Here is a 57267-nt window from a genome sequence, read left to right as displayed (position 1 = left end):
ACACCCTTCTAGGAGTGAACCAGATGGGCATCCAGGACCAGTTCAAGGACAAGTCGCAGCAGCTCAAGGAGCAGTCGCGGCAGAAGCCGGGCAACGCCAAGGAAGAGGCGTCGCAGCGTTCCCAGAAGAAGCGCCCGCAGCAGCAGCGTCCGCAGCAGGAGCGCGGCCGGGAGCAGTCGAACGACGAGGCGCGCCGGCTTCAGCAGGAGGCCCAGGACCGCTTCGACCAGGACTACGACGCCTGACGTCAGCGGCCGGCGAAGGGGCGCACCCTGTGCACGGGGTGCGCCCCTTTTCGCTGTTGCCATCCGCCCGCCTGCGTGCGGGGTCAGGTGCGCGGCGGCAGTTTCGGGCGGCGCAGGTCCGGGACGTCCGCGTACCCGGGAGGCGTTGCCGCGGGGTGCTGTTCGAGCCGGTCGAGGGCGACTTGGACCGCGGTCTCCAGATCGGTGCGCCTGCCCTCGGCCCAGTCGAGCGGGGGGCGTTCCGCGAAGATGTCGGGCGCCACCCCGTGGTTCTCCACCGACCAGCCGTACGCGTCGAACCACGCCGCGTTCATCGGCACCGTGATCACCGTGCCGTCCCCGAGACGGTGCCGGCCGGTCATCCCGACCACCCCGCCCCAGGTGCGCTGACCCACCACGGGGCCGAGACCCAGCAGCCGGAACGCCGCAGTGATCATGTCGCCGTCCGACGACGTCGCCTCGTCCGCGAGCGCGACGACCGGTCCGCGCGGTGCGTTCGAGGTGTACGAGACGGGCTGGGCGTTGCGCGTCAGGTCCCAGCCCAGAATCGGGCGGATCAGCTTCTCGATGACCAGCTCGCTGATGTGGCCGCCCGCGTTGCCGCGTACGTCCACGATCAGGGCCGGCCGGGACATCTCCATCCGCAGGTCCCGGTTGAACTGTGCCCAGCCGGAACCGCCCATGTCCGGGATGTGGAGATAGCCGCACTTGCCGCCGCTGATCTCCCGTACGACGGCACGGCGTTTGGCGACCCAGTCCTGGTAGCGCAGCGGACGCTCGTCCACCAGCGGCACGATCGCGACCCGCCGGGCGTGGCCCTCGCCCTCGGCCAGCTGGAAGGTCAGCTCCACGGTCGTCCCGCCCGCCGCCGACAGCAGCGGATACGGCCCGGTCACCATGTCGACGGGCCGCCCGTCGACATGGGTCAGCACGGCCCCCTCGCGGATCCCCGTACCGGCCAGCGGGGAGCGTGCCTTGGAGTCCGAGGAGTCACCGGGCAGGATCCGCTTGACGACCCAGCCCTCCTCCCGGCGTACGAAGTTGGTGCCGAGCAGGCCCATCGCCCGCTGGTAGTGGGGCGGTCCCTCGTTGCGGCGCGCGGGGGTGACGTAGGCGTGCGAGGTGCCCAGCTCGCCCAGCACCTCGCGGAGCAGATCGGCGAACTCGTCGGGCGAGGCGACGCGTTCGACCAGCGGGCGGTACAGGTCCAGCACCGAGTCCCAGTCGATGCCGCACATCTGCGGCTCCCAGAAGTACGCGCGGATGAGACGGCCCGCCTCGTCGAACGCACCACGCCACTCCGCCGCCGGATCCACCTCGTGCAGAATCCGGCGCAGATCGATATAGACGGTCGAGTCGCTGTCGCCGGTCTCGGTCGCGGGCAGCGCGCGCAGCTCGCCGTCGTCGACGACCACCAGCCGCGAGCCGTCCCCGCTCACCGCGAACCAGTCGAGATGCTGGACGAGTTCGGTCTTGCGGGCCTTGGTGATGTCGAAGTGCTCCAGGGTCGGCCGGGGCGAAGGATCGGCCGGGTTCGCGAACGTCTCGCCCAGCGCGCCCGAGATGGGCCAGCGCAGCCAGACCAGACCGCCGCCGCTGACCGGATGGAGCGCGGAGTACTTGGACGCGGACACCGGGAACGGAGTGACCCGGTTCTCCAGGCCCTCCACCTCCACCGTGGCCGCGCCCTCCACGGTGTCGGCCTCTGCCGGATCGAAACCTCCGGCCGCCGGCCGCCCGTCCGGCAGCAGCGCGAACGGCGACGGGGTCGCCGACGACAGCGGCACCAGATACGGCCGGCAGCCCAGCGGGAACGACAGGTCCCCGGTGTGCACGTCGTAGACCGGGTCGAAGCCGCGCCAGGACAGGAAGGCCAGATAGCGCCCGTCGCGGGTGAAGACCGGATTCTCGTCCTCGAAGCGGCCGTTGGTGACGTCGACGACCGTACGGGGGCCGGAACCGTCTATCCGGGCCATCTTGATCTGTCGCAGAGAACGTCCGATGCCCGGGTGCGACCAGGTCAGCCAGTTCCCGAGGGGGGAGAAGGCGAGATCGCGCACCGGCCCGTTGTCGGACCTGACCAGCTCGATGACCTCCGCGGGGGGCTCCTCCGCACCCTCGGCGGCAGCCGTCTCTGCCATCTCTGTCGTCTCTTCGGACATGTCGATCAGCAGCAGCCGCCCGTCGTGCGAGGCGATCGCGAGGCGCTGCCCGGCCGGGTCCGCCTTGAGCTCCAGCACCCGTCCGAGCTCCCCGGAGGCCAGCCGGCGCGGCGCACGGTCACCGCTCGCCCGGGGCAGGTACGCGATCTCGATCGCGTCCTCGCCGTCCGCGTCCGTGACGTACGCGACCTGACCGCCGCTGCCGAGCATCTCCGGCAGCCGCACCCGCACGCCGGGGGTGTCGGCGATGGTCCGCGCCGGGCCGTCGCGGTGCGTGAGCCAGTACAGGCTCCCGCGTACGGAGACGGCGCTGGCCCGGCCCGTCGTGTCGACGGAGAGGCCGTCGACGTGGTTGGCGGCCGGGACCTGGTAGTGACGCCGTCCGGCGCGCGGGCCGCCGAGCCGTATCTCCAGCTTCCGCGGCTCCGCGTCCGCCGCCAGGTCGTCGACGATCCACAGGTCGCCGGCGCACTGGTAGACGACCCGGCGGCCGTCGCTGGAGGCGTGCCGGGCGTAGAAGGCGTCGTGGTCGGTGTGGCGGCGCAGGTCCGTGCCGTCGGGCAGGCAGGAGTAGAGATTCCCGACGCCTTCGTGGTCGGAGAGGAACGCGATGCGGCTGCCCACGAACATGCAGCAGTCCAGATGGCCCCCGATGTCGGGCAGCAAGCGCTCCCCGAGCAGATACAGCCGCCCCATCGCCCCGCCCCGGTACCGCTTCCACGAGGCCGGCTCGTGCGGCGGCTTCCCGGTGAGCAGGAGGGTGCTGTGCTTGCCGCCGACATCGGCGACCGCGATGTCGGCGACGGGTCCCCACGGGAGGCGTTTGCCGGGGTCGCCGTCGGTGGGCACCTTGTAGGCCCAGGAGAAGTACGAGAACGGCTGGCCGTGCGAGGAGACGGCGAGGATGTTGCCGTCCGGGTCCCAGCCGCACACCCGGGTGTCGGTGGACCCCCAGTAGCTGAGCCGCCGTCCGGGGCCGCCGTCGACCGGCACCAGATGGATTTCGGGATCGAGGCTGCGCCAGGTCGTGTAGGCGATATGGCGTCCGTCGGGCGAGAAGCGGGGGTGGCCGACCCGGGTGCGGTCGACGGTCACCCGCCAGGCGCGGCCCGGTGTGTGGCCCTCGGGGACGAGGGGCGCGACCCACAGGTCGTCCTCGGCCGCGAAGCACAGCAAGTCGTCGTGCAGATGCGGAAAACGGAGGTATGCGAGGTCTTCACTCACCTTCCAATGCTTTCCGCGCCGGAGGGGTGCGGCAACTTGTGGGGCGACTTGTGGACGGGTTCTGTGGCCCAGGACACGTACGAAACGGTTTCGTTTCGCTGGGCCCGGGGGTATCTTCGTGCTGTACGAAACCGTTTCGTTCGGGAGGAGGCAGGTATGGCAGCGGCACGCAGCAGGCTCACGCCGGAGCGCGAGGCCGAGCTGTACGACGCCGTGCTCGACCTCCTGCGTGAGGTCGGCTACGACGCCCTCACCATGGACGCCGTCGCGGCCCGTACCCGCTCCAGCAAGGCCACCCTCTACCGCCAGTGGGGGGGCAAGCCGGAGTTGGTCGCCAGGGCGATGCGGCACAGCGCACCGGTCGACGTCTCGGCCATCGACACCGGCAGTCTGCGCGGCGACTTCCACGAGATGGTGGCGCGCTCGGACGACTGCCAGATGGAGCGGGACACCGCGCTGATGCGGGGCCTCGCCCGAGCAGTCCATGAGAACGAAGATCTGCTGAAGGCACTGCGTGAACTGTTCATCGAACCCGAGATGACCGGACTCGACGCGATGCTGCAGCGGGCGATCGACCGCGGTGAGCTCGCCGCGGACAATCCCGCGCTGAAGTACCTCTCGCACATGCTGGTCGGCGCCTTCCTCGCCCACCCGCTGATCCAGGATCAGCCCATGAACCAGGGCTTCCTGGGCGAATACCTCGACGCCGTGGTGCTCCCCGCGCTGGGCGTCCGATGACCTCGGACCGCAACCGCGGCCGCGAGGCCGGGGGCTGACCCCCGGAGCGGCAACACCAGGACACGACGGTCTCCCCGCCGTCGGCGTTCGAGCCCCCGGCCCGTCGTCACGGCCGGGAGCCCGGGGATCGTCTCCCGGAAAGCACAGCTCAAGCCCCACCTGACGCGCACCGCTCACGTCGTCGGGCTGGTCATGCCTGCCCTCTTGTTGTCCCAACGACCTGACCGGGAGTCCGTACTCGTGGCCACGTTCCTGTACAAACTCGGGCGGTTCGCCTTCAGGCGCCGCCGACTTGTCGCCCTGATCTGGGTGGCGCTGTTCGCGATCGCCGGTTTCGGCGCGGCCTCCGCGCCCACCGCCACGTCCAGCTCGTTCTCCATGCCGGGGACGGAGGCCCAGAAGGCCTTCGACCTCCTTGAGGAGCGCTTCCCCGGCATGAACGCCGACGGCGCCACCGCGCGGGTCGTCTTCAAGGCTCCCGACGGCGGGAAGATGACCGACCCGGCCAACAAGGCCCAGGTCAAGAAGGTCGTCGCCGACCTCAGGTCCGGCTCGGACGAGGTCGCCTCGGTCGTCGACCCGTACCAGGCCAAGGCGGTCAGCCGGGACGGCACCGTCGCCTACACCCAGGTCTCGTACAAGGTCAGCGGCATGGAGCTGACCGAGAAGACCCGGGAGGCGCTCACCGGAGCGGGCGAGAAGGCGAAGGCCGCCGGGCTGACCGTCGAGATCGGCGGTGACGCGCTGCAGGCCGCACCCGAGACCGGTGCCTCCGAGGTCATCGGTGTCGCCATCGCCGCCGTCGTGCTGCTGATCACCTTCGGTTCGCTCGTCGCGGCCGGGCTGCCGCTGCTCACCGCCATCATCGGTGTCGGTATCGGTGTCTCCACCATCACCGCCCTCGCGAACGTGCTCGACCTCGGCTCCACCACCGCCACGCTCGCGACGATGATCGGCCTCGCGGTCGGCATCGACTACGCGCTGTTCATCGTCTCCCGCTACCGCGCCGAACTGGCCGAGGGCCGGGAGCGAGAGGAAGCCGCGGGACGGGCCGTCGGCACCGCGGGCTCGGCCGTCGTCTTCGCCGGACTGACCGTCGTCATCGCCCTCGTCGGCCTCGCCGTCGTCAACATCCCGATGCTCAGCAAGATGGGGTTCGCCGCCGCCGGTACGGTCGCGATCGCCGTCCTCATCGCGCTCACCCTGATACCGGCGCTGCTCGGCTTCGCCGGCAAGCAGGTCCTCGGCCGCAAGGTCCGCAAGAACAAGGCCGTCAGCAGCGACAAGCCCAACATGGGCACCCGCTGGGCGAGGTTCGTGCTGCGCCGCCCGGTCGCCGTGCTGCTGCTCGGCGTCCTCGGCCTCGGCGCTGTCGCCGTCCCCGCCGGGTCGCTGGAGATGGGTCTGCCGGACGACGGCTCCCAGCCCACCAGCACCACCCAGCGCAAGGCGTACGACTTGCTGTCCGACGGGTTCGGGCCCGGCTTCAACGGCCCGCTGCTCGTCGTCGTCGACGGCGGCAAGGCCGCGGCGGACCGCACCGCCAAGGACATCCGGAAGCTCGACGGCGTCGTGGCCGTCACCCCCGCCACGTACAACAAGGCGGGTGACACGGCGATGATCACCGTCATCCCGAAGGAGCGGCCCAGCTCCACCGGGACCGAGAAGCTCGTCCACACCATCCGGGACACCAGCGGCGACAATGTCCACGTCACCGGCGCCACCGCGATGAACATCGACTTCTCGCAGCGGATGAACGACGCGCTGCTGCCCTACCTGGCGCTCGTCGTCGGCCTCGCGTTCCTGCTGCTGATGGTCGTCTTCCGGTCCGTCCTCGTCCCGCTCAAGGCGGCGCTCGGCTTCCTGCTCTCGGTGGTCGCCGCTCTCGGCGCGGTCGTCGCGGTCTTCCAGTGGGGCTGGCTCGGCTCGCTCTTCGGCGTCGAGCAGACCGGCCCGATCATGTCGATGATGCCGATCTTCATGGTGGGTGTCGTCTTCGGTCTGGCCATGGACTACGAGGTCTTCCTGGTCACGCGGATGCGTGAGGCGTATGTCCACGGGGAGCGGCCGGGCCAGGCGATCGTGACCGGCTTCCGGCACGGCGCCCGCGTGGTCACCGCCGCCGCGGTGATCATGATCGCGGTCTTCGCGGGCTTCATCGGGTCGAGCGAGCAGATGGTGAAGATGATCGGCTTCGGCCTCGCGATCGCCGTCTTCTTCGACGCCTTCGTGGTCCGCATGGCGATCGTGCCGGCGGTGCTGGCGCTGCTCGGGCGGCGGGCCTGGTGGCTGCCGCGCTGGCTGGACCGGGCGCTGCCGAGCGTGGACGTGGAGGGTGAGCAGCTGCGGAAGAACGACGCGGCGGCCGCCGGCTCCGACGACGAGCGCGAGCTGGTGCGCGTCTGATCACCCGGACCCGTCGAGGGTCCCCGTCGGGGTGGCCGTGTCCGTCACGTGGTGGCGGGCGCGGCCGCTTCCGCGTAACAGCGGCGCAGGAAGCGCACGAGGCGGCGGGTGTCGAACTGGATCACCGCGACACCTTCCGGCGAGTGGAACTCGACCACCACCTGGGCACGGCCGCACGGCCAGACCGCGACATCGCCGCGGCGCGCGGGGGCGCGCAGACCGGTCTCCAGCAGCTCGCGCGGGAAGCTCCATTCGATACCGCTCGGGAAGACGAAGCGGACCTTGGCGGGGTCCCGCTCGGGTTCGTAGCGGAGGGCGACGTGCACCGACCGGTACTGCGGGGCGTCGTTGACGATCCGGGCCTTCACACGCTCTTCGACAGAGGGGCTCTCGACAGCGGGGGACATCGATCGGCTCCTCACATTTGGTGCTGTTTGTCCTCTAATGTCGCATATTTTCGAGCGAGAGGCCCAGGCGGGGCGCTCGCTCCTGACGTTCGGGCGCTCTTGCAAAGAGTTCGCAACAGGGCGCATCATCGGACGGTTGACCAGCCAGGCCCATCGGCCTGACCCCGAAAAGCGGAGCCCGCCATGCATGTCCCCGACGGATTCATCAACCTGCCAGTCTCCGCCGCGGCGGGAGTCGTGGCGGCCGGTGCCGTCGCCGTCTGCCTGCGCGGCGCCCGTCGTGAGCTCGGCGGGACCGCCGCCCCTGCCCTGGGCCATGGGGGAGAGCGGACCGCACCACTGGCCGGACTTGTCGCCGCCTTCATCTTCGCCGTGCAGATGCTCAACTTCCCGGTCGCGGCCGGTACGAGCGGTCATCTGCTGGGCGGCGCACTGGCGGCCATCCTCGTCGGGCCCTGTACGGGTGTGCTGTGCGTCGCCGTCGTCCTGCTGCTCCAGGGCATCCTCTTCGCGGACGGCGGCCTCACCGCGCTCGGCGTCAACATCACGGTGATGGGCGTGATCACCGTCGTCGTCGCGTACGCGCTCTTCCGAGGCCTCGTCAAGGTCCTGCCGCGCGGCCGCCGCTCGGTGACCGCCGCCTCCTTCGTCGCGGCCCTGGTCTCCGTACCCGCCGCGGCCGCCGCCTTCACCCTGATCTACGCGATCGGCGGCACCACGGACGTACCGATCGGCAAGGTCCTCAGCGCGATGGTCGGCGTACACGTCCTGATCGGTATCGGCGAGGCCGTGATCACGATGCTGACGATCGGTGCCGTCATCGCCGTGCGCCCCGACCTCGTGTACGGCGCGCGCGGGCTCTCCACGCCGCTCCAGCTGCGCGTCGGCGGCAACCTGGTGGATGCCGAGCCGGCTGCCGCGCCCGCCCACGACGCCCGGTCCCCGCGTCCCCTCTGGATCGCGGGCCTGGTGACCTCCCTGGTGCTGGCCGGCTTCGTCTCCTTCTACGCCTCCGCCAGCCCCGACGGCCTGGAGAAGGTCGCCGCGGACAAGGGCATCGACGAGAACGTCGAGGACCACGCGGCGGCCGGCTCCCCGCTCGCAGACTACGGCGTCAAGGACGTCGAGAACGCGCGGGTCTCCGGCGGTCTGGCCGGTGTGATCGGCGTAGGCGCGACCGTCGCGGTCGGCAGCGGCGTCTTCTGGGCGGTCAAGCGCCGCCGTCGGGACGAGCCGATGGCCGAGGCTACGAAGGAAACCGTCTGAGATGGGTGCGGGCCACGCTCACAAGCTCTACCGGCACGGGCACTCGCCGGTGCACGCCCTGCCGCCGCACTGCAAGATCGCCGCGGCGCTGGGCTTCGTCCTGGTCGTGGTCTCCACCCCGCGCGAGGCGGTCTGGGCCTTCGGCCTGTACGCCGTGCTGCTGGGCGTGGTCACCGCGGTGGCCCGTGTCCCGGCGGGCTTTCTGCTCCGCCGGCTGCTGATCGAGATCCCGTTCGTCGCCTTCGCGCTGCTCATGCCCTTCGTGGTGCCGGGCGAGCGGACCGAGTGGCTCGGGATCTCCCTCTCCGTCCCCGGACTGTGGGGCGCCTGGAACATCCTCGCCAAGGGGACGCTGGGCGTCGCCGCTTCCGTACTGCTCGCCTCGACCACCGAGCTGCGCTCCCTGCTGCTCGGTCTGCAGCGTCTCAAACTGCCCCCGCTGATGGTGCAGATCGCGTCCTTCATGATCCGCTACGGCGATGTGATCACCGACGAGCTGCGGCGCATGTCCATCGCCCGCCGCTCGCGCGGCTTCGAGGCGCGCGGCGTCCGCCACTGGGGCGTGCTCGCCAAGTCCGCGGGCGCGCTCTTCATCCGTTCCTACGAGCGCGGTGAGCGGGTGCATCTGGCCATGGTCAGCCGCGGCTACGCGGGGACCATGCCGGTGATCGACGAGGTGACCGCGTCCCGCGCGCAGTGGGCGTACGCCGGCATGCTCCCGCTCTCGGCACTCGCCGTCTGTCTGCTTGGCTGGACCCTATGACCTCGCTCCCCGCGGCCGCCGTCCCGCCGTCCCTCGAAGTACGCGGCCTCGCGTACGCCTACCCCGACGGCCACCAGGCCCTCTTCGGTGTCGATCTGACCGTCGCGCGCGGTGAGCGGGTCGCCCTGCTCGGGCCGAACGGGGCCGGCAAGACGACCCTCGTCCTCCACCTCAACGGCATCCTCACGGGCGGCGCCGGCTCGGTCACCGTCGCCGGGCTGCCCGTCGGCAAGCAGCACACGGCGGAGATCCGCCGCAAGGTCGGCATCGTCTTCCAGGACCCCGACGACCAGCTGTTCATGCCGACCGTGCGCGAGGACGTCGCCTTCGGCCCGGCGGCGGCCGGGATGCGCGGCGCGGAGCTGGAGGAGCGGGTACGCGAGGCGCTCGACCAGGTCGGCATGGCCGAGTACCTCGAACGCCCGCCGCACCACCTCTCCTTCGGTCAGCGCCGCCGCGTCGCGGTCGCGACCGTCCTCGCGATGGAGCCGGAGATCCTGGTCCTCGACGAGCCCTCGTCCAATCTCGACCCCGCCTCGCGCCGCGAACTCGCCGACATCCTGCGGTCGTTGGACGTCACCGTGCTGATGGTCACGCACGATCTGCCGTACGCGCTGGAGCTGTGCCCGCGCTCGGTGATCCTCAGCGAGGGCGTGATCGCGGCCGACGGCCGTACCCAGGACCTGCTCGGCGACGCGGAGCTGATGGGTGCGCACCGGCTGGAGCTGCCGTTCGGCTTCGATCCGCGTGCAGTGACCATGGGTGCCTGAGTGCGACGACGCCCGCATCGCTGCTGCTGGACGACCAGCTGTGCTTCGCGCCGTGCGCGGCGCGGCGCGCGGTCACGGCGGCGTACCGTCCGCTCCCCGACGAGCCCGGCCTCAGCTGTCCGCAGTGTCTGCCCGTACGCGAACGCCACGCGCGGCAACATCGACGTCTCCATCGTCCTGAGCTGAGTCCGTGACCGACCCGGAATCCGGGTACGCCCGACCACGTTGCACCATGGGTACAAGCGACGATCGGGACAGGAAACGGGGAGCGGGGAGCGTGGACGTGGACGTCCGGGGCACGGTGGCGGACGGCTTCGAGCCGGTCCGGGACGCCTTCGTACGCAACTTCGAGCAGCGCGGGGAGCGCGGGGCGGCCGTCGCCGTCTACCGCGACGGCGTGAAGGTCGTCGACCTGTGGGCCGGGAACCGGGACGTCGACGGGACCGACCCGTGGGCCGTGGACACCGCCCAGGTCGTCCGCTCGGCGACCAAGGGCTTCGCCGCGGCCGTACCACTGCTGCTGCACCAGCGCGGGCAGCTCGACCTGGACGCGCCGGTGGGGACGTACTGGCCGGAGTTCAAGGCGGCGGGCAAGGAACGGGTGCTCGTACGGCATCTGCTGTCGCACCGGGCCGGGCTGCCCGTGCTCGACCGCCCGCTCACCGTCGCGGAGGCCACCGACGGTGCGTCCGGGGCACGGGCCGTCGCCGCTCAGACCCCGGCCTGGGAGCCGGGCACCGACCACGGCTACCACGCGCAGACCTACAGCTGGCTGCTGTCCGAACTCGTCCGCCGGGTCACCGGCCGCACCATCGGACGCTGGACGGCGGAGGAGATGGCCCGCCCGCTCGGCCTGGACTTCTGGATAGGGCTGCCCGCCGACGAGGCCCACCGGGTCGGCCGGCTCGGCCCGGTCGAGGAACCGCCCACGGCGGCCGGCGGCGGACTGAAACTGCGGCCCAAGCGGTCCGTGTCCGAGGCCTACCGCGACCCGGACTCCCTCACCCGTCGGGCCTTCGGTGCGATCGACCCGCTGCCCGACGAGAACGACCCGCTCTACCGTGCCGCCGAACTCCCCGCCTCCAACGGCATCTCCACGGCCCGCGCGCTGGCCCGCTTCTACGCGGCGACGATCGGCGAGGTCGACGGCCACCGCCTCTTCGCCCCCGCCACCGTCACCCTCGCCCGCACCGAGGAGTCGGCCGGCCCCGACCGGGTCCTGGTCGTCGGCACCCGCTTCGGCCTCGGCTACATGCTGCACGGCCCGGCCTCGCCGCTGCTCGGCACCGGCTCCTTCGGCCACCCGGGCCGCGGTGGATCGCTGGGCTTCGCCGACCCGGAGTCGGGAATCGCGCTCGGGTACGTCACGAACGGCATGCGCAAGGGGGTCACGGCGGATCCGCGTGCACAGGCTCTGGTGCGGGCGGTCCGCTCCGCGACATGATCGACGGTGTGCTTTCCGGGGGCACCGTTCCGGAGAGCGGCTGCGCCGACCCAGGGCCCGACCCCGGCAGGCGCTGCCGGCCGGGGTGACCGTGTCCGCATCGCGAAGGGAAAACCGTGGATCGTTTCGAGGGCTACGGCGTACTGATCACCGGAGCGGGACAGGGCATCGGCGAAGCGACTGCGCGCAGACTGGCGTCCGAGGGCGCCCGTGTCCTGGTCACCGACCTGGACGGCGAGCGTGCCGCGGCCACCGCCCGGACGATCCCGCGTGCCGCCTCCTTCCCCTGTGACGTGACCGACCGCGCCGCCGTCGAGGCGGCCGTGGCGTACGCCGTCGAGCAGTTCGGCACCCTGGACGTCCTCGTCAACAACGCCTACACCTGCGCCCCCGACACCCCGCTCTTCGAGGACCAGCCCGACGACACCTGGCAGCAGGACCTCGACACGGTCCTCACCGGCGCCTTCCGGTGCGCCCGCGCCGCGCTGCCGCACCTCGCGAAGGCGGGCGGCCGCGGCGCGATCGTCAACATCGGCTCCGTCAACGCCGAGCAGGACTTCGGCAACCACGCCTACAGCGCGGCCAAGGCGGGTCTCGCCTCCCTCACCCGCACCCTCGCCGGCGACGCCGCCCCGCGCGGAGTGCGCGTCAACCAGGTCACCCCGGGCACGATCCGCACCCCCGCCTGGTCCGACCGCGAGCACCAGCTCGACGCCCTCAACCGCGTCTACCCCCTGGGCCGCGTCGGCACCCCGGACGACATCGCGGCGGCCGTGGCGTTCCTGGCCTCTTCCGACGCGTCCTGGATCACCGGCACGAGCCTGCGGGTGGACGGGGGTCTGCTGGCGGTGAACACGGGCTTCATGCAGGCCGTTTCGGACGGCTGAGCGAGCGCCGTCGTCAGCCCGCCCGCAGCATCAGGCCGATCCCGACCACCATCAGTCCCGCCGCCGCGATCCGCGGACCCCCGAAGCGTTCCTTGAAGAAGAGCGCGCCGATGGCGGCGCCGACGATGATCGAGGATTCGCGCAGCGCTGCGATCGGGGCCAGGGGCGCGCGGGTCTGGGCCCACAGGACCAGCCCGTACGCGGAGATGGACAGCGCCGCGCCGAGGAGGCCGCGGGTCGCGTGCGGGCGCAGGCGGGGGAGCAGCTCGCCGCGGAGGCGGTGGTAGGCGTAGGCCGGGACGAGGATGCCCTCCAGGATCATCAGCCAGGCGATGTAGCTGATCGACGAGCCGGAGGCACGGACGCCGATGCCGTCGACGACCGTGTACGCCGCGATCGACAGGCCCGTCGCGACGGCGGCCAGCAGCGCGGGCCAGTGGGGGGTGGAACCTCTGATACCCCACAGGGCCACGCCCACCAGGCCCGCGGAGGCGACCGCGACGCCGGTCAGCTGCCAGAAGCCCAGGGTCTCGTCGACGAAAACGACCGCGAGGACGGTGACGACCAGCGGGGCCGTGCCGCGCGCGATCGGGTACATCTGGCCGAAGTCGCCCAGGCTGAACGACCGCATCAGCAGCGCCTGGTAGCCGACGTGGAGCAGGGCCGACGCGACGAGCCAGGGCCAGGCGGCAGGCCGTGGCAGCGGGGTGAAGCAGGCAGTCACCGCGCCGATCACCGCCGCGCCGCCGACGATGAGCGTGAAGGCGATCAGCTGGTCCTTGATGGTGTGGGCGAGCGCGTTCCAGCAGGCGTGCGTGACGGCGGCTATCAGGACCGCCGTCGCGACCAGAAGGCTCACGCGGTGCGCTCGCGAACGTCCACCACCGTGGCCCCGGAGTGGGAGATCACGGACTTGGGGTCGAGCGGGAACACCGTGTGCGGGGTCCCGGCGGCGGCCCAGACCACGGCGTGGTCGAGGAGCCCGCGGTCGGCCAGCACCCGGGTCTTCGTCCTGTGCCCGAAGGGCGGTACGCCGCCGATCGCGTATCCCGTCGTCTCGCGCACCAGCTCCGCGTTCGCCCGCTTGACCGCCGACGCGCCCAGCTCATGCCGTACCCGCTCCACGTCCACCCGCGAGGAGCCGTCCATCAGCACCAGCACCGGCACCCCGTCCGCCTCGAAGATCAGCGATTTGACGATCTCGCTGACATCGCAGCCGATGGCGGCGGCCGCCTCGGCCGCCGTACGCGTGGCGTCCGGGAAGCGGACGACCTCGACCTCCAGGGCGAGTTCGCGCAGGGCCTCCGCGAACCGGGGATGGGCATGGGTCTCAGGAGTGCTCATGGCCCGTCACGCTAGCGGTAGCTGTACGGGCCATGCGACCGCGTTTCGGCCCGGCCACCTCGGCGGGGCTGCGTCTCGGCCGGACGACCTTGCTCCGGGCTGCCTTTCGCCGGGCTGCGTCTCCGGCCGGACCTCTTCGCTCCGGGCTGCCTTCGGCCGGACCACCTCTTCGCCGGGCTGCCTTCGGCCGGGAACGGACCGGCTCCCGGCCGCTCCGTTCCCGGCAGTACCGGCTCAGCGCGCCTTCAGCACCGACGCCACCACCGGCCCCGCGGCGTCCCCGCCGTGCCCGGCGGCCTGCACCACCGCGGCCGCCGCCAGGTCCTCGGAGAACCCGGCGAACCAGCTGTTGGACGTGGCCTGGCCGTCCACCTCCGACGACCCGGTCTTCGCGCCCTTGTCACCGCCGACGCCGGCCATCGCCTTGGCCCCCGTACCCCAGTTCGCGGTCGCCCGCATCATGTCCCGCAGCTGACGCCAGACCGAACCCGACAGCGGCCGGGTCGCGGTGGCCAGTTCGCGGTCGTCCAGCGAACGCGGCACGATGACCGGCTGCTTGAAGCCGCCGTTCTTCGCCGTCGCCGTGATGGAGGCGATGTTGAGGGCGTTCATCTGGACCGTGCCCTGCCCGATGTACTGCGCCGCCGCCTCGCCGCCGTTCGCCTCGGGCACGCTGCCGTCGACGGTCGGCACCCCGGTCTGCCAGTCGAGCCCGATACCGAAGGTGTCGCGCGCGATGCTCGCCAGCGCAGCGTCGTCGTCGACCTCGTCGATCTGCTTGATGAACGCGGTGTTGCAGGAGCGCGCGAAGCTCTCCGTGAACGTGCCCTTCGGGATGTCGAAGTTGTCCAGGTTGTGGAAGGTCCGGCCCTGGTACATCACATCCTTCGGGCACTCCGCCTTCCGGTCCGCGGCGACCAGTCCCTTGTCCAGCAGCAGCGCGGCCGTCACGATCTTCATCGTCGAGCCGGGCGCCTGCTTGCCGCGCAGCGCCGCGTTGAAACTGTCCTTGCGGTTGTTGGCCACGGCGCGGATCTCACCCGTGCTCGGTCTGATGGCGACGACCGACGCCTCGCTGTACCGTCTCACCGCCTTCTCGGCGGCGGCCTGGACGTCTGCGTCCAGAGTGGTCGGCAGCTCGCCCGGCTCGCCCTTGGAGAGCGTCAGGAGCGTCGTGTCCGGCGTGTCGGCGCCGCCGCTGATGACCAGCTCCACCCCCGCCTTGCCACCGGCCTTCTCGCCGTACTTCTGCCGCAGTTCGTCCAGCACCGGCCCGAGCGAGGGGTACTTCTCCTTCGTCAGCTCCTCGCCGTCGCGGTCGACGGCCTTGATCGGCGGCGCGGCCGCGGGGCCCGTCCTGAGCTGCTCGTTCTCGCCGAGCTGCGGATGAATCACGGAGGGCGTCCAGTCGACGAGCGGCCGCCCGGTGGTCACCCCGCGCACGACGGTGAGTTCGGAGGCGTACGTCCAGGGCTTGCTCTGCCCTTCGTACGAGACCGTGCCGCTGACCGTGAACGGCACCTTCGTGCCGGCCGCCGCCCCCTGCTTCATCTTCACATCGGTGACATGCGCGCTCTCCTGGTACGAGGCGATGGTGGGCTCCGCGTCCGCGGCGTTGTTGGTGAGCTGCGCGGCGAGCGGTGCCTCGCCTCCCGCCCACGCCGCGAGAAAGTCCTTCGCGGTCGTACGGATCTCGTCGGCGCTCAGCGGCCCCGACTTCGGCGCGGACGCGGACTTGGTCTCCGGACCGCCGCCGCCCCCTCCGCCGTTCAGCACGTTGTACGCGCCGTAGCTCACTCCGCCGGCGAACAGGACGAACACTCCGCCGATGATGGCGACTTTGGCTCCACTGCGCATTTCTGAGATTCCCTCCCCGTTTCCCCTGTGCCTTTACGGTAGGCGGCGGTTGTGACGGGAGAGGCGGTCGTTACCGGAATGTGCCGTCGGCAGGGTGGGGCACGGGGTAGTGCACACCCCATGAACAACCCGCGCATCATCGAACGGACCGCGCCCCGCCGCTCAGCCGCTGCCCCGCGCCAGGTCTGGTACGCGTCCTACGGCTCCAACATGCACCTGGACCGTCTGTCGTACTACGTCACGGGCGGACGGCCGCCGGGCGCGTCCAGGACCTGCCCGGGCTGTCGGGACCGCCGTGCGCCGACGGCGTCCGTGCCGGTGGAGCTCCAGGGCGTCCTGTACTTCGCCACCCGGTCCCCGGTGTGGAACGGCGGCAGGGCCTTCTACGACCCCGAGACGCCGGGCCGGGTCCGTGCCAGGGCCCGTCTGGTCACGGTCGGACAGTTCTCCGACATCGCCGCCCTCATGCCGGACGACGCACCCGGGTCCGCGCCGAACCGCTAGGACGCGGCCTGGGACGCGGACGGTGTGTGGTTTCCCGCAATACCCAAAGCCCGGGTGATTGTGGGGCAATCACCCGGGGCGGATGGGCGGCGGAGCTAAGAACTGCTGGCAATTCATGCCGGTCCTGGTGCCGCCATGCTGGGGAAGGCTACTTCCAACTCGAAAAGACCAGAACGAGTTTCAAGCGACGGCCCTCGCGCCCCTGACCGTAATCATTGGCCGCTGCCCGAGTGGGAGCGGTGCTTAATCCAAGCTGTGCCACCACCTGTGCAGGCAACGAGGAGCACGAGCAGAACAGGGATAAGCGGGCCAAGACCCAGGCCTTCGAACACAATGCCTCCTTGGCGCGGAGGGAGAGAGGAATGAGAAACTCGACGGAGAATGCTGCGCGTTCGCCCGCGTGTGGTCTGGTCGATTCAGTTTACTCGTCCTTGAGGTAACCGCCCACGAAGCCGCGGTAGTCACCCCAGACCCGCTCGCGCTTGTCCCATTCGCTGCCCCAGCACTCCGCCGTCCAGACGGTCTCGCTCTGGGCGTTGTCAGCCGGCGGCGAGGAAATCCATTCCTTCACCGGGCTGTGAGAGAACGAGCATCCCGGCACGTACAGGTAGTGAGACGCGCTACCCGGGTACACCTTCTTGGTGTCCCTGCCCTTGACCTGGTAGTTGGTCCTCACCGACACCCGCGCGACCTTGACGCCCAGGAACTTGTCGGTGACCGCGTACGAGGCCCACATGTCCCTGTATCCGGACGCCCTGAGCGCCGCGCTGGTGTTGGGGGACGTCTCGTCAGTACCGCCGAGGGACTCACGCTCCACCACGACGTCACCGCCTGCCAGCACCACACGCTTGTTGCCCGTGACCGAAGACGGGGCTTCGACCTCCTCGAAGAACCTGTCCATCACGGAGCGGTCCTCGAGGAGGTCAAGGAATCGGACCTTCTCGGCACTCGAAAGGGCCGAGAACCCCTGAGCGGTTTCCTTGGCCTGCTCGTCCCCCTGAGCCGACTTCGCCGCGAGGTAGGCCGAATACTTGGCGATCCGGGACGCCTGCGGGCCCACAACGGCGTCGGCCTGAGCGGATCCGGGCAGCATCGCCAGAGCTATTCCGGCAAGAGCGACACCGGCAGTGGCGGTTGCACCGCTTCTGAATACGGAGCGCATATCGGTTCCTGTCCCCTTCGTTCATGACACTCGATTGAGTTCGAGCAGGAAAGGGAGGTGCACAAATCCGTACCCATCAGCCCCCGTCCCCCCGTGTTGCGTGCCCGCTTGGTCCCTGCGGTCACGCCTCACAAAGAGTGCACGAGAAAGTCACAACACGTCAATCGATCTTCCAGTTATTTGAGGTTCACCTGAGCTAGGGGATCTGCTGCGGCTGACCGGCTGCACGATATGCGGAATTGGTGAATCCGGGTGACTGTAACGGCGGCCTCGGGAATGATTGCAGTCACGCAAACCTTGCGTGATTACCGGCCATGCCAGGGCTGGTAGTGGCGGCCCGCTGTAAATCCGGCGCGTGCCGAATCGCTACTGCGTCGTCGTAACGTCCTCGGCTGCCCGGGGACTCGGGAAGACGGGTTGACTCTCCTGAGCCTGCTTCCGGCTCGCGACGACTCAGGACAACCGGAGACGACCATCAACGGCAATGGCGGGCCCGGCACCACCACGTGCCGGGCCCGCCATCGTGCCTGCTACACCCACGTGTCCAGCCACATCCGCCCGCGCCAGTCGTCCATCGGAATCGGCTGGCCCGTGTAGATCGGCCAGAAGTAGATGAAGTTCCAGATGATCAGCAGCACCAGCACTCCGGCCCCCACCGCGCCGAACGTCCTGCGGCGTTCGTCCGACCCCGGTGGGCCGATGATCGCGCCGATCATCATCGTGACCGCGAGACAGAGGAACGGCACGAAGACGACCGCGTAGAAGAGGAAGATCGTGCGCTCCTGGTAGAAGAACCACGGCACCCAGCCCGCCGCCACCCCGCAGGCGATCGCGCCCGCCCGCCAGTCGCGGCGGAAGGCCCAGCGCCACAGCACGTACGCGAGCGCGAAGCACGCGGCCCACCACAGCAGCGGGGTGCCGATCGCCAGGACCTCGCGGGCGCACTTCTCCGTGGCCGTCACCGGGCAGCCGGCGGTACCCGGGGCCGGGTCCTCGTAGAAGTACGAGACGGGACGTCCCAGGACGATCCAGCTCCACGGGTTGGACTGGTACGTGTGGCCCGAGGTGAGGTTGACGTGGAATTCGAAGACCTCGGTCTCGTAGTGCCAGAGGCTGCGCAGCCAGTCGGGCAGCCAGGTCCAGGCCCCGCCGCGCCCCTCGTTCTGCGCCCAGTCCCGGAAGTAGCCCTTGTCGGTGACGATCCAGCCCGTCCAGGAAGCGACGTACGTGACGATCGCGACCGGCACCGTCGAGACGAACGCGGGCAGGATGTCGCGCCGCAGGACCGCCTGGTACGGGCGCACCGCACCCGCGGTGCGCCGGGCGCCCGCGTCCCACAGGACCGTCATCAGGCCGAACGCGGCCAGGATGTACAGCCCGTTCCACTTGGTCGCGAAGGCCAGGCCGAGCATGACACCGGCCGCGATCCGCCACGGCCGCAGGCCCAGGCGCAGGTTCTCCGCGATCCGTACGTCCGGCCGCAGCACGCCCTCCGCGTCCACCGGCAGCGCGGCGGCCAGCTTCGAGCGTGCCCGGTCGCGGTCGATGAGGAGGCAGCCGAAGGCCGCCAGCACGAAGAACATCAGCACCTGGTCGAGCAGCGCCGTGCGGCTCATCACGAAGTGCAGACCGTCCACGGCGAGCAGCGCGCCCGCCAGACACCCCAGGAACGTCGAACGGAACAGCCGGCGGCCGATCCGGCAGAGCATCAGCACGGACAGCGTCCCGAGCACGAACACCATGAAGCGCCAGCCGAACGGCGTGAACCCGAACAGCTGCTCGCCGAGCCCGATGATCCATTTGCCGACCGGCGGGTGCACCACATAGCCGGGGTCCACCGGGATCGCGACCGCGTCCGGATTCTTCAGAATCGACTTGTCGATGTCTTTCGGCCAGGAGCCCTCGTACCCCTGGTTGATCAGCGCCCAGGCGTCCTTGGCGTAGTACGTCTCGTCGAATATCACCGCCTTGGGGCTGCCGAGATGCCAGAACCGCAGCACCCCGGCCACCAGCGCCACCAGCAGCGGGCCGCCCCAGGCCGTCAGTCGCTCCACCACCCGGGCCGCCCCCGGCGGGACGCCGAGCAGCGACCACAGCCGGTCGGAGGGCCGGGTGTACGGCGGGACGAGCCGGTCGCGCAGTCCGATGCCGGGCCGCGGCACATGGCCGAATCTGCGCAGGCGCTGCTGCCAGGAGGGCGGCTGTTCAGCGGCGTCCTGGCCCTGCAGGGCCTGTGGGGCAGTACTGGTCACCGCGCCATCGTAGGGAACGCGTCTGTGCGTGGCGTGTCTCCCCGCCCTGCGAGGATGGCTCCTGTGACTGGATCGGTGACTGGAACGCTCGTACTCGCAGGGACGCCCATCGGCGATGTGGCGGACGCGCCGCCGCGGCTGGCGGCCGAGCTGGAGACCGCCGATGTGGTCGCCGCGGAGGACACCCGGCGGCTGCGCCGGCTCACCCAGGCGCTCGGGGTGCACACCCGCGGCCGGGTCGTGTCGTACTTCGAGGGCAACGAGTCGGCCCGGACGCCCGAGCTGGTCGAGGCGCTGGAGGGCGGCGCACGGGTACTGCTGGTGACCGACGCCGGTATGCCGTCCGTGTCCGACCCGGGCTACCGGCTGGTCGCCGCGGCGGTCGAGAAGGACATCAAGGTCACCGCCGTCCCCGGCCCCTCCGCGGTGCTGACCGCACTCGCGCTGTCGGGGCTGCCCGTGGACCGCTTCTGCTTCGAGGGCTTCCTGCCCCGCAAGGCCGGCGAGCGGCTCGGCCGGCTGCGCGAGGTCGAGGGCGAGCGCCGCACGCTCGTCTACTTCGAGGCACCGCACCGCCTCGACGACACGCTGGCCGCCATGGCCGAGGTGTTCGGCGCGGACCGCAGGGCGGCGGTCTGCCGTGAGCTGACCAAGACGTACGAGGAAGTGAAGCGCGGCGGTCTCGGCGAGCTGGCGGCCTGGGCCGCCGAGGGCGTGCGCGGCGAGATCACCGTCGTCGTGGAGGGCGCCCCGGCCCCCCGGCCCGGTGACCTGGACGCGGACGAGCTGGTGCGCCGGGTGCGGGTGCGCGAGGAGGCGGGGGAGCGGCGCAAGGAGGCGATCGCGGCGGTCGCGGCCGAGGCGGGCGTACCCAAGCGGGAGGTCTTCGACGCGGTCGTGGCAGCAAAGAAAATGGCAGGAACAGGCCCCTCCGACGGTAAAGGTCTATCGTGAAAGGCAAAGCTCAGACCGCGTGATCAGGCCTTCCGGAATGCGATGGCCAAATCCTCATCAATTAGCCGGAAGGCCTGGTGCGCTCCCGCCGGAACGGGCGTCCACTGAAAGACATACCCCCGGCGTGACAGGGGGCGGCAGTGGACAGGAGGAGCTGGCATGAGTGAGATAGCGGGCACCCCGAGCGAGACACGACCGATCCCGGTCGCCGCACCCGAGACCGTGCAGGAGTCGTACGCCTTCGCCTGCATGCGGTGCGGCCGCAGCTGGGAGCAGACCTACGACATCGAGCACCACACCGACGGCCGCGGCCAGCCGTTCTTCATGTACCGCGTACAGGGGCAGCTCGTTCCCTCTCCGCTGACCCATCTCACCTGCCTCAACTGCGGCGGCAAGAAGGTCCGCATCATGCGTGGCGGACAGGTCTCCTCCCTCGCGGAGTCGCTCCGCCGCCAGCACATCACGCCCCCCAACTACGCCACCGCGGGACCCGTCCCCGCCCTGGAGACGAGGGTCTCGGAGACGAGCGCCACGGAGACGAGCGCCACGGCGCCGAAGACCACGGAGCCGGAGACCACGGAGCCCCTCCCCGACGCCGGGCACGAGGCCGCGCGGCACCGGCGCCTCGGCGAGGTCCTGCGCGGCCTCCACCGCCGTAAGTGAGGCCATGGCCACGGTCCTCGTACGATCGTGGTCATGAGTTCCAAGCCCAACGACACGCCCCCGCCGCTGCCCGCCCCGCTGGGAGTGCCGGTCGCCGATTCGCACACCCACCTGGACATGCAGAGCGGCACCGTCGAGGAGGGCCTCGAGAAGGCCGCGTCGGTCGGTGTGACGACCGTCGTCCAGGTGGGCTGTGACATCAAGGGCTCCCGTTGGGCGGCGGAGACGGCCGCCGCACACGACAACGTGCACGCCGCCGTGGCGCTGCACCCGAACGAGGCGCCGCGCATCGTGCACGGGGACCCCGACGGATGGTCCCGACAGGGGGCGAGGGAGGGCGGCGGCGACGCGGCCCTCGACGACGCGCTCGCCGAGATCGACCGGCTCGCCGGTCTCGATCAGGTGCGGGCCGTCGGCGAGACCGGGCTCGACTTCTTCCGTACCGGACCGGAAGGCATCGCCGCGCAGGAGCGTTCCTTCCGCGCCCATATCGAGATCGCCAAGCGGCGGGGCAAGGCCCTCGTCATCCACGACCGCGACGCGCACGCCGACGTCCTGCGCATCCTCGCCGAGGAAGGCGCTCCCGAACGGACCGTGTTCCACTGCTACTCCGGCGACGCGGACATGGCCCGGATCTGCGCGGACGCCGGGTACTTCATGTCGTTCGCGGGCAACGTGACCTTCAAGAACGCCCAGCCGCTGCGCGACGCCCTCGCCGTCGCCCCGCTGGAGCTCGTCCTCGTGGAGACCGACGCGCCGTTCCTGACGCCCGCGCCCTACCGCGGACGGCCCAACGCGCCGTATCTCATTCCGGTCACGGTCCGCGCGATGGCCGCGGTGCGGGGGATCGGAGAGGACGCCATGTCGGAGGCGATCGCGGCGAACACGGCTCGTGCATTTGATTACTGAACGATAACGAACAGTCACACTCCGGAAGGGGTGGCGGGTCGGCGGCGCGACACTGCGTAGTCGAGTTGCTTTGGAGAGTGACATCGCTCGGCTAGGGTCCCGGCCTCGTGAGCACTTCGCAGGGCAGTCACCGTGCCGAACGCGGCGTCCGCCGCGCCGCCGGGCTCATGGAGCCCCCGCCCCCGCCGCCGGCCCCGCCGGCCCCGGTGCGGGTCCCGGCCGTGTCCCCGTACGAGCCGACCGTCACGGCGCTCATCCATGACAAGGGCGCGTACGACGACGAGGGCGCGTACGACGACGAGGGCGCGTACGACGACGAGGGCGCGTACGACGACGAGGGCGCGTACGACGACGAGGGCGCGTACGACGACGAGGGCGCGTACGACGACGAGGACGCGTACCTCAAAGCCGCGCACGGCGCCGGCGCGGACGAAGCGCCCGGCGTCCCGGCCGTGCCCGTCGCACCGCCGGCGACGGGCGGCCGTGCGGAGGCCCGCCGTGCCGCCCGTCGCCGCAGGCCCGGCCCACCGGGCGGCACGGTGGAAGGCCTGCGCCGCATCGTCCCCCAGGCGCTCGTCGTCGCCTTCCTCGTCGGCGGCACCTCCGCCTTCGTCGCCGCAGACAAGGCCGTCCGGCTCAGCGTCGACGGCGTCCCCCGCACCCTGCACACCTTCGCCGACGACGTGAACGAGCTGCTCGGTGACGAGGGACTGGCCGTCGGCGAGCACGACATCGTCGCCCCGGCGCCCGGCTCGGCGCTCGCGAGCGGCGACGAGATCGTCGTCCGCTACGGCCGGCCGATCACCCTCACCGTCGACGGGCGGCGCCGCCAGGTGTGGACCACCGCCCGCACCGTCGAAGAGGCACTGCACCAGGTCGGGGTGCGTGCCGAGGGCGCGTTCCTGTCCGTGTCCCGCTCCATGCCGATCTCCCGCAGGGGGCTCGCCCTCCACGTACGGACCGAGCGGACGGTCACTTTCATGGCCGACGGCCGCGAACGCACCATCCGTACGAACGCGGCGACCGTGCGCGAAGCGGTCGAGGAGGCCGGCATCACCCTGAGCGGCCAGGACACCACCTCCGTACCGCCCGGCAGCTTCCCGCGCGACGGCCAGACCGTCACCGTCATGCGGATCACCGCCGGCCGGCAGGTCCGCGAGGAGCCCGTCCCGTACGACACCGTGACGACCGAGGACCCGTCCCTGCACACCGGCACCGAGGTCGTCGAACAGCAGGGACACAAGGGCACCCGCCGCGTCACCTACGCCCTGCGCACCGTCAACGGCGTCCGGCAGAAACCCACGAAGATCGCCGAGGAGCTGGTGCGCGAACCGGTGACCCAGCGGGTCAAGGTCGGCACCAGACCGCTGCCCCACTCGGTCGCCGGGGCGGACGGCCTGAACTGGGACGCGCTCGCGCAGTGCGAGTCCGGCGGCCGCCCGGACGCGGTGGACCCGTCGGGTACGTACGGCGGGCTGTACCAGTTCGACACCGGCACCTGGCACGCACTCGGCGGCCGCGGCAGACCGCAGGACGCCCCCGCCGATGAGCAGACGTACCGGGCGAAGAAGCTCTACGTGCAGCGGGGGGCGAGCCCGTGGCCGCACTGCGGCCGTAGGCTGTACCGGTGAGCACCACCGATCCCGCCGGCCCCGACGCCCTTCTCGGCCCGGCCGACATCCGTGAACTGGCCGCAGCGCTTGGCGTACGCCCCACCAAGCAGCGCGGCCAGAACTTCGTCATCGACGCCAACACGGTCCGCCGGATCGTCCGCACCGCCGAAGTGCGCCCCGACGACGTGGTGGTGGAGGTCGGACCCGGACTCGGCTCGCTCACCCTCGCGCTGCTGGACGCCGCGGACCGCGTGACCGCCGTCGAGATCGACGACGTACTCGCCGCGGCACTGCCCACGACGATCGCCGCCCGGATGCCCGCGAAGAAGGACCACTTCGCACTCGTCCACTCCGACGCCATGCACCTCCAGGAGCTGCCGGGCCCGGAGCCGACCGCGCTCGTCGCGAACCTTCCGTACAACGTGGCCGTCCCGGTCCTGCTGCACATGCTGGACCGCTTCCCGACCATCGAGCGCACGCTGGTCATGGTCCAGGCCGAGGTCGCCGACCGGCTGGCCGCCCAGCCCGGCAACAAGGTCTACGGCGTGCCGTCCGTGAAGGCCAACTGGTACGCGGAGGTCAAGCGGGCCGGCGCGATCGGCCGCAATGTGTTCTGGCCCGCGCCGAACGTCGACTCGGGGCTGGTGTCCCTGGTGCGGCGTACCGAGCCGGTGAAGACGACCGCCTCCAAGGCCGAGGTCTTCGCCGTCGTCGACGCGGCCTTCGCGCAGCGCCGCAAGACTCTGCGGGCCGCACTGGCCGGCTGGGCGGGCTCCCCGGCGGCCGCCGAGGCGGCGCTGGTCGCGGCCGGGGTCTCCCCGCAGGCGCGGGGCGAGTCCCTGACGGTGGAGGAGTTCGCGCGCATCGCGGAGGCCAAGAAGTGAGCGTCACGGTACGAGTGCCCGCCAAGGTCAACGTTCAGCTGGCGGTGGGCGCCGCGCGGGCCGACGGCTACCACGACCTGGCCAATGTGTTCCTCGCCGTCGGGCTGTACGACGAGATCACCGTCACCCCGGCCGAGTCCCTGACGGTCAGCTGCTCGGGCCCCGACGCCGGCCAGGTCCCCCTGGACCGTACGAACCTCGCCGCGCGCGCCGCCGAGCTGCTCGCCGCCCGCCACGGCATCGACCCGGCGGTCCACATCCACATCGCGAAGGACATCCCCGTCGCGGGCGGCATGGCGGGCGGCAGCGCCGACGGCGCGGGCGCGCTGCTGGCGTGCGACGCGCTGTGGTCCACCGGAGCGTCGAAGGCCGAGCTCCTCGACATCTGCGCCGAACTCGGCAGCGATGTGCCGTTCAGCCTGGTCGGCGGAGCGGCCCTCGGCACGGGCCGGGGCGAGCGGCTCACCGAGCTGCCGGTCGGCGGCGCGTTCCACTGGGTGTTCGCGGTCGCCGACGGCGGACTGTCCACCCCCGCCGTGTACCGGGAGTTCGACCGGCTGAACGAGGGCGTGGACGTCCCCGCCCCCGTGGCCTCCCCGCTGCTGCTCGACGCCCTGCGCACCGGCGACGCGGGCGCACTGGCCGGGGCGCTGGTGAACGACTTGCAGCCCGCGGCGCTCTCCCTGCGCCCGCCCCTCGCGGACACGCTCACCGCGGGCACGGAAGCGGGGGCGCTGGCCGCGCTCGTGTCCGGCTCGGGACCGACGACGGCGTTCCTCGCGAAGGACGCGGACGCGGCGGACCAGATCGCCGGGGCCCTGACGGCCTCGGGCACCTGCCGCACGGCACGGGTGGCACCGTCACCGGCGCCCGGCGCGACGGTCCGGTAACCGGGGCAGCCGCTCCGGACCCCGCGCCTCAATCGCCGGCGAGGCCCGGGCGAGACTCCCTCTGAGCCCGTCGGGCCCCGGACCCCCGGGGCGGCGATCCTTTGGCCGCGCGCCTGCGCCGTTCCGGAAACGTACCGGTTCCCGTCGGCGCGGCCGGGGGTCCGTCCTCAATCGCCGGACGGGCCGGCTGCGTGCGGGTTGCCGTCCGGTGGGCCAGGGTGTCCGTGCGTCGCCGGAACCGAGCCGCGACTCACCGCCGATCGCCGCCCCTCAGGCCTTCCAGTCGGGACGCCGCCCGAGGTACTTCAGCAGCGCCGCGGCATCGTCGTCACCCTCCTCGGCGTCGACGACCGCCGCGAACACGCCGTACGCGCGCAGCGGTTCGGTGAGCGCGACGGCGGCCGGCATCAGAGCTTTGGCGAGCGCGTTCGTCAGCGGTGAGGCCTGGCCGGTGGCCACCGCGATGTCCCAGGCGTGGACCGCGGCGTCGACGGCGCAGTAGCCGACCCCCTGCCAGGCCGGCAAAGGGCCCTGCGGCAGTGGCACCGGCGCTTCCTGGACGTCCTCGCCGATCGTCGCCCAGGCGGCGGAAGAGACGGCCGTCGCGGACGCCACCAGCTCGACCGCCGACTCGGCGAGTTCACCGGACGGCTCGAACGGGTTGCCGGACGGACCGTCGTTCCCGGTGATGGCCTGGGCGTAGGCGCGCTGGTCGCCGGCAGCGTGCTGGATCACCTGCGTGACGTTCCACTGGTCGTTCGAAGCCGAATTCCCGAACTGGATGGGCGCACCTTGTCATGCTGGATCCGCCCGGTGACACGGGCCCAGGGCCGGTCCTGGTCCACCCGGGCAGGGCCGCGTACTCATACGGGAGTTGAGTACGAGAGCGCTGACGCCCGGAGCCTCTGCGGCGCGACCGTACCCGTATGGGATCAAGCGTTCGTGCGCTCGCCGAAGCCACACCGGGCACCCGGGACCGTTACGTCGACCTGCTCCGGGTCGCCTCACTCGGGACGGTCGTGCTCGGCCACTGGCTGATGGCGGCCGTCACCGCCGACGGCGTCGGCAATCTGCTCGCCGTCGTGCCGGAGCTCCAACTCCTCACCTGGGCCCTGCAGATCATGCCGGTGTTCTTCTTCGTCGGCGGCTTCTCGCACGCGCTCTCCTACCGCTCGCTGCGCCGCAAGCAGCCGGAGGGCTCCGAGGGACCGCTGTACGCGGCGTTCCTGCGGGCCCGGCTGCGCAGGCTGCTGCGTCCCACCATGGTCTTCGTCCTGGTCTGGGGAGCGGCCGCGCTGATCGTCCAACTGCTCGGCGGGGGCAGGGACGGCGGACTGACCGCGGTGTCGCTGCGGCTCGTGACCCAGCCGCTGTGGTTCATCGGGATCTATCTGGCGATGGTGGCCTTCACCCCGCCGCTGCTGAGACTGCACGAGCGTTACGGCTGGGGCGCGTTCGGGGCGCTCGCGGGCGGCGCGGCCGCGGTGGACGTGCTGAGGTTCGCGCTCGACGTCCCCTTCGTGGAGTTCCTGAACTTCGCGTTCGTCTGGCTGGCCGTGCACCAGCTCGGCTTCCTGCGCGCCGACGGCCGGCTGCGACTGCCGTCCGTACTCGCCGCGACCGGGCTCGCCGGAGCCGCCGCGCTGGTCGCCCTCGGCCCGTATCCGCTGTCCATGGTCGGCATGCCGGGCGAGAAGGTCTCCAACATGGCCCCGCCCACCCTCGCGCTCCTCTGCCACGGCCTGTGGCTGGTCGGCGCGGTCGAGCTGCTCCGCGGGCCCGGCGCCCGGCTGGTCGCGCGGCCCCGGGTGTGGCGGACGGTCGTCGCCGCGAACGGCATCGCCATGACCGCGTTCCTGTGGCACCTCACCGCCATGCTCGGGGTCTACGGCGTGCTGCTCACCCTCGGCATCCCGCTGCCCGAACCGGCCTCGGGCGCCTGGTGGGCCCAGACGCCGCCGCGGATCGCCGCCGCGGCCGTCCTGACCGCGGTGCTGGTCGCCGCGTTCCGCCGCTTCGAACGGCCCTCGCCCGCACCCCTCACCCCCGGCCCGGGCCCGCTCGCCGCCCTCGGCATCACCCTGTGTCTGCTCGGCGTGCTCGGCCTGTCGATGGTCGGCTTCGCCGGTCTGCTGGAGGGCCGCTCGGCGACGCTGATCGCGTTCCCCGTCACCGCCCCGGCCGCCGTCGCGATGGCCCTGGCGGGCTGGCTCCTGGTGGAGCGCACGGGCCGAGGGGGCCGCACGGCCCTCGCGGCGGGCGGTGTCACTTCCGGCGACTAGGCTGGGAGGCCGTTCGATCCCCTCATCTGGAGCGTTGATGGCCGTCAACCTGGTCAATGTCGAGGCAGTCAGCAAGGTGTACGGCACCCGTGCCCTGCTCGACGGGGTCTCCCTCGGCGTGTCCGAGGGGGACCGCATCGGTGTCGTAGGGCGCAACGGAGACGGCAAGACGACCCTCATCCGCATGCTCGCCAAGCTGGAGGAGGCCGACACCGGCCGGGTCACCCACAGCGGCGGGCTGCGCCTCGGGGTGCTCACCCAGCACGATTCGCTCGACCCCTCCGCCACCATCCGGCACGAGGTCATCGGCGACCTCGCCGACCACGAGTGGGCGGGCAACGCCAAGATCCGCGACGTGCTCACCGGGCTGTTCGACGGTCTCGACCTCTCCGGCTTCCCGCAGGGCCTGGACACCGTCATCGCCCCGCTCTCCGGCGGTGAGCGGCGCCGCATCGCCCTCGCGAAGCTGCTCATCGGCGAACCGGACCTGATCGTTCTCGACGAGCCCACGAACCATCTGGACGTCGAGGGCATCGCCTGGCTCGCCCGCCACCTCCGCGAGCGCCGCTCGGCCCTCGTCTGCGTCACCCACGACCGCTGGTTCCTCGACCAGGTCTGCACGCGCATGTGGGACGTCCAGCGCGGCACGGTCTACGAGTACGAGGGCGGCTACTCCGACTACGTCTTCGCGCGCGCCGAGCGTGAGCGCATCGCCGCCACCGAGGAGGCCAAGCGGCAGAACCTGGTCCGCAAGGAGCTGGCCTGGCTGCGCCGCGGCGCCCCCGCCCGTACGTCGAAGCCGCGCTTCCGGGTCGAGGCCGCCAATGAGCTGATCAAGGACGTGCCGCCGCCGCGCGACACCTCCGAACTGATGAAGTTCGCCTCCTCCCGGCTCGGCAGGACCGTCTTCGACCTGGAGAACGTGACGGTGCAGGCGGGTGAGAAGCTGCTGGTGAAGCATCTGACCTGGCAGCTCGGCCCCGGCGACCGCATCGGCCTGGTCGGGGTCAACGGCGCCGGCAAGACCTCCCTGCTGCGCGCGATGGCCGAAGCCGCCCGCAGCGACGGCGAGAAGCAGCCTCCCGCGGGCCGGATCGTCACCGGCAAGACGGTGAAGTTGGCCTATCTCTCCCAGGAGGTCGCCGAGCTCGACCCCGCTCTGCGGGTGCTGGAGGCCGTCCAGCAGGTGCGCGACCGGGTCGACCTGGGCAAGGGCCGGGAGATGACCGCGGGGCAGCTGTGCGAGCAGTTCGGCTTCTCCAAGGAGAAGCAGTGGACCCCGGTCGGCGATCTGTCCGGCGGTGAGCGGCGCCGGCTGCAGCTGCTGCGGCTGCTGATGGACGAGCCGAACGTGCTGTTCCTCGACGAGCCCACCAACGACCTCGACATCGAGACCCTGACCCAGCTGGAGGACCTCCTCGACGGCTGGCCCGGCTCGATGATCGTCATCTCCCACGACCGTTTCTTCATCGAGCGGACGACCGACCGGGTGTTCGCGCTGCTCGGCGACGCGGCGCTCCGGATGCTGCCGCGCGGCATCGACGAGTACCTGGAGCGCCGGGCCAGGATGATCGAGGCCGCGGCCCCGGCACCCGCCGCGTCCGAGAAGTCCGCCGCTCCGGAGAAGTCAGCAGCGGACGTCCGCGCCGCGAAGAAGGAGCTGCAGAAGATCGAGCGGCAACTGGACAAGGTCTCCGACAAGGAGACCAAGCTGCACTCGCAAATCGCCGAAAACGCCACCGACTTCGAGAAGGTGGCGAAACTCGACGCCGAGCTGCGCGAACTGGCCGCAGAGCGCGAGGAGTTGGAGATGCGCTGGCTGGAGCTCGCCGAAGACGCCTGAGGGCGTGTGCGAAGAAGGCGTGCAGAGCCGACCGCACCGCCCCGGGGCGCCCCCCGGACTCCCGATAACGACGGCATCACGGGCCGGTTCTCCCTTGGGTACAGGGGCGGACCGGCCCCTTTTTTCACAACTCCCAGGTGATAGAAAGAAACCCCGCTCGACTGACGTGACGCTGCGCAATCCATGTCCGATTCGCTCCTTTCCTCAGGCAACTGCCCGATGGAATCGCGGGGGAGGCCGGTCGGGCTGTGGACCGCACAAAGGGGGAAGAGCTGAAATGACTCAGCCGCCCAGCCAGCAACCGCCGCAGGGAGGCTTCGGCTCTCCGCAGGATCCTCAGCACCAGGTTCCCCAACAGCCCGCGCAGCCGCCCCAGATGCCGCCGGTCCCGCCGCAGGCCCCGGCGGCGCCGCCCACGGGACAGCCCGCGGGACAGCCCGGCTACGGCTATCCGCAGACCCCGCCGCCCGGCCAGCCGCAGCCCGGTTACGGCTACCCGCAGCAGGCCCCCGGCCAGCCCGGCCCGTACAACCAGCCGGGTCCGTACGGACAGCAGCCCGGCCCGTACAACCAGCAGCCCGGCCCGTACGGCCAGCCGCAGGGCGGTTACGGCTACCCGACCCAGCCGCAGTACCCCGGCGCCCCCACTCCCCCGCAGGGCGGCGGCAGTGGCAACTTCTTCAAGCGCAAGCCCGGTGTCGTCATCGGTGCGGCCGTGGCGGCCCTCCTCGTCATCGGGACCGGCACCTGGTTCGCACTGAGCGGCGGTGACGACGAGAAGAAGCCCGACGCCAAGCAGAGCGCGTCGCCGCAGCCGAGCGGTTCGGCATCCGTCGACCAGGGCGACGGCAGCGGCGGCGGCCGCAACGCCGCGGACGACCTCAACGCCGGTCGCAAGGACGGCGAGTCGAAGGTGCTCTGGCTCGCGAAGAACGACATCGACCTGCCGCGCAACGGCGCCGAGATACAGGGCCCGTGGTTCGTCGGCGACCTCGTCGTCAAGGGCATGTACAAGGAACTCGCCGGCTTCTCGGCCGCCGACGGCACGAAGAAGTGGACCCTGCCGCTGCCCGGCGAGCTGTGCGCCGCGCCTGTCCGCAGCACCGAGGACGGCAAGCTCGTCATCGGCTTCAAGGACGGCACCACCAAGGACGCCAAGTGCACCCAGATGCAGCTGGTCGACCTGAAGACCGGCAAGGCGGGCTGGAAGAAGGAGATCACCAAGAAGGGCGCCTTCGACCTGCTCTCCGACATCACGCTGGCGATCAGCGGCGACACGGTGACCGCCGCCCGCACCGGCAACGCCGACGCGTTCCGGATCAGCGACGGCAAGCCGCTGTTCGGCAAGCTGCCGGGCAACTGCCAGCCGGAGGCGTTCGCCGGCGGCCCCAAGCTGATCGCCGCCGAGTCCTGCCCCACCGGCGACATCGACAAGACCCAGGAACAGCTCCAGGAGCTCGACCCGGTCACCGGCAAGGCCAAGTGGACCTACAAGCTCCCGGCCAACTGGGAGGTCGACAAGGTCTATTCGGTCAGTCCCCTGGTCGTCTCGCTGAGCCAGCGCGAACAGAAGAAGTGGAGCGTCATCGCGCTCAACGCGAACGGCACGCTGCGTTCGCAGATCGACGGCGGCAAGGACCGCTTCCAGCCCCGCTGCGGCGGCGGCTTCGTCGTCTTCGGCAAAACCCTGGAGGGCTGTGTCGGCGTCGCCGCCGACGCCAACACCTTCTACATGGCGACCGAGCCCAAGGAGGGCGGCGCCGCCCGCACCAACTCCGTCGTGGCGTTCAACCTCAGCACCGGCAAGGCCAAGTGGCGCGCCGACGCGCCCGCCGACCGCACGATGATCCCGCTGCGGATGGAGGGCTCCAGCGTCCTGCTGTACATGGAGGCGTCGTACAACGCGGGCGGCGCGGTGGCGACGCTGGCACCGACCGGCGGGAAGCCGGCCGTGATCCTGCAGAACCCGGCGTCGACCGCCCAGATCGAAAGCTCCTTCTGGTCGCCGAAGCTGGCCTACCAGGACGGCCGTTTCTTCATCGCGAGCGGCCGGGTCAGCGCGTCGAACGACAAGGAAGAGAAAGAGACGAAGACGATGATGGCCTTCGGCAAGTGACTGCGTCCGACGGACGCCCCGGAACCGACAGACTCCTTCTCTTCAGAGGTACGTACGCATGACGCAGCCACCGCAGCCGCCCAACCAGCCACCGCAGCCCCCGAACCAGCCGCCCCAGGCTCCGAACCAGCCCCCGCAGGCTTCTCCTCAGGGCGGCTTCGGCGCGCCCCAGGATCCTCCGCCCGGTGGTTTCGGCGCCCCGCAGGATCCTCCGCCCGGTGGTTTCGGCGCGCCCACCCCGGCCCCGCAGAACCCCGGCTACGGCTATCCGCAGACGCCGCCGCCCGGCCAGCCCGCCGGTTACGGCTATCCGCAGGCCCCCGGCCAGCCGCCGACCCAGCCGATGGGGCAGCAGCCGTACGGCTACGGCTACCCGACCCAGCCCGCGCAGCAGCAGTACCTGCCGCCCCAGCAGGGCGGTCCCGGCGGTGGCAAGAAGCTGAACACCCAGATGCAGATCATCATCGCGGCGGTCGTCGCGGTGGTCCTGATCGTCGCCGGCGGTGTCTGGTTCGCGTCGAGCGGCGGCGACGACTCCAAGAAGGACGACGCCAAGGGCTCGACCGAGGGCGCCGACGGCGGCAAGAGCAAGGCCATCGGCGGTGGCGGCAAGGAGAAGGCGCCCGCCAACACCGCGGCCAAGGTGGCCTTCCAGTTGCCGCAGCCCAAGGTCACCGACACCACCAGCGTGGTCGGTTCCTGGGTCACCGACTCGGCCTACGTCAAGACCGGCATCAACTCCGTCGTCGGCTACGACCTGGCCAAGGGCACCGTGCTGTGGACCATTCCGCTGCCCGGCCAGGTGTGCGCGGCCTCCCGGCACGCCACCGCGGACCACAAGACCGCGATCGCCTTCGAGCCCGCCAAGCGCGTCCCGCCGAAGAACTACCAGACGTGCACCGAGGTGGGTGCCATCGACCTGAAGGCCGGCAAGCTCCTGTGGACCAAGTCGACCACGGGAACCGGTGACGACAAGGTCCGCTACAACGAGATCACGCTGAGCGGCAACACGGTCGCCGCCGGCGGCACCGACGGCGGTGCGGCCTTCGACCTCGGCACCGGAGCGATCCGCTGGAAGCCCGAGGCCAACGCCGAGAACTGCTACGACATGGGCTACGGCGGCGGCGAGGCGCTGGTGGCGGCCCGCAAGTGCGGTGAGTACGGCAGCCAGTACGTCGTCATCCAGCCGCTGAACCCGTCGACCGGAGCGCCTGCCTCCTCGTTCAAGATGCCGACGGGCGTCGAGTACGCGGGCATCGTCTCCACCAAGCCGCTGGTCGTCGCCGCGGACGTCGGTGACACCGCCGGGGACGGCAGCAGCATCTCGGACTTCTTCGTCGTCGACGAGAAGACCGGCAAGCTGAAGGTCAAGATCGCCGCGGATGCCGACCGGTTCGACGCGAGCTGCGGCTCCACCGAGGTCGAGTCCTGCCAGAGCGCGGTCGTCGGCAACGGCCGGCTGTACCTGCCCACCGAGGAGCACGAGGGCGGCGGCGAATACGGCGACACCAACGAGATCGTCTCGTTCGACCTGAACACGGGCAAGCCGACCACCGACAGGGCCGACGCGGGCGACCGGTACACGATCCACCCGCTGCGCATGGACGGCGGCAACATCATCGCGTACAAGCGGCCCCCGTACGACAAGGGCGGCCAGATCATCAGCATCGACGGCGGCACCTTCAAGCAGACGGTGCTGCTGGAGAACCCCGCGGACGAGTCGATCCGGGACGCCGAGACCAGCTTCAGCATGGACTACGCCGAGATCAAGTACACCAACGGCCGGCTGTTCATGTCCGAGACGATGCTCAGCAAGCCGAGCAGCTCCGGCTCGGGCGATCTGGAGTATCTGGCGCTCAGCTTCACCACCAACTGACCGTGAAGCGATCAGGAGGTCCCCTCGCCGGCCGGCGAGGGGACCTCCTCCGTTCTGTCGGGCTGTCAACTTGCCCTGAACGACACGCATTTCGCCGATCCGAGGGATTTCTGACGCGTAGGGCAGGCACAACGTCGAACAAGCGTGTAGCTTGCCGGGTCAGTAGGGCTGGGGGCGTCAGAGGGCTGGGGGGCCGGGGGGCCGACTCCAGATGTTGGGGGGTTGCTCGATGGGTGTGCGGCTGATGGTGGTCGACGACCACCGACTGCTCGCCGAGGCGCTCGCCTCGGCGCTGAAGTTGCGCGGGCACCGGGTGCTCGCGGCGGCGGCGCCCACGGCGGGGGTGGCCGAGCTCGTGGTGAGCAGGGCGCCCGAGGTGTGCCTGCTGGGGACGGCGACACCGGCGGAGCCGGGGGTCTTCGACCCGATCGTGCGGATCAAGCGGGAACGGCCGCAGGTGGCCGTGGTGGTGCTCGGCCCGGTGCCCTCGCCGCGCGGGATCGCGGCGGCCTTCGCGGCCGGCGCGTCCGGCTATGTGCGCCACGACGAGCGGATCGAGGGCGTCGAGCGGGCCATGGTCAAGGCGCGTGCGGGGGAGGCGGCGGTGGCACCGCAGCTGCTCCAGGGCGCGTTCGCCGAGCTGCTGAACCCGGCGGCGCAGCCCGACGACGAGGGGCAGCGGCTGCTGCGGATGCTCACCCCGCGCGAGGTGGAGGTGCTCGTACGCGTCGCGGAGGGCGAGGACACCCGGCTGATCGCGGCGGGCATGGGGATAGCTCCCAGCACGGCCCGTACGCACGTCCAGCGCGTGCTCATGAAACTGGGCGTCGGCTCGCGGCTGGAGGCCGCGGCCCTGGCGGCGCGGACGGGGCTCCTGGACCGCGCCGCGATCCCACTGCCCGCACCGGCACCGGACGCGGACTAGGCACCTCCGGCACCGGACGCGGACTAGGCCCCCGCCGGGGCCGGACGCCGGCCAGGCCCCTCCGGCCCCGGATGCGGGCCTGTCCCGCGCCCGCGCCTACGCCCGTGCCGAAGCCCGCGCCGGACGTGGATCAGGCCCACGCCCGCGCCGAACGTGGCCCACGCCCACGCCCGTGCCCGCGCCAAGGACATGGATCAGGCCTGCTCCGGGCCGGGACCGAGTCACACGAAACCCTCCACGCCCGGCCATCCGAATCCAACGCGTTCACTCACGCCACAGTTGACGTCTCTGTTGGCTCATGGTTTGTTGTGTTCGGTTATGTTGGGGTGGGTCGGGAGTCATGGAGGCGCTCCGCGTGAAGAAGACGGTGACCAGACTCGCCGACGGCCGAGAGCTGCTCTACTACGACTCCCGCGACGACGTCGTCCGCGACGCCGTCGACCTCCGGCCGCTGGACGCCACCGCCGCCACCACCTCCGAGATCCGCCACGACCCGCTGCTCGGCGACGCCGTCGCGATCGCCTCCCACCGCCAGGGCCGTACGTACCACCCGCCCGCCGACGCATGCCCCCTCTGCCCCTCCCGGGACGGCAGGCTCAGCGAGATCCCGGAAAGCGACTACGACGTCGTCGTCTTCGAGAACCGCTTCCCCTCCCTCGCCGGGGACTCCGGCCGCTGCGAAGTCGTCTGCTTCACCCCCGACCACGACGCGTCCTTCGCCGGCCTCACCGAACAGCAGGCCGCGCTCGTTCTGGACGCCTGGACCGACCGCACCGCCGAGCTCGCCGGACTCCCCCAGGTCCGGCAGGTGTTCTGCTTCGAGAACCGGGGCGCCGAGATCGGTGTGACGCTCGGCCATCCGCACGGGCAGATCTACGCGTACCCCTTCGTCACCCCCCGCACCGCCCTCATGCAGCGCTCGGTCGCCGAGCACCTCGCCGCCACCGGCCGCAATCTCTTCGACGACACCGTCGAGCGTGAAATCGCCGACTCCGTCCGGGTGGTCCTGGAGGGCGAACACTGGGTCGCGTTCGTGCCCTACGCCGCCCACTGGCCGTACGAGGTACACCTCTACCCGCGGCGCCGGGTGCCGGACCTGCGGGCACTGGACGAGGCGGCGCGCACAGAGTTCCCACAGGTCTATCTGGAATTGTTGAGGCGCTTCGACCGGATCTTCGGCACGGACCAGCAGCCGACGCCGTACATCGCCGCCTGGCACCAGGCGCCGTTCGGCGACGTGTCGCGCGAGGAGTTCGCGCTGCACCTCGAGCTTTTCACCGTCCGCCGCACTTCCGGCAAGCTGAAGTTCCTCGCCGGTTCCGAGTCCGGCATGAACGTGTTCATCAACGATGTGCCGCCGGAGACCGCGGCCCAGCGACTGCGAGAGGTGGCGAGCGCGTGAGCACTGCGCTTCACCGGGGGGCGACCCCCGGAACCCGGAAGTATCTGGTGACGGGCGGGGCCGGCTACGTCGGCGGCGTCGTGGCCGCGCATCTGCTGGAGGCGGGGCACGAGGTGACCGTGCTCGACGATCTGTCCACGGGCTTCCGCGAGGGCGTCCCGGCGGGCGCCGAGTTCATCGAGGGCCGGATCCAGGACGCTGCCCGATGGCTGGACTCCTCGTACGACGGAGTCCTGCACTTCGCCGCGTTCTCGCAGGTCGGCGAGTCGGTCGTGGATCCCGAGAAGTACTGGGTCAACAACGTCGGCGGCACGACGGCGCTGCTCGCCGCGATGCGTTCCGCCGGGGTCCGCAGGCTGGTCTTCTCGTCCACCGCGGCGACCTACGGAGAGCCCGTCTCCACCCCGATCAGGGAGACCGACCCGACCGCGCCGACCAGCCCGTACGGGGCCTCGAAGCTCGCCGTCGACCACATGATCGGCGGCGAGTGCGCCGCGCACGGTCTGGCCGCGGCCTCGCTGCGCTACTTCAACGTGGCGGGCGCGTACGGCAGCTCCGGTGAGCGCCACGACCCCGAGTCGCACCTCATCCCGCTCGTGCTCCAGGTCGCCCTCGGCAGGCGCGAGGCGATCTCCGTGTTCGGCGACGACTACCCGACCCCGGACGGCACCTGCGTACGCGACTACATCCACGTCGCCGACCTGGCGGAGGCACATCTGCTCGCCATGGACAAGGTCGTCCCCGGCGAGCATCTGATCTGCAACCTCGGCAACGGCAACGGCTTCTCCGTCCGCGAGGTCGTCGAGACCGTCCGCAAGGTCACCGGGCATCCGGTCCCCGAGGTCGCGGCCGCCCGCCGCGGCGGCGACCCGGCCGTGCTGGTCGCCTCCGCCGCGGCTGCCCAGGAGCGGCTGGGCTGGACCCCGACGCGGGCGGACCTCGCGGGCATCGTGGCCGACGCGTGGGCGTTCGCGCGGGAGAGGGCGGCGGAGAGGGCCACGGAGAGGTGAGCGTCGCCGGGCAGTTCACGAAGCTGTACGGCTACGCCCCCGAGGGCGTGTGGGCGGCGCCGGGCCGGGTCAATCTGATCGGCGAGTACACCGACTTCAACGACGGTTTCGTGATGCCGCTCGCACTGCCCCACACGGCGGTCGCGGCGGTCGCCCCCCGCACGGACGGGGTGCTCCGCGTCCACTCGGCGGACGTCACCCAGGGCGTGACCGAGCTGACGGTCTCCGGTCTCGCACCGGGCTCCTGCTCCGGCTGGTCGGCGTACCCGGCGGGGGTGGTCTGGGCGCTGCGGGAGGCCGGACACCCGGTCACCGGCGCCGACATCCACCTCGCCTCGACCGTGCCGACGGGCGCGGGACTGTCCTCCTCGGCGGCCCTGGAGGTCGTCACCGCGCTGGCTCTGAACGAGTTGTACGGGCTCGGCCTGCGCCGCGAGGAGCTCGCGCGACTGGCTCAGCGCGCCGAGAACGCGTTCGTCGGCGTCCCCTGCGGAATCATGGACCAGATGGCGTCGGCCTGCTGCACCGACGGCCACGCCCTCCACCTCGACACCCGCGATCTGAGCTGCCGCCAGGTCCCCTTCGACCTCGCCGCGCACGGTCTGGGGCTGCTGGTCGTCGACACGCGCGTGAAGCACGCGCTCGACGACGGCGCGTACGCGCAGCGGCGCGCGGGGTGCGAGGAGGGCGCGCGGGCGCTGGGCGTGCGCACGCTGCGCGAAGTCCCGTACGTGCAACTGCTCGACGCCCTCGCGCGTTTGAACAACGCGACGATTCGCGGGTACGTCCGCCATGTCGTCACCGACAACCACCGGGTCGAGCGGACGATCGCGCTCCTCGACGCGGGCGACATCCGCGCGGTCGGCCCGGTCCTCACCGAGGGCCACGCCTCGCTGCGGGACGATCTGGAGGTCTCCTGCCCGGAGTTGGACCTGGCCGTCTCCGCGGCGGTCGCGGCGGGAGCGCTGGGGGCCCGGATGACCGGCGGCGGCTTCGGCGGCTCGGCGATCGTCCTGGTCGAATCGGCGGACGCGGACACGGTGACCAAGGCGGTCCTGGAGGCCTTCGCGACCGCGGGCCACACCACCCCGCGCATCTTCCCGGCGGTCCCTTCGGCCGGGGCGTACCGGGTGGGCTGAGCATCAGCCGGGCCTCTCCACCAGGATGCTGTGCTTGTCCAGTGCACTCCGCGCACGGGCCGTCACACCCTCGGGGCTCAGCGAGCCTCTTCGTCGGAATGCTTGCTTGTTCAGTGCGCTCCGTGCACTGCTGCCACGCCCCTCGGGGCTCAGCCGAGCCTCTTCGTCAGAATGTATTCGGTGACGCCCGGTGGGTAGTCGGGGACCCGGCCGACGATCTCGTACCCGTGTTTCTTGTAGAACGCGGGCGCCTGGAAGTCCCAGGTCTCCAGGCGCGAGTACGCGCAGCCGCGGCCGATGCGCGCCTCACGTTCCGCCGCGGTGAGGAGCTGGGAGCCGAGGCCCGCGCCGCGGTGGGGGTCGTCGACCCAGAGCAGGTCGACATGGAGCCAGCGGGCCCAGGTGCGGCCCGTCAGGCCCGCGGCCAGCTCGCCCGTCGACTCGTCCAGCACCCAGACCTGCAGCGGGACTTCGTCGTCGTGCGGGGTACCGGCCAGGGCGCGCATCGCCGGGGAGCGCCGTGCGTTCGTGGCCTCCAGCCGCTCGCCGAGCAGAGTGCGGCGTTCTTTGTCGACTTCTGTCTCAAATCGAAACATGGGTCACACCCTAAACACCCTGGCCAACCAGTTCTGCAAATATCCTTCCGCTCCCGGCCCCCGGCCTTACTCTGATGCACAGCACTGGTGGGGGCCGGTGCTGTTCAGGGGGCGAGACAGTCGGGTACGACGCCCGGGGCGGGGTAGCAGTCAAGCACGGCGGCGGCCGTGGGATTGCGTACCACTCCATTCCCGGGCGCCGTGCCCGCGCTTCATGACCTCCGCCGGAAAACGCAGCCTGGGGGTGTCTGTGGTTCGTATCCGGGTTCTCGTGGTGGACGACCACCGGATCTTCGCCGAGTCCCTCGCCGCGGCGCTCGCCGCCGAGCCGGACGTCGAGGTCGCCGCGGCGGGCAGTGGCCCGGCCGCGCTGCGCTGCCTCGAGCGCGCGGCGTCCGACGGCCGCAAGTTCGACGTCATGCTCATAGACGCCGATCTGGGCGCGGCGGCGGGGCCGGCGGCCCCGGTCGTCGCCCGCGCGGTCCCCGACAACGGGGACGGCTTCGTCGACGGCATCTCCCTGGTGGCCGGGGTCCGTTCGGCCCGGCCCGCGGTCCGCACGGTGGTCCTCGCCGAGAAGGACGACCCGCGCCGCGCCGCGCTCGCGCTCCAGGCGGGCGCCTCGGGCTGGGTGGCCAAGGACTGCTCGCTGCAGCGGCTGCTCACGGTGATCCGCGGGGTGCTGCGCGACGAGACGCATCTGCCGCCCGCGCTGCTCACCGGCGTCCTGCGGGAGCTGACCGCCGCGCGCAAGCACCGCACCGAGAGCGAGCGGCTCGTCGAGTCGCTCACCCCGCGCGAGCGCGAGGTGCTGCGTTGCATGGTGGCGGGCCTCGGCCGCAAGGCGGTCGCCGAGCGCCTCTTCCTCTCCCCGCACACGGTCCGCACGCATATGCAGAACGTGCTGGGCAAGCTGGGCGTGCACTCCACCCTCGCCGCGGTGGCGCTGGCGCGCCGGGCCGGCGTCGGACCTGCCGAGCTCGGCAGGTCCTCAGCCGGGGATGTTGTCGAACGGGGCGGTCAACTGGCGTAGCAGTCCGGCCAGTTCACCACGCTGGGCCCGGGAGAGCTCCGAGAGGATGGCGCGCTCCTGGGCGAGCAGTCCGGCGAGCGCCTGATCGGCGCGGTCGCGGCCTTCGGAAGTGAGCCGCACCAACACCCCGCGCCGGTCGCTCGGATCGGGCAGCCGCTCGACCAGACCCTTCTTCGCGAGCCTGTCGATGCGGTTGGTCATCGTGCCCGAGGTGACCAGGGTCTGGGTCAGTAGCTGGCCGGGGGACAGCTGGTAGGGCGCGCCCGCGCGCCGCAGTGACGTCAGCACGTCGAATTCCCAGGGCTCCAGATTGTGCTCGGAGAACGCGAGCCGACGCGCGCGGTCGAGATGCCGCGCCAGCCTCGAGACGCGGCTGAGCACCTCGAGTGGTTCCACGTCGAGGTCGGGGCGCTCGCGGCGCCATGCAGCAACCAGTCGATCGACCTCGTCCTCCATGACGATCAGTGTAAATGGTCTGTCGACATGAAGTCTCTTGACGTCAAGATATATTCTGCTGGACTATGGGGCATGGTCGGGCCGGAACCCTGTTCCGGTTCCGGAAAACGTTCCAGCAAGGGGGCTCGAACATGCATTCCGTTCCAACCTGGGATCCACAGCAGTACCTCCGGCACTCAGGCCATCGCACCCGTCCGTTCCTGGATCTACTCGCCCGAATACCGGATCTGCCTCAAGGAGGACGGCCGGCCCGGATCGCCGACATCGGCTGCGGGCCAGGCAACGTCACCATCCTGCTGGCCGACCGCTGGCCGGACGCCCGTATCACCGGATTCGACCTCTCACCCGAAATGCTCGCCCGCGCCGACAAGGAGTACGCGGGCGCCACCTCAGGCGGCGGCTGGCTCGATTTCCGTCCTGCCGACGCCGCGCACTGGACACCTGACGAGCCGTACGACCTCATCGTCTCCAACGCGGCACTTCAATGGGTGCCCAACCACCCCGAATCCTTCGCCACCTGGATCGACGGCCTGGCACCCGGCGGCACCTTCGCCTTCCAGGTCCCCGGAAACTTCGACTCACCCAGCCACGCGCTGCTCGGCGAACTGTGCGACACCCCGCAGTGGCGCGACCGTCTGAGCGGCCAGGGCCGCCGCTTCGTCCATGTCCTGGAACCGGCCGACTACCTCCTCCGTCTCGCCGACCTCGGCTGTGCGACGGACACCTGGGAAACAACGTATCTCCAACTTCTCACCGGCGAGGACCCCGTCCTCGACTGGGTGAAGGGCACCGCGCTCCGCCCGGTCCTCACCGCCCTCGAAGGGGACGGCGAGGCCACCGAGGAATTCCTCGGCCAGTACCGCGATCTGCTCCGCAAGGCCTATCCGCCCGGGCCGCACGGCACGGTGTTCCCGTTCCGCCGCATCTTCGCCGTGGCCCGCAAACCGCAGTAGAGGCAGAGGGGGAAACAGGTGCTGACCGCACTCGACCACGTCCAGCTCGCCGCGCCACCGGGCTCCGAGGACGCCCTGCGCGCCTACTACGCCGATGCCCTCGGCATGACCGAGATCCCCAAGCCCCCGGCCCTCGCCGCCAACGGCGGCTGCTGGTTCACGGCCGGGGCCGTACAGCTCCACGTCGGCATCCAGAACGACTTCCACCCTGCGAAGAAGGCCCACCCCGGCCTGCGTGTCAGCGGTATCGAGGCGTATGCCGACCGCCTCGCATCCCAAGGGGCCAAGGTCGTCTGGGACCACGACCTCCCGGGCCACCGGCGCTTCTTCTCCGAGGACCCGGTCGGCAACCGGCTGGAGTTCCTGGAGTCCGACCCCGAGTCGGCGCCATGATCGGTTTAACCGACCGGTCGGCGACCGGTCCGTCCCATCGCGGCGACCGGACCGACCGCCGACCGGGTCATGCGTGCCCGCGGGCTCAGCTCTTGCGGTGACCTATCAGCCGCGGCTTCGGCTCCAGACCGTCCAGGCCGTGCCACGCAAGATTCACCAGATGCGCCGCGACCTCCGCCTTCTTCGGCTTGCGGGCGTCCAGCCACCACTGGCCGGTCAGCGCGACCATCCCCACCAGTGCCTGCGCGTACAGCGGAGCCAGCTTCGGATCGAAGCCGCGGGCCTTGAACTCCAGGCCCAGGATGTCCTCGACCTGCGTGGCGATATCGCTGATCAGCGAAGCGAACGTGCCCGTGGACTGGGCCACCGGCGAGTCACGGACCAGGATGCGGAACCCGTCCGTGTACGTCTCGATGTAGTCGAGCAGGGCGAACGCAGCCTGCTCCAGCAGCTCACGCGGATGACCCGCGGTCAGGGCCCCGGTCACCATGTCGAGGAGCTGACGCATCTCCCGGTCCACCACGACCGCGTATAGACCTTCCTTGCCGCCGAAGTGCTCGTACACCACCGGCTTGGAGACCCCGGCCTTCGCCGCGATCTCCTCCACCGACGTGCCCTCGAAACCCTTCTCGGCGAAGAGCGTGCGACCGATGTCGAGCAGTTGCTGGCGGCGCTCCGCCCCGGTCATCCGGACCCTGCGCCCGCGCCGGGGCCTGTCGCTGCTGCTGCTACTGCCGTCGATCGCCACGTCCTCAATCATGCCGCCTCCGCGGCCTCCGTCCTGCGCCGGGCGTCGATCCGGTCCGCGCTCGGCCAGCGCACGTCGTACGCCCAGCCCGCCAGCTCGAACCAGCGGATCAGCCGCGCGCTGGAGTCGATCTGCCCACGCATCACACCGTGCCGCGCGCTCGTCGGGTCCGCGTGGTGCAGGTTGTGCCAGGACTCGCCGCACGACAGCACCGCCAGCCACCACACGTTGCCCGAGCGGTCACGCGACTTGAAGGGGCGCTTGCCCACGGCGTGGCAGATCGAGTTGATCGACCATGTGACGTGGTGCAGCAGCGCGACCCGGACCAGCGAGCCCCAGAAGAACGCCGTGAACGCGCCCCACCAGGACATCGTCACCAGACCGCCGACCAGCGGCGGGATCGCCAGTGAGACGATCGTCCAGTAGACGAACTGGCGGGAGACCGCCCGGATCGCCGGGTCCTTGATCAGATCCGGCGCGTACTTGTGCTGCGGCGTCTGCTCCTCGTCGAACAGCCAGCCGATGTGCGCCCACCACAGGCCCTTCATCAGCGCCGGGACCGTCTCGCCGAAGCGCCACGGCGAATGCGGGTCACCCTCGGCGTCCGAGAACTTGTGGTGCTTGCGGTGATCCGCCACCCAGCGGACCAGCGGGCCCTCCACGGCCAGCGAACCCATGACCGCGAGCGCGATCCGCAGCGGACGCTTCGCCTTGAAGGAGCCATGCGTGAAATAGCGGTGGAAACCGATCGTGATGCCGTGGCAACCGATGTAGTACATCGCCACCATCAGGCCGAGGTCGAGCCAGCTCACGCCCCAGCCCCAGGCCAGCGGCACCGCGGCGAGCAGGGCGAGAAAGGGCACCGTGATGAACAGCAGCAGGGCGATCTGCTCGATCGAACGCTTCTTGTCGCCGCCGAGCGTGGCGGAGGGCAGGGCGGATGGTGACGGCTTCCGGGCGTCGTCGATCACATCGGGGCTTGTGGTCATGGGGTGTCCCCTGTGGGGTGAGAGGTGTGTCCGATCCGTAGGCTACGGATCCGTAACCTACGGCGTCGTAAGTATGGCAGCGCGAAGCCTCGCGGCAAGAGGGCTGTGGACAACGGCGCGTGAACGGACACCTATCCTGGGTGTCGTCGGACAGCGCGGTCCGCAAGCCTCCAGAAAACCTCCAGACGTGCTCAAACACTGCAAGGAGCCGCACCTGTGAGCAGTGCCGACCAGACCTCATCCGCCAGCGTGGAGCTGCGCTCCGACATCCGCCGACTGGGCGATCTCCTGGGTGAAACCCTCGTACGGCAAGAAGGCCCCGAGCTCCTGGAGCTCGTCGAACGCGTTCGCGCCCTCACCCGTACGGACGGCGAAGCCGCCGCCGCGCTGCTGGGAGACACCGACCTGGAGACCGCAGCGAAGCTCGTACGTGCGTTCTCCACCTATTTCCATCTTGCCAACGTCACCGAGCAGGTGCACCGCGGACGCGAGCTGCGCGAGCGCCGCGCCGCCGAAGGCGGACTGCTCTCCCGCACCGCCGACATGCTCAAGGAAGCCGACCCCGAGCATCTGCGCGAGACGGTCCGGCACCTGAACGTCCGGCCCGTGTTCACGGCGCACCCCACCGAGGCCGCGCGCCGGTCCGTACTGAACAAGCTCCGGCGCATCGCCGAGCTGCTGGAGACCCCGGTCATCGCCGGCGACCGGCGCCGGCACGACCTGCGGCTGGCCGAGAACATCGACCTCGTCTGGCAGACCGACGAGCTGCGCGTCGTACGTCCCGAGCCCGCGGACGAGGCCCGCAACGCCATCTACTACCTCGACGAGCTGCACGCGGGCGCCGTCGGCGACGTCCTGGAGGACCTCGCCGCCGAGCTGGAGCGCGTCGGCGTCGAGCTGCCGGCCGGCACCCGGCCCCTCACCTTCGGCACCTGGATCGGCGGCGACCGCGACGGCAACCCCAACGTCACCCCGGACGTCACCCGTGAGGTGCTGATCCTCCAGCACGAGCACGGCATCACCGACGCCCTGGAAGCCATCGACTCACTGCGCGGACTGCTGTCCAACTCGATCAGGTACGCAGGAGCCACCGAGGAACTCCTCGGCTCCCTCCAGAGCGACCTGGAGTGCCTCCCCGAGATCAGCCCCCGCTACAAGCGCCTCAACGCAGAAGAGCCGTACCGCCTCAAGGCCACCTGCATCCGCCAGAAGCTCGTCAACACGCGCAAGCGCCTCGCCAAGGGCACGGCCCACGAGAGCGGCCGCGACTACCTCGGCACGGCCGAGCTCCTCCACGACCTGGAACTGATCCAGACGTCACTGCGCGAGCACCGCGGCGGACTGTTCGCCGACGGCCGCCTCGACCGTACGATCCGCACGCTCGCCGCCTTCGGACTGCAGCTCGCGACGATGGACGTACGCGAGCACGCCGACGCCCACCACCACGCGCTCGGCCAGCTCTTCGACCGGCTCGGCGAGGAGTCCTGGCGCTACGCCGACATGCCCCGCGACTACCGGCAGAAGCTGCTCGCCAAGGAACTCCGCTCGCGGCGGCCGCTCGCCCCCACGCCCGCGCCGCTGGACGCCGCCGGAGCCAAGACCCTCGGTGTCTTCCACACCGTGAAGGAAGCCTTCGAACGCTTCGGGCCCGAGGTCATCGAGTCGTACATCATCTCGATGTGCCAGGGCGCCGACGATGTCTTCGCGGCCGCCGTGCTCGCCCGCGAGGCCGGGCTGATCGATCTGCACGCCGGCTGGGCGAAGATCGGCATCGTGCCGCTGCTGGAGACCACCGACGAGCTGAAGGCCGCGGACGTCATCCTCGACGGAATGCTCGCCGACCCCTCGTACCGCCGTCTCGTCTCGCTGCGCGGCGACGTCCAGGAGGTCATGCTCGGCTACTCCGACTCCTCCAAGTTCGGCGGCATCACCACCTCGCAGTGGGAGATCCACCGGGCACAGCGGAGGCTGAGGGACGTCGCTCACCGCTACGGAGTCCGCCTGAGGCTGTTCCACGGCCGCGGGGGGACGGTCGGCCGCGGCGGCGGCCCCTCGCACGACGCGATCCTCGCGCAGCCCTGGGGCACGCTGGAGGGCGAGATCAAGGTGACCGAGCAGGGCGAGGTCATCTCCGACAAGTACCTGATCCCGTCCCTGGCCAGGGAGAACCTCGAACTGACCGTCGCCGCCACACTGCAGGCATCCGCCCTGCACACCGCGCCGCGGCAGTCCGACGAGGCGCTCGCACGCTGGGACGCCGCGATGGACACGGTCTCGGACGCGGCACACTCCGCGTACCGCCGCCTCGTGGAGGACCCCGACCTGCCCGCGTACTTCTTCGCCTCCACACCCGTCGACCAGCTCGCCGACCTGCACCTGGGCTCGCGGCCTTCGCGCCGCCCCGACAGCGGGGCGGGCCTGGACGGACTGCGGGCCATCCCGTGGGTCTTCGGCTGGACCCAGTCACGGCAGATCGTGCCGGGCTGGTTCGGCGTCGGATCCGGACTGCGCGCCCTGCGCGAGGCGGGGCCCGACTCCGTCCTGGAGGAGATGTACGAGCAGTGGCACTTCTTCCGGAACTTCATCTCGAACGTGGAGATGACACTCGCCAAGACGGACCTGCGGATCGCCCGGCACTACGTGGACACGCTGGTGCCGGACGAGCTGAAGCACGTCTTCGACGACATCGAGGCGGAGCACGAGCTGACAGTGCGTGAGGTGCTGCGGGTCACGGGCGGTGAGCAGCTGCTCGACTCCAACCCTGTGCTTCAGCAGACCTTCGCGATCAGGGACGCGTACCTGGACCCGATCTCCTACCTCCAGGTTGCCCTGCTGGCCCGGCAGCGCTCCGCCGCGGAACGCGGCGAGGCCGCCGACCCGCTGCTGTCACGAGCCCTGCTCCTGACGGTCAACGGCGTCGCGGCGGGCCTCCGCAACACGGGCTGACGCCCGGCCCCGACTCGAACACCGCCGGCCGGCGCCGTCAGGCGCCGGCCGGCGGTGTTCCTGGGCCCTGAAGGAATTCCTGGGCTACGCCCGGAGCCCGCCGCGCAGCGGCAGAGCTTTCACCCCAGCCGGGGCGGCTCGTGCGCGCCAGGAATCCCGTCGGCCGTCAGTGCTGCTGCTGGGCCTTGCGGCGGCGCATCACCAGGTAGCCGCCGCCCGCGACGAGAGCAGCCGCGACCGCCGAGAGCGCGCCCACGGGTGCGCTCGAACCGGTCTCGGCGAGGTCTCCGGAGTCGCCCTTCACGGACGGAGCCGGGGTGGGCCGGTCGTCCGCGGGCGTGGAGGGCGCCTCGTCCGCCGGGGCCGAGGGCTCGGCCGAGGGCTTGTCGCCCGGCTTGTCACCGGGCTTGTCGCCCGGCTTGGTGTCCTCGGACGCGCAGTCGGTCCAGAACACCTTGTGCTTGGCGCTGCCGTGCTCGCCGTCGAAGTTCCAGAACAGCTTGTAGTGGCCGTCGGGAAGGGACAGGTCCGCGGTCCGGCCGTGGCCGGAGCCGTCGAGCGTCAGTGAACCGGACTCGACCTCCTCGCCCTTGACGCCGGCGGTCGGGGCCCAGACCTCGATACGCCAGTCGACCTCCTGACCGGCGTCGAATCCGAAGGCGTCGAGGTAGAAGGTGCAGACGTGCGGCTCGTTCTTGCGGAGTTCTTCGCCGGTCCTGGCGTCGTGGATCTTCACGGTGCCGTTGTCGCCGGACGGGGTGGCGAGCGCGGAAGGGGCGAGCAGCAGCGAGCAGACCGCGGCCGTCACCACCGCGCCGGTGGAAGTGAGCATGCGCATGGGCAGTCCAACAGGGGAGAAGGGGAATGCCGTGGGGGGCGGCTCAGCTTCCTGTCGGCTGAGCCGGGCCGTCAATACGTGTGCTGACGCAATCCGCCCCAAGCGCTGCCAGTTGCCCGAATACTCCTCGGTAACGATCCTGTGAATGCGTCGTTCCGGTAACGGCCGGGCTTGTCAGAGCGCGAAGAACGCGCCCACCAACAGCGCTCCGCCCGCCGCTGCCGTCGCCCAGGCCGTGCGGGTCATACGAAGGCCGCCGCCGATGACGCAGGCGGCCAGCAGGAGCGCGCCGCCGAAGGGGAGCCAGGCGTGGAGCGCGCCGGGCCAGCCGGTGCGGACGACCTCGTCGGTGCCGGGCTTCACGACGACCTGGAGCGTGGCGCCCTTGGTGACGGCGACCGACCGCTCGATGACCACGCCCTTGCGCGCGGCGCCGGAGCCCTCGGGGTCGAACGGCCCCGTGCAGGTCTTCTCGCCGCAGCTGGCGACAGTGAGCGTGCCGTGCTCGCGGCCCTTGGCGAGCAGGACGTGCTGAGCCGTGGCCCAGGACGTCCAGACTCCGGCGACGAGCAGCAGCAGGGCGACCAGGACCATGGCCACACGGCGGCCGTGGTCGAGCATCCGGCCGGAGGAGTTCCGCTTCATGGGGCGCGATCCTTCGGCAAGCGACCGCGCTCGGTCAACCTTTGGCTAGAGGTTCGTCGGGGTTGTCAGGAGTTGTACGCGCTCTGCGCCCGCTCCAGACCCTCCGTCACCAGACACTCCACCGAGTCCGCCGCCCGGTCCACGAAGTAGTCCAGCTCCTTGCGCTCCGCCGACGAGAAATCCTTCAGCACGAAGTCGGCGACCTGCATCCGCCCCGGCGGACGACCGATCCCGAACCGCACCCGGTGGTAGTCCGCGCCCATCGCCTTCGTCATCGACTTCAGACCGTTGTGCCCGTTGTCCCCGCCGCCCAGCTTCAGCCGCAGAACGCCGTAGTCGATGTCCAGCTCGTCATGGACCGCAACGATGTGTGCCGTCGGAACCTTGTAGAAATCCCGCAGCGCCGTCACCGGACCGCCCGACAGATTCATGTACGACATGGGCTTGGCGATAACGACCCGCCGGCTCGCCGGCCCGGGCGAACCGATTCGGCCCTCGACGACCTGCGCCTGCGCCTTCGTCGCCCGCTTGAACTTCCCGCCCACGCGCTCGGCGAGCAGATCGGCCACCATGAACCCCACGTTGTGGCGGTTCGCCGCATAACCCGGCCCCGGATTACCGAGCCCCACGATCAGCCAAGGGGCGTTGGCGTCGTCCGTCGTCATGTCCGTCGCGTCTCCTCGCGTACCCGTACCCGTATACCTACAGCAAACGGGGTGGCAGGCCGCGTGGCCCGCCACCCCGTCAAGCAGAGCGTACGGCTCAGGCCTCGGTGGCCTCGGCGGCCTCGCCCTCGGCAGCCTCCTCGCCCTCGCCCGTCGGCTCCTCGGCCTGCGCGGCCAGGACCTGCAGCACGACAGCGTCCTCCTCGACGGCCAGGGTCACGCCGTTCGGCAGCGCGACGTCCTTGGCGAGAACGGAGGCACCGGCCTCCAGGCCCTCGACGGAGACGGTGAAGGACTCGGGGATGTGGGTGGCCTCGGCCTCGACCGGCAGCGCGTTGAGAACGTGCTCCAGCAGGTTGCCGCCCGGGGCCAGCTCGCCCTCGGTGGCCACCGGAACCTCGACCGTGACCTTCTCGCCGCGCTTCACCAGCAGCAGGTCGACGTGCTCCAGGAAGCCCTTCAGCGGGTCACGCTGCACGGACTTCGGGATCGCCAGCTCCGTCTTGCCCTCGATGTCCAGCGACAGCAGAACGTTCGGGGTACGCAGGGCGAGCAGCAGGTCGTGACCCGGCAGCGTGAGGTGGATCGGGTCGACGCCGTGGCCGTACAGAACACCCGGAACCTTGTTCTCGCGGCGGATGCGGCGCGCGGCACCCTTGCCGAACTCGGTACGGGTCTCGGTGGCGAGCTTCACCTCGGACATATGCACTCCTCGTATGTGGTGACGAACAGGAACGGTCACCCGGCCACGACTGGCCTGCTACGAAGAGCGCGTCGATAACGGACCGCCGTACAAACGAGTACGGCCTCCCTCGCCGAGCAACTTCGACAGTGTACTCGGCGGGGAGGCCGCCCCAGAAATCGATCTAGCCGGCGCCGGCTAACTCACTGCTCCTCGAAGAGGCTCGTCACCGAACCGTCCTCGAATACCTCACGCACCGCACGCGCGATCGTCGGAGCGATCGACAGGACCGTGATCTTGTCGAGCTCCAGATTGTTCGGGTCGGGCAGCGTGTTCGTGAACACGAACTCACTCACCTTGGAGTTCTTCAGACGGTCCGCTGCCGGACCGGACAGCACACCGTGCGTCGCCGTCACGATGACGTCCTCCGCGCCGTGCGCGAACAGCGCGTCCGCGGCCGCACAGATCGTGCCACCCGTGTCGATCATGTCGTCGACCAGGACACAGACCCGGCCCTCGACATTGCCGACCACCTCATGGACGGTGACCTGGTTCGCCACGTCCTTGTCGCGGCGCTTGTGCACGATCGCCAGCGGCGCGTCCAGCCGGTCGCACCAGCGGTCGGCCACACGCACACGGCCGGCGTCCGGGGACACCACCGTCAGCTTCGAACGGTCGACCTTCGCACCCACGTAGTCCGCGAGCAGCGGCAGCGCGAAGAGGTGGTCCACCGGGCCGTCGAAGAAGCCCTGGATCTGATCCGTGTGCAGATCCACCGTGAGGATGCGGTCGGCACCCGCGGTCTTCATCAGATCCGCGACCAGACGCGCCGAGATCGGCTCCCGGCCACGGTGCTTCTTGTCCTGACGGGCGTAACCGTAGAACGGGACGATCACCGTGATGCTCCGGGCCGAGGCCCGCTTCAGAGCATCGAGCATGATCAACTGCTCCATGATCCACTTGTTGATCGGAGCCGTGTGGCTCTGGATCAGGAAGCAGTCCGCGCCACGCGCCGACTCCTGGAAGCGGACGTAGATCTCACCGTTCGCGAAGTCGAAAGCCTTGGTCGGCACGAGACCGACACCCAGCTGATGTGCGACCTCTTCGGCCAGCTCGGGGTGGGCGCGGCCGGAGAAGAGCATCAGCTTCTTCTCGCCGGTCGTCTTGATCCCGGTCACAGCACTGTCTCCTCAGACGTGTTTCTCTGCCGCTGATCCGCCCGTCCCTGGTGCGGCGAGCCAGCCGAATCGTGTGCACGTATCACGGTACGCCGAGATTGGCGCACCTGTTTCCGGTCAGCCCTCGGCGTCGACCTGCCTGCCCGCCTCCGCGGCAGCCTGCGCCGCCGCGCTTCCCGGACGCTTACGAGCCACCCAACCCTCGATATTCCGCTGCTGGCCACGGGCCACGGCAAGCGAACCGGGCGGCACATCCTTGGTGATGACGGAGCCCGCCGCGGTGTACGCGCCGTCCCCGACTGTGACAGGAGCAACAAACATGTTGTCCGAGCCCGTCTTGCAGTGGGACCCGATCGTCGTGTGGTGCTTCGCCTCGCCGTCGTAGTTCACGAAGACGCTCGCGGCGCCGATGTTCGTGTACTCGCCGATCGTCGCGTCACCGACGTACGACAGATGGGGAACCTTCGTGCCCTCGCCGATCGTGGCGTTCTTCATCTCCACGTACGTGCCTGCCTTGGCCTTCAGACCGAGCTTCGTACCCGGGCGGAGATAGGCGTACGGGCCGACGGACGCCGACTCGCCGATCACCGCGCCCTCGGCCACCGTGTTGTCGACCCGGGCGCCCCTGCCGACAGTCGTGTCCCTCAGCCGGGTGTTCGGGCCGACCTCGGCGTCCTCCGCGACGTGCGTGGCGCCCAGCAACTGCGTACCCGGGTGGATCACCGCGTCCCGCTCGAACGTCACCGTCACGTCGACGAGCACCGACGCCGGATCGACGACCGTCACGCCGGCCATCATCGCCCGCTCCAGCAGCCGCTCGTTCAGCAGCCCGCGGGCCTCCGCGAGCTGCACACGGTTGTTGATGCCCAGGATCTCCCGGTGATCACCCGCGACCGAGGCCCCGACCCGGTGCCCCGCCTCGCGCAGGATCCCCAGCACATCGGTGAGGTACTCCTCGCCCTGGCTGTTGTCCGTACGCACCTTGCCCAGCGCATCCGCGAGCAGCTGCCCGTCGAACGCGAACACGCCGGAGTTGATCTCACTGATCGCCCGCTCGGCCTCGGTCGCGTCCTTGTGCTCCACGATCGCGGTGACCGCACCGGTCGCCGCGTCCCGCACGATCCGGCCGTAGCCGGTGGAATCCGGGACCTCGGCCGTCAGCACGGTCACGGCATTCCCGTCGGCGGCGTGCGTCGCGGTGAGCGCCGTCAGCGTCTCACCGGAAAGAAGGGGAGTGTCCCCGCAGACGACCACCACGGTGCCCTCGGGCGCCTGCCCGAGCTCCTCGAGCGCCATACGGACGGCGTGCCCCGTCCCGTTCTGCTCGGCCTGGAACGCCGTGCGCGTACCGGCGTAGTGGGTGGCGAGATGCTCCCTGACCTGCTCACTCGCGTGACCGACGACCACGACCAGCTGCTCCGGCTCCAGCTCACGGGCGGCGGACACGACATGTCCGACGAGCGAGCGCCCGGCGATTTCATGCAGGACCTTGGGGGTCTTCGACTTCATGCGGGTGCCCTCACCCGCTGCGAGGACGACGACGGCGGCCGGGCGGTTGGCGCTCACGGGAATGCCCTTCGGCTTCGATGCTTCGGGTGGGGGACACCCGAAGGATACCGGCACGTTTCAGGGGTGAAATGAGGGCGGGCCCTGACCGTGGAGGTCAGGACCCGAACCTGCGATGCTCCCCCGCCAGGACTCGAACCCGGACATAAGGCACCAAAAGCCTCAGTGCTGCCAATTACACCACAGGGGATGAATTCCGACGAAAACGGACACTTGGTCAGTCCGCCGGACCGGCACCCAACACTATGCCGTACCAAGCCCCTTCCATGCGACGGCGGAGATCGGCGCTCTGGGTGACGTCGGTGTGCGTTGCGTCCGTGTTCGATGACGTTTCGTGCTGTTGCAGTCGCCGGAAAATCGTTCGCGCGCTTCCGTAGGCTGGGAGACATGACCACAACGGGGGCACACCAGGACGCTGCGGGCGGGAACGCCCGGGCCTGGCTGTGGTGGGGGCGGCGGCGCAGTGTCGTGTTGGACGTCGGGCTCGCGCTCGTGTCCGCGGTGGAGTGTGCGCTGGAGGGGGTCCGGTTCGCGGACACGGCGGCGTTGCCGGTGGCGTTCGGGGTGGTCTTCGGGCTGATCGCCGGGTCGGCACTGGTGCTGCGGCGGCGGTGGCCGGTCGGTGTGGTGCTCGTCTCGATCGCGATCACGCCGGCCGAGATGGGTTTCCTGATGGGGATCGTCGGGCTCTACACGCTCGCGGCCTCGGAGGCGCCCCGGCGGATCATCGCCGCGTTGGCCGGGATGTCGCTGTTGGGGACGTTGATCGTCACCTTTGTGAGGACCCAGCAGGACGTGGTCTCCGCGGACTTCGATCCGGGGCCCTGGTACGTGCCGGTGGTGTCCGTCGTGATGTCGATCGGGCTGACCGCGCCGCCGTTGCTGCTCGGTCTGTATGTCGGGGCGCGGCGGAGGCTGATGGAGAGCTTGCGGGAGCGGGCCGACAGCCTGGAGCAGGAGCTGTCGCTGCTGGCGGACCGTGCGGAGCAGCGGGCGCAGTGGGCGCGTACGGAGGAGCGGACGCGGATCGCGCGGGAGATGCACGACGTGGTCGCGCACCGGGTGAGTCTGATGGTGGTGCATGCGGCGGCGTTGCAGGCGGTGGCGTTGAAGGATCCGCAGAAGGCGGTGCGGAACGCGGCGCTGGTCGGGGACATGGGCCGGCAGGCGTTGACGGAGCTGCGGGAGATGCTCGGGGTGCTGCGGGCCGGTGAGGAGGTCGCGGCGCGGGCGGCGGAGCCGGTGCCGTTGGCGGCTGTCGGGGTGGCCGCGGCTGCTGCCGCCGCTGCGGCGGCGGGGGACGGTCCTTCGCTGGCGGATCTGGAGCCGCTGGTGGAGCAGTCCCGGCAGGCGGGGATGGCCGTGGAGCTGACGGTGCACGGCGAGACGCGGGGATACCGGCCGGAGGTCGAGCAGACGGCGTTCCGGGTGGTGCAGGAGGCGTTGACGAACGTGCACAAGCATGCGGCGGGTGCGAAGACGTGGGTCCGGGTCGCTCATCGTGAGGCGGAGATCGCGATGCAGGTGGAGAACGGTCCGTCGGAGCGTGGTGTGGCGGATGCGGGTCTGCCGAGTGGGGGGAACGGACTGGTGGGGATGCGGGAGCGGGTGTCGGCGCTGGGCGGTGTGTTCGTGTCGGGTCCGACGGACGCGGGTGGGTTCCGGGTGTCGGCGGTGCTGCCGATGGATGCGCCGGCGGCGTAGTGCCTGCCGGGCCGGCCGGGCCGCCCGTCCGGCGCGCGCGGTTCTCGGTCCGTACCGGTGGGGAGCCGCGGTCGGGCTGTCTCAGGATGTCGTCAGTCGTGCCGGCTGGGCGCCGGTGACCAGTGTGATGAGGGCCTGGTCCAGGTCCGGGCCGAGGTACCAGTCGCCGGTGTGGTCGAGGCTGTAGACGCGGCCTTCGGTGTCGATGGCGAGGACCGCTTGGGCGTCGCCCTCTTCTCCGAGGGGGGCGATTTCGGTGTCGAGGGCTCGTCCGAGGTCGCCGAGGGTGCGGGCGAGGTGGAGTCCGGCGAGCGGGTCGAAGCGTACGGCTGTGGGTGCTGTCTGCCGGCCGGGGCCGGGTGGGGCGAGGAGGAGTGTGCCGAATTCGGCCCAGGCTTCGACCGCGGCGGGGAAGACGGCGTGCCGGTGGCCGCCGGGTGAGACGTGGGCGCGCAGGGCGTCGGCCCAGTGTTCGGCCTGTTTGATGTCCCAGCGGCCCGGCTGCCAGCCCGCGTCGCGCAGTGCGGCGTCGACGGCGACGGGGAAGCGGGTGGTGCTGAGGGGGTGGTCGGGCATGGGTGTGCGTTCAGCCGTTCTGGGTCTGGGTCGGGTCGACGGTACGGACGCCGAAGTGGGCGAGCATCGCCGTACAGGAGCGGCAGGGTGCGGCGTAGCTGCCGTGGAGGGGGTCGCCGTCCTCGCGGATGCGGCGGGCGGTGAGTTTGGCGTGTTTGAGGGAGCGGCGTGCTTCGCCCTGGGTGAGGGGTTTGCGCTGTGCGCGTTTGGAGCGGGCGGCGTCGGTGGCGGTGAGGTGGCGGGAGAGCAGGATCGCTTCGGGGCAGCGGCCGGTGAAGCGCTCCCGCTGGCCGCTGGTGAGGGTGTCGAGGAAGTCCTGGACGAGGGGGTGCAGCAGGGGCGGCTGGTCGCCCTTGCCGGCGGTGCAGGTGAGGGTTTCGCCGCGCACGGAGAGTGCTGCGGCCACGGTTGGCAGGATTCCGTCGCGGCGGAAGCGGAGTTCGGGCGGGCGGCCGTCGGCCTCCGCGCTGCTCCAGCTGAGTCTGGGGTCACCTGTTGTGACTGATGGTGCCGTGTGCATCGTGCTGTTGTCCCTCCCGTGCCCGCGGCGTCAGCCGCTGACGGACACTGCCCCCGAGTTGCTGGGACAGCCTGCCAAATGGGGCGGCAGGTAAGGAAGCGGGGTGACTGAAACGTGCAACTGTGTCGTGCTGCCTTCGGCTCAGGGTCACATGGGAGTGACGGTTCGTTACGGAAGCGGAGGGGCGGTACTCGCTGTTGCCGCACCGCATAGGCTGTGGTGAACCAGCCAGACGCAGCAGGGGGCAACCGCCATGACGACAGGTCGGCTCGGGCAGCAAGCCGCGCCACCGAACGCGGCCTACGCCGGGCAGGTCGTGCACTTCCCGGACCCGGTCAGGGCCGCTCGTCACCCCATGGGTGTACGAGTGGACGAGAACGGCTTTCCGGACTTCTCGCCGTATGCGCGTGCCGCCGCGGAGATCGCCGAGCCTCCTGAGGGTTTCGGTGTCGACGAACTGCGGCTCACCGACTACGTATCGGCGAACGCGGCGCTGCACGCCGACGGTCATGAGCTGTGGGACACCATCCCGGCGGTGGCGACGCCGCACGGCTGGACGTGGCACCACGCCGCGGGCGGCCGCCGGCTGGAGCTGGTGCCGGTCGAGGTGAAGGCGCTGCTGCGTCATCACGGCGGTATCGCGACGACCGCGGTCGATCACGCCAAGCGGGGTACGCGTCCGCTGCAGGAGACCCGGCCCGCGCACTTCGGCCTGCCCAAGGGGGCGGTGTCGGTGACCGAGCAGCAACTGCTGGGTGTGGAGGAGGACTTGGGGTACCGCCTGCCGGGTGCGTACCGCTCCTTCCTGAAGGCGGCGGGCGGGTGTGCGCCGGTGGGGGCCGCGCTCGACGCGGAGTTGGGGCTGCTGGTCGACCAGCCGTTCTTCACGGTGCGTGAGGAGGCCGCGGTCAATGACCTCGTGTATGTCAACAAGTGTCTGCGGGACCATCTGACGAAGGACTATCTGGGCGTCGGTTTCGTCCAGGGCGGGCTGCTGGCGGTCAAGGTCCGGGGCGGCGATGTCGGTTCGGTGTGGTTCTGCGCGTACGACGACGCCCGCGACCGGGACGGCTTGACGGTCGCCGACCGCGTGGAGCGGCTGTTGCTGCCGTGCGGCGAGGACTTCGACGTGTTCCTGTCCCGGCTGGCGGGTAATCCGCCCGAACTGGAGACCGTGGCGAACCTGATGGTGGACGGCGGCTTCGCGCGCGCCGTTCCGGTGGGGGAGTGAGCTTCTCGATGGTGACCTTCGCGCAGGCGCAGGAGCGCGCGGAAGAGTGGGTCAACGGCGATGTGCCCGCGTATCAGCATCGTGAGGTGCGGGTGCGGGAGTTCGAGCTGGGCTTCGTGGTGTGGGCGGAGGACCGTGCGGACGGTCCGACGTCGGACGGCGGGCGGCAGCGGCTGGTGATCGCCCGGGACAGCGGGGAGGCCACGCTGTGGCCGGGGCTGCCGGTGGGTGAGGTGATCCGTCGTTACGAGGAGGAGTACGGCACTCCGGACGTGGCGGCGGCGCCGGTCGTGGCGCAGCCGGAGCGGATCGATCTGAACCAGACGTCGTTCCTGTTGAGTCCGCCGGAGTGGCTGCAGGACGCGGCGGACAAGCTGGGCATTGCGGACCAGGGCGCGGGTGCCGGTGCCGGTGCGAGCGCGGGTGCCGGTGAATCTCCGGCGGGCGCGGGCCCGGTGGCGGGCTCGCCGGCGGCGACGGGTGCGGGTGCTTCTGCGGCGGCGGCTTCGGCGGGTGCCGATGTGCCCGGTGGTGGTACCGCTGGTCGTGGCTCGCATGTCGGCGGTGATGCCTGGCCGGGCTCGGCGGCTCCCGCTTCCGCACCGACGCCCGAGGCCTCCCCGGCCCCGGCGGCCGGTGGCCCGTCGCAGGGTGCCCCTACCGCGGGCACCGGCGCGGATTCCTCTCCCGCGGCTCCCGGGGCTCCTGCACCTTCCGCGGCTCCCGCACCTTCCGCGGGTCCCGCACCTTCCGTGCCTTCGCCGTCGACGCCGGCGGCCGGCTGGCCTGCCGCCGGCGGTGGCCACTACGAGCCCACCGCCTCCGACGGGGTGCCCGCGGCGCCCGGGCAGGGGACTCCGTGGGCCGGGACCGACACGAATGCCGCGGCGGAGGACGGTTCCGTGCCGTTGCCGGCGACGGTGTTCGCGCCGCCGCTGGCCGGTACGGACGAGGACGACACCCCGCCGCCGTCGGTGGGTGCGGACGCGCCGACCGCGCTGATGTCGGGCGGCAGCCAGCTGCCGCGTACCGCCGTTGCCCCCGCGCTCGACCCGCAGGTGCCAGGACCGCAGGTGCCGGGGCCCCAGCCGTCGGGGCCGCAGGTGCCGGGGCCGCAGCCGTCGGCCGGTGACATCGCCGACGCCGCGACCAGCAAGGCCGTGCTGCCGCCGCGTGCTTCGCGCGGCGGCGGTCCGACGACTCCGCCGCCGCCCGGCGCGCCCGGTATCCCCGGTGCCCGGCCCGGCGCGGCGCAGCCGCCGTCAGGCCCGGCGACCACGCCGCCGCCCGGCGCTCCGGCGGGCGGGTACGTACCGACGCAGCTGGTCTCGCAGCTCGGCCCGGACGGACCGCAGCCGCCGCAGGCCCCGCCCGCCGCTCCCGGTACGCCGCCCGGCGGTGTGCACCATGCCGCGACGATGCTGGCGGGCCCGGGTCAGGTCGGTCCGGGTGCGCCCCAGCCGCCCGGTCCGCCGGGGGTTCCGAATGCTCCGCAGCCGCCCGGCCCTCCCGGTTCTCCCGGTACGCCGCCCGGCGGTGTGCACCATGCCGCGACGATGCTGGCGGGCCCGGGTCAGGTCGGTCCGGGTGCGCCCCAGCCGCCCGGTCCGC

49 protein-coding genes, 1 tRNA gene and 2 pseudogenes are annotated in these 57267 nt (G+C 70.9%); 31 read left to right on the top strand and 21 right to left on the bottom strand.

All coding sequences use genetic code 11. From position 1 onward, the window contains the following. The first annotated feature begins 23 nt into the window (after positions 1-23). Positions 24-245 (top strand): hypothetical protein, encoded by a 222-nt coding sequence (locus AC0699_RS25380; RefSeq protein ID WP_453660858.1) that lies wholly within the window; start codon positions 24-26, stop codon positions 243-245. Between the two features lie 83 nt (positions 246-328). On the opposite strand, the gene AC0699_RS25375 is transcribed toward AC0699_RS25380, so the two are convergent. Continuing rightward, the gene (locus tag AC0699_RS25375; protein WP_478664278.1) at positions 329-3631 is read right to left on the bottom strand and encodes a S41 family peptidase; all 3303 of its coding nucleotides are present in this window, start codon (positions 3629-3631) and stop codon (positions 329-331) included. A 156-nt stretch (positions 3632-3787) separates the two neighbouring features. Between AC0699_RS25375 and AC0699_RS25370 the strand changes: the two genes are divergently transcribed. Further along, positions 3788-4369 (top strand): TetR/AcrR family transcriptional regulator, encoded by a 582-nt coding sequence (locus tag AC0699_RS25370; RefSeq protein WP_478664276.1) that lies wholly within the window; start codon positions 3788-3790, stop codon positions 4367-4369. 240 nt (positions 4370-4609) lie between these two features. After that, a complete protein-coding gene (locus AC0699_RS25365; RefSeq protein WP_478664274.1) occupies positions 4610-6775 on the top strand; it encodes an MMPL family transporter in 2166 nt (721 codons plus the stop codon). 44 nt (positions 6776-6819) lie between these two features. Here AC0699_RS25365 and AC0699_RS25360 read toward each other — a convergent pair whose 3' ends face one another. Then, complete coding sequence (locus AC0699_RS25360; protein WP_469767206.1) at positions 6820-7182, bottom strand: SsgA family sporulation/cell division regulator; 363 nt, start codon at positions 7180-7182, stop codon at positions 6820-6822. Between the two features lie 183 nt (positions 7183-7365). On the opposite strand from AC0699_RS25360, the gene AC0699_RS25355 reads away from it, so the two are divergent. The 6 genes and pseudogenes from AC0699_RS25355 (at position 7366) to AC0699_RS25330 (ending at position 12312) form a co-directional block, all read left to right on the top strand. After that, positions 7366-8448: an energy-coupling factor ABC transporter permease gene (locus AC0699_RS25355; protein ID WP_478664269.1), complete on the top strand. Its 1083-nt coding sequence runs from the start codon at positions 7366-7368 to the stop codon at positions 8446-8448. Between the two features lies 1 nt (position 8449). Next, positions 8450-9211 (top strand): cobalt ECF transporter T component CbiQ, encoded by a 762-nt coding sequence (gene cbiQ / locus AC0699_RS25350; RefSeq protein WP_478664266.1) that lies wholly within the window; start codon positions 8450-8452, stop codon positions 9209-9211. After that, the gene (locus tag AC0699_RS25345; RefSeq protein WP_478664264.1) at positions 9208-9981 is read left to right on the top strand and encodes an energy-coupling factor ABC transporter ATP-binding protein; all 774 of its coding nucleotides are present in this window, start codon (positions 9208-9210) and stop codon (positions 9979-9981) included. Before cbiQ ends, AC0699_RS25345 begins: the two co-directional genes overlap by 4 nt. Then, a pseudogene (locus AC0699_RS25340) lies at positions 9978-10112 on the top strand (MarR family winged helix-turn-helix transcriptional regulator); the annotation flags it as partial. The gene AC0699_RS25345 and the pseudogene AC0699_RS25340, both read left to right, overlap by 4 nt. Before the next feature lie 152 nt (positions 10113-10264). After that, positions 10265-11425: a serine hydrolase domain-containing protein gene (locus tag AC0699_RS25335; RefSeq protein WP_478664423.1), complete on the top strand. Its 1161-nt coding sequence runs from the start codon at positions 10265-10267 to the stop codon at positions 11423-11425. Positions 11426-11541: 116 nt separating this feature from the next. Further along, complete coding sequence (locus AC0699_RS25330) at positions 11542-12312, top strand: SDR family NAD(P)-dependent oxidoreductase (RefSeq protein WP_478664262.1); 771 nt, start codon at positions 11542-11544, stop codon at positions 12310-12312. Between the two features lie 13 nt (positions 12313-12325). On the opposite strand, the gene AC0699_RS25325 is transcribed toward AC0699_RS25330, so the two are convergent. From AC0699_RS25325 to AC0699_RS25315, 3 genes are all read right to left on the bottom strand, one after another. Continuing rightward, positions 12326-13171 (bottom strand): EamA family transporter, encoded by an 846-nt coding sequence (locus tag AC0699_RS25325; protein WP_478664258.1) that lies wholly within the window; start codon positions 13169-13171, stop codon positions 12326-12328. Then, positions 13168-13656 carry a YbaK/EbsC family protein gene (locus tag AC0699_RS25320; RefSeq protein WP_478664256.1) on the bottom strand — a complete coding sequence of 163 codons (489 nt, stop codon included), beginning with the start codon at positions 13654-13656 and terminating at the stop codon, positions 13168-13170. The genes AC0699_RS25325 and AC0699_RS25320 overlap by 4 nt, the downstream gene beginning before the upstream one ends. Positions 13657-13890: 234 nt before the next feature. After that, on the bottom strand, positions 13891-15513 hold the full coding sequence (locus AC0699_RS25315) for a penicillin-binding transpeptidase domain-containing protein (RefSeq protein ID WP_478664254.1): 1623 nt from the start codon (positions 15511-15513) through the stop codon (positions 13891-13893). A 120-nt stretch (positions 15514-15633) separates the two neighbouring features. Between AC0699_RS25315 and AC0699_RS25310 the strand changes: the two genes are divergently transcribed. Continuing rightward, positions 15634-16017, top strand: coding sequence for a hypothetical protein (locus AC0699_RS25310; RefSeq protein WP_478664252.1), 384 nt, complete (start codon positions 15634-15636; stop codon positions 16015-16017). 421 nt (positions 16018-16438) lie between these two features. Here the strand turns inward: AC0699_RS25310 and AC0699_RS25305 are convergent, their stop codons facing one another. Continuing rightward, positions 16439-17179, bottom strand: a complete 741-nt coding sequence (locus AC0699_RS25305) for a hypothetical protein (RefSeq protein ID WP_478664250.1) — start codon at positions 17177-17179, stop codon at positions 16439-16441. A 530-nt stretch (positions 17180-17709) separates the two neighbouring features. Next, positions 17710-19431, bottom strand: a complete 1722-nt coding sequence (locus tag AC0699_RS25300) for a dolichyl-phosphate-mannose--protein mannosyltransferase (RefSeq protein ID WP_478664248.1) — start codon at positions 19429-19431, stop codon at positions 17710-17712. 54 nt (positions 19432-19485) lie between these two features. On the opposite strand from AC0699_RS25300, the gene rsmI reads away from it, so the two are divergent. The 6 genes from rsmI (at position 19486) to AC0699_RS25270 (ending at position 25344) form a co-directional block, all read left to right on the top strand. Then, positions 19486-20385, top strand: coding sequence for a 16S rRNA (cytidine(1402)-2'-O)-methyltransferase (rsmI, locus tag AC0699_RS25295; RefSeq protein WP_478664246.1), 900 nt, complete (start codon positions 19486-19488; stop codon positions 20383-20385). A 159-nt stretch (positions 20386-20544) separates the two neighbouring features. Continuing rightward, complete coding sequence (locus tag AC0699_RS25290) at positions 20545-21048, top strand: hypothetical protein (RefSeq protein WP_478664244.1); 504 nt, start codon at positions 20545-20547, stop codon at positions 21046-21048. A gap of 33 nt (positions 21049-21081) precedes the next feature. Continuing rightward, positions 21082-21957 (top strand): TatD family hydrolase, encoded by an 876-nt coding sequence (locus tag AC0699_RS25285; RefSeq protein WP_478664241.1) that lies wholly within the window; start codon positions 21082-21084, stop codon positions 21955-21957. A gap of 167 nt (positions 21958-22124) precedes the next feature. Beyond that, positions 22125-23588 carry a ubiquitin-like domain-containing protein gene (locus AC0699_RS25280; protein WP_478664421.1) on the top strand — a complete coding sequence of 488 codons (1464 nt, stop codon included), beginning with the start codon at positions 22125-22127 and terminating at the stop codon, positions 23586-23588. After that, a complete protein-coding gene (gene rsmA / locus AC0699_RS25275) occupies positions 23585-24454 on the top strand; it encodes a 16S rRNA (adenine(1518)-N(6)/adenine(1519)-N(6))-dimethyltransferase RsmA (protein ID WP_453662658.1) in 870 nt (289 codons plus the stop codon). The genes AC0699_RS25280 and rsmA overlap by 4 nt, the downstream gene beginning before the upstream one ends. Then, positions 24451-25344, top strand: coding sequence for a 4-(cytidine 5'-diphospho)-2-C-methyl-D-erythritol kinase (locus tag AC0699_RS25270; RefSeq protein WP_478664238.1), 894 nt, complete (start codon positions 24451-24453; stop codon positions 25342-25344). Before rsmA ends, AC0699_RS25270 begins: the two co-directional genes overlap by 4 nt. Positions 25345-25614: 270 nt before the next feature. On the opposite strand, the gene AC0699_RS25265 is transcribed toward AC0699_RS25270, so the two are convergent. Further along, on the bottom strand, positions 25615-26127 hold the full coding sequence (locus tag AC0699_RS25265) for a TIGR03086 family metal-binding protein (RefSeq protein WP_478664419.1): 513 nt from the start codon (positions 26125-26127) through the stop codon (positions 25615-25617). Positions 26128-26270: 143 nt separating this feature from the next. On the opposite strand from AC0699_RS25265, the gene AC0699_RS25260 reads away from it, so the two are divergent. The 8 genes from AC0699_RS25260 to galK all read left to right on the top strand — a co-directional run bounded on the left by AC0699_RS25260 (position 26271) and on the right by galK (position 37937). Further along, positions 26271-27626 carry an acyltransferase family protein gene (locus tag AC0699_RS25260; RefSeq protein WP_478664235.1) on the top strand — a complete coding sequence of 452 codons (1356 nt, stop codon included), beginning with the start codon at positions 26271-26273 and terminating at the stop codon, positions 27624-27626. 37 nt (positions 27627-27663) lie between these two features. Next, positions 27664-29469 (top strand): ABC-F family ATP-binding cassette domain-containing protein, encoded by a 1806-nt coding sequence (locus AC0699_RS25255; RefSeq protein ID WP_478664230.1) that lies wholly within the window; start codon positions 27664-27666, stop codon positions 29467-29469. Between the two features lie 277 nt (positions 29470-29746). Next, positions 29747-31585 carry an outer membrane protein assembly factor BamB family protein gene (locus AC0699_RS25250; protein WP_478664229.1) on the top strand — a complete coding sequence of 613 codons (1839 nt, stop codon included), beginning with the start codon at positions 29747-29749 and terminating at the stop codon, positions 31583-31585. Between the two features lie 58 nt (positions 31586-31643). Next, complete coding sequence (locus tag AC0699_RS25245) at positions 31644-33461, top strand: outer membrane protein assembly factor BamB family protein (protein ID WP_478664227.1); 1818 nt, start codon at positions 31644-31646, stop codon at positions 33459-33461. 229 nt (positions 33462-33690) lie between these two features. After that, positions 33691-34386: a helix-turn-helix transcriptional regulator gene (locus AC0699_RS25240; RefSeq protein WP_478664226.1), complete on the top strand. Its 696-nt coding sequence runs from the start codon at positions 33691-33693 to the stop codon at positions 34384-34386. 355 nt (positions 34387-34741) lie between these two features. Further along, on the top strand, positions 34742-35788 hold the full coding sequence (galT, locus tag AC0699_RS25235) for a galactose-1-phosphate uridylyltransferase (RefSeq protein WP_478664223.1): 1047 nt from the start codon (positions 34742-34744) through the stop codon (positions 35786-35788). Continuing rightward, positions 35785-36798: a UDP-glucose 4-epimerase GalE gene (gene galE / locus AC0699_RS25230; RefSeq protein WP_478664220.1), complete on the top strand. Its 1014-nt coding sequence runs from the start codon at positions 35785-35787 to the stop codon at positions 36796-36798. Before galT ends, galE begins: the two co-directional genes overlap by 4 nt. After that, complete coding sequence (gene galK, locus AC0699_RS25225; protein WP_478664217.1) at positions 36795-37937, top strand: galactokinase; 1143 nt, start codon at positions 36795-36797, stop codon at positions 37935-37937. The genes galE and galK overlap by 4 nt, the downstream gene beginning before the upstream one ends. A gap of 149 nt (positions 37938-38086) precedes the next feature. On the opposite strand, the gene AC0699_RS25220 is transcribed toward galK, so the two are convergent. Beyond that, complete coding sequence (locus AC0699_RS25220) at positions 38087-38533, bottom strand: GNAT family N-acetyltransferase (RefSeq protein WP_478664214.1); 447 nt, start codon at positions 38531-38533, stop codon at positions 38087-38089. 250 nt (positions 38534-38783) lie between these two features. Here AC0699_RS25220 and AC0699_RS25215 point away from each other — a divergent pair, with 250 nt between their 5' ends. Continuing rightward, positions 38784-39566 carry a LuxR C-terminal-related transcriptional regulator gene (locus AC0699_RS25215; RefSeq protein ID WP_478664416.1) on the top strand — a complete coding sequence of 261 codons (783 nt, stop codon included), beginning with the start codon at positions 38784-38786 and terminating at the stop codon, positions 39564-39566. Here the strand turns inward: AC0699_RS25215 and tamR are convergent. Continuing rightward, positions 39525-40022 (bottom strand): MarR family transcriptional regulator TamR, encoded by a 498-nt coding sequence (tamR, locus tag AC0699_RS25210; RefSeq protein ID WP_478664212.1) that lies wholly within the window; start codon positions 40020-40022, stop codon positions 39525-39527. The two genes, AC0699_RS25215 and tamR, sit on opposite strands and share 42 nt — an antisense overlap. 131 nt (positions 40023-40153) lie before the next feature. Here tamR and AC0699_RS25205 point away from each other — a divergent pair, with 131 nt between their 5' ends. Together AC0699_RS25205 and AC0699_RS25200 are read left to right on the top strand one after the other, a co-directional pair. Continuing rightward, positions 40154-40975 carry a trans-aconitate 2-methyltransferase gene (locus AC0699_RS25205; protein WP_478664210.1) on the top strand — a complete coding sequence of 274 codons (822 nt, stop codon included), beginning with the start codon at positions 40154-40156 and terminating at the stop codon, positions 40973-40975. Between the two features lie 18 nt (positions 40976-40993). Beyond that, positions 40994-41368 (top strand): VOC family protein, encoded by a 375-nt coding sequence (locus AC0699_RS25200; protein WP_478664206.1) that lies wholly within the window; start codon positions 40994-40996, stop codon positions 41366-41368. Between the two features lie 85 nt (positions 41369-41453). Here the strand turns inward: AC0699_RS25200 and AC0699_RS25195 are convergent, their stop codons facing one another. Continuing rightward, entirely contained in the window at positions 41454-42128 is a 675-nt protein-coding gene (locus tag AC0699_RS25195) for a TetR/AcrR family transcriptional regulator (protein WP_453668396.1), read from the bottom strand. Next, complete coding sequence (locus AC0699_RS25190; RefSeq protein WP_478664203.1) at positions 42125-43105, bottom strand: acyl-CoA desaturase; 981 nt, start codon at positions 43103-43105, stop codon at positions 42125-42127. Before AC0699_RS25190 ends, AC0699_RS25195 begins: the two co-directional genes overlap by 4 nt. Positions 43106-43321: 216 nt before the next feature. Here AC0699_RS25190 and ppc point away from each other — a divergent pair, with 216 nt between their 5' ends. After that, positions 43322-46051, top strand: a complete 2730-nt coding sequence (gene ppc / locus AC0699_RS25185) for a phosphoenolpyruvate carboxylase (RefSeq protein WP_478664201.1) — start codon at positions 43322-43324, stop codon at positions 46049-46051. Between the two features lie 166 nt (positions 46052-46217). Here ppc and AC0699_RS25180 read toward each other — a convergent pair whose 3' ends face one another. From AC0699_RS25180 to AC0699_RS25150, 7 genes are all read right to left on the bottom strand, one after another. Continuing rightward, complete coding sequence (locus AC0699_RS25180; RefSeq protein ID WP_478664199.1) at positions 46218-46889, bottom strand: LPXTG cell wall anchor domain-containing protein; 672 nt, start codon at positions 46887-46889, stop codon at positions 46218-46220. 174 nt (positions 46890-47063) lie between these two features. Beyond that, the gene (locus AC0699_RS25175; protein WP_478664196.1) at positions 47064-47534 is read right to left on the bottom strand and encodes a hypothetical protein; all 471 of its coding nucleotides are present in this window, start codon (positions 47532-47534) and stop codon (positions 47064-47066) included. A gap of 65 nt (positions 47535-47599) precedes the next feature. After that, positions 47600-48199, bottom strand: a complete 600-nt coding sequence (gene pth, locus AC0699_RS25170) for an aminoacyl-tRNA hydrolase (RefSeq protein WP_478664194.1) — start codon at positions 48197-48199, stop codon at positions 47600-47602. 97 nt (positions 48200-48296) lie between these two features. Beyond that, positions 48297-48902 (bottom strand): 50S ribosomal protein L25/general stress protein Ctc, encoded by a 606-nt coding sequence (locus tag AC0699_RS25165; RefSeq protein WP_478664191.1) that lies wholly within the window; start codon positions 48900-48902, stop codon positions 48297-48299. A 182-nt stretch (positions 48903-49084) separates the two neighbouring features. Further along, the gene (locus AC0699_RS25160) at positions 49085-50059 is read right to left on the bottom strand and encodes a ribose-phosphate diphosphokinase (RefSeq protein WP_469767239.1); all 975 of its coding nucleotides are present in this window, start codon (positions 50057-50059) and stop codon (positions 49085-49087) included. 117 nt (positions 50060-50176) lie between these two features. Continuing rightward, positions 50177-51625 carry a bifunctional UDP-N-acetylglucosamine diphosphorylase/glucosamine-1-phosphate N-acetyltransferase GlmU gene (gene glmU, locus AC0699_RS25155; protein WP_478664188.1) on the bottom strand — a complete coding sequence of 483 codons (1449 nt, stop codon included), beginning with the start codon at positions 51623-51625 and terminating at the stop codon, positions 50177-50179. A gap of 118 nt (positions 51626-51743) precedes the next feature. Beyond that, positions 51744-51815, bottom strand: a tRNA-Gln gene (locus AC0699_RS25150). A gap of 197 nt (positions 51816-52012) precedes the next feature. Between AC0699_RS25150 and AC0699_RS25145 the strand changes: the two genes are divergently transcribed. After that, a complete protein-coding gene (locus AC0699_RS25145; protein ID WP_478664186.1) occupies positions 52013-53329 on the top strand; it encodes a sensor histidine kinase in 1317 nt (438 codons plus the stop codon). Between the two features lie 81 nt (positions 53330-53410). Here AC0699_RS25145 and AC0699_RS25140 read toward each other — a convergent pair whose 3' ends face one another. Next, entirely contained in the window at positions 53411-53905 is a 495-nt protein-coding gene (locus AC0699_RS25140; protein WP_478664183.1) for an SUKH-3 domain-containing protein, read from the bottom strand. Between the two features lie 10 nt (positions 53906-53915). Beyond that, positions 53916-54425: a YwqJ-related putative deaminase gene (locus tag AC0699_RS25135; protein WP_478664180.1), complete on the bottom strand. Its 510-nt coding sequence runs from the start codon at positions 54423-54425 to the stop codon at positions 53916-53918. A 253-nt stretch (positions 54426-54678) separates the two neighbouring features. Between AC0699_RS25135 and AC0699_RS25130 the strand changes: the two genes are divergently transcribed. Continuing rightward, positions 54679-55656 (top strand): SMI1/KNR4 family protein, encoded by a 978-nt coding sequence (locus tag AC0699_RS25130; RefSeq protein WP_478664178.1) that lies wholly within the window; start codon positions 54679-54681, stop codon positions 55654-55656. Positions 55657-55664: 8 nt separating this feature from the next. Continuing rightward, positions 55665-57267 (top strand): annotated as a pseudogene (locus AC0699_RS25125) (SUKH-4 family immunity protein); the annotation flags it as partial.

This window comes from Streptomyces sp. NPDC043870, assembly GCF_056435785.1.
This window is presented reverse-complemented; position numbering and strand designations above follow the sequence as displayed.

Excerpts from the sequence above, each read along its gene's own strand:
- AC0699_RS25380 (WP_453660858.1), top strand. The coding sequence starts at position 24 with ATGGGCATCCAGGACCAGTTCAAGGACAAGTCGCAGCAGCTCAAGGAG.
- AC0699_RS25370 (WP_478664276.1), top strand. The coding sequence starts at position 3,788 with ATGGCAGCGGCACGCAGCAGGCTCACGCCGGAGCGCGAGGCCGAGCTG.
- AC0699_RS25360 (WP_469767206.1), bottom strand. The coding sequence starts at position 7,182 with ATGTCCCCCGCTGTCGAGAGCCCCTCTGTCGAAGAGCGTGTGAAGGCC.
- AC0699_RS25355 (WP_478664269.1), top strand. The coding sequence starts at position 7,366 with ATGCATGTCCCCGACGGATTCATCAACCTGCCAGTCTCCGCCGCGGCG.
- cbiQ (WP_478664266.1), top strand. The coding sequence starts at position 8,450 with ATGGGTGCGGGCCACGCTCACAAGCTCTACCGGCACGGGCACTCGCCG.
- AC0699_RS25345 (WP_478664264.1), top strand. The coding sequence starts at position 9,208 with ATGACCTCGCTCCCCGCGGCCGCCGTCCCGCCGTCCCTCGAAGTACGC.
- AC0699_RS25320 (WP_478664256.1), bottom strand. The coding sequence starts at position 13,656 with ATGAGCACTCCTGAGACCCATGCCCATCCCCGGTTCGCGGAGGCCCTG.
- AC0699_RS25315 (WP_478664254.1), bottom strand. The coding sequence starts at position 15,513 with ATGCGCAGTGGAGCCAAAGTCGCCATCATCGGCGGAGTGTTCGTCCTG.
- AC0699_RS25310 (WP_478664252.1), top strand. The coding sequence starts at position 15,634 with ATGAACAACCCGCGCATCATCGAACGGACCGCGCCCCGCCGCTCAGCC.
- AC0699_RS25305 (WP_478664250.1), bottom strand. The coding sequence starts at position 17,179 with ATGCGCTCCGTATTCAGAAGCGGTGCAACCGCCACTGCCGGTGTCGCT.
- rsmI (WP_478664246.1), top strand. The coding sequence starts at position 19,486 with ATGGCTCCTGTGACTGGATCGGTGACTGGAACGCTCGTACTCGCAGGG.
- AC0699_RS25290 (WP_478664244.1), top strand. The coding sequence starts at position 20,545 with ATGAGTGAGATAGCGGGCACCCCGAGCGAGACACGACCGATCCCGGTC.
- AC0699_RS25285 (WP_478664241.1), top strand. The coding sequence starts at position 21,082 with ATGAGTTCCAAGCCCAACGACACGCCCCCGCCGCTGCCCGCCCCGCTG.
- AC0699_RS25280 (WP_478664421.1), top strand. The coding sequence starts at position 22,125 with ATGGAGCCCCCGCCCCCGCCGCCGGCCCCGCCGGCCCCGGTGCGGGTC.
- AC0699_RS25260 (WP_478664235.1), top strand. The coding sequence starts at position 26,271 with ATGGGATCAAGCGTTCGTGCGCTCGCCGAAGCCACACCGGGCACCCGG.
- AC0699_RS25255 (WP_478664230.1), top strand. The coding sequence starts at position 27,664 with ATGGCCGTCAACCTGGTCAATGTCGAGGCAGTCAGCAAGGTGTACGGC.
- AC0699_RS25250 (WP_478664229.1), top strand. The coding sequence starts at position 29,747 with ATGACTCAGCCGCCCAGCCAGCAACCGCCGCAGGGAGGCTTCGGCTCT.
- AC0699_RS25245 (WP_478664227.1), top strand. The coding sequence starts at position 31,644 with ATGACGCAGCCACCGCAGCCGCCCAACCAGCCACCGCAGCCCCCGAAC.
- AC0699_RS25240 (WP_478664226.1), top strand. The coding sequence starts at position 33,691 with ATGGGTGTGCGGCTGATGGTGGTCGACGACCACCGACTGCTCGCCGAG.
- AC0699_RS25220 (WP_478664214.1), bottom strand. The coding sequence starts at position 38,533 with ATGTTTCGATTTGAGACAGAAGTCGACAAAGAACGCCGCACTCTGCTC.
- tamR (WP_478664212.1), bottom strand. The coding sequence starts at position 40,022 with ATGGAGGACGAGGTCGATCGACTGGTTGCTGCATGGCGCCGCGAGCGC.
- AC0699_RS25205 (WP_478664210.1), top strand. The coding sequence starts at position 40,154 with ATGCATTCCGTTCCAACCTGGGATCCACAGCAGTACCTCCGGCACTCA.
- AC0699_RS25195 (WP_453668396.1), bottom strand. The coding sequence starts at position 42,128 with ATGATTGAGGACGTGGCGATCGACGGCAGTAGCAGCAGCAGCGACAGG.
- AC0699_RS25190 (WP_478664203.1), bottom strand. The coding sequence starts at position 43,105 with ATGACCACAAGCCCCGATGTGATCGACGACGCCCGGAAGCCGTCACCA.
- AC0699_RS25180 (WP_478664199.1), bottom strand. The coding sequence starts at position 46,889 with ATGCGCATGCTCACTTCCACCGGCGCGGTGGTGACGGCCGCGGTCTGC.
- AC0699_RS25175 (WP_478664196.1), bottom strand. The coding sequence starts at position 47,534 with ATGAAGCGGAACTCCTCCGGCCGGATGCTCGACCACGGCCGCCGTGTG.
- pth (WP_478664194.1), bottom strand. The coding sequence starts at position 48,199 with ATGACGACGGACGACGCCAACGCCCCTTGGCTGATCGTGGGGCTCGGT.
- AC0699_RS25165 (WP_478664191.1), bottom strand. The coding sequence starts at position 48,902 with ATGTCCGAGGTGAAGCTCGCCACCGAGACCCGTACCGAGTTCGGCAAG.
- AC0699_RS25145 (WP_478664186.1), top strand. The coding sequence starts at position 52,013 with ATGACCACAACGGGGGCACACCAGGACGCTGCGGGCGGGAACGCCCGG.
- AC0699_RS25140 (WP_478664183.1), bottom strand. The coding sequence starts at position 53,905 with ATGCCCGACCACCCCCTCAGCACCACCCGCTTCCCCGTCGCCGTCGAC.
- AC0699_RS25135 (WP_478664180.1), bottom strand. The coding sequence starts at position 54,425 with ATGCACACGGCACCATCAGTCACAACAGGTGACCCCAGACTCAGCTGG.
- AC0699_RS25130 (WP_478664178.1), top strand. The coding sequence starts at position 54,679 with ATGACGACAGGTCGGCTCGGGCAGCAAGCCGCGCCACCGAACGCGGCC.